Annotated in this window: 32 protein-coding genes and 1 pseudogene (1 of these 33 running past the window's edge); 16 read left to right on the top strand and 17 right to left on the bottom strand. The window is 54.1% G+C overall.

The annotated features are described in order from the left end of the window. Window positions 1–11450, bottom strand: the 5' portion of a protein-coding gene (locus Poly59_RS17310) for an Ig-like domain-containing protein (RefSeq protein WP_146535398.1). It extends 1039 nt beyond the left edge of the window; only the first 11450 of its 12489 coding nucleotides appear in the window; it begins with the start codon at window positions 11448–11450; the stop codon falls past the left edge of the window. Between the two features lie 1218 nt (window positions 11451–12668). Here Poly59_RS17310 and Poly59_RS17305 point away from each other — a divergent pair. The 4 genes from Poly59_RS17305 to Poly59_RS17290 are packed head-to-tail and all read left to right on the top strand — an operon-like array spanning window position 12669 to window position 17191. Further along, on the top strand, window positions 12669–14093 hold the full coding sequence (locus Poly59_RS17305) for an MBL fold metallo-hydrolase (RefSeq protein ID WP_146535397.1): 1425 nt from the start codon (window positions 12669–12671) through the stop codon (window positions 14091–14093). Between the two features lie 42 nt (window positions 14094–14135). Then, window positions 14136–14894, top strand: coding sequence for a DUF1641 domain-containing protein (locus Poly59_RS17300; RefSeq protein ID WP_146535396.1), 759 nt, complete (start codon window positions 14136–14138; stop codon window positions 14892–14894). A gap of 5 nt (window positions 14895–14899) precedes the next feature. Then, complete coding sequence (locus Poly59_RS17295; protein ID WP_146535395.1) at window positions 14900–16084, top strand: NAD(P)/FAD-dependent oxidoreductase; 1185 nt, start codon at window positions 14900–14902, stop codon at window positions 16082–16084. A 45-nt stretch (window positions 16085–16129) separates the two neighbouring features. Then, window positions 16130–17191: a cytochrome-c peroxidase gene (locus Poly59_RS17290; RefSeq protein WP_146535394.1), complete on the top strand. Its 1062-nt coding sequence runs from the start codon at window positions 16130–16132 to the stop codon at window positions 17189–17191. A gap of 124 nt (window positions 17192–17315) precedes the next feature. Here the strand turns inward: Poly59_RS17290 and Poly59_RS29630 are convergent, their stop codons facing one another. Further along, window positions 17316–17486 carry a hypothetical protein gene (locus Poly59_RS29630; protein WP_186776349.1) on the bottom strand — a complete coding sequence of 57 codons (171 nt, stop codon included), beginning with the start codon at window positions 17484–17486 and terminating at the stop codon, window positions 17316–17318. Window positions 17487–17600: 114 nt separating this feature from the next. Between Poly59_RS29630 and Poly59_RS17285 the strand changes: the two genes are divergently transcribed. The 6 genes from Poly59_RS17285 (at window position 17601) to Poly59_RS17260 (ending at window position 26690) form a co-directional block, all read left to right on the top strand. Next, on the top strand, window positions 17601–18710 hold the full coding sequence (locus tag Poly59_RS17285) for an efflux RND transporter periplasmic adaptor subunit (protein ID WP_146535393.1): 1110 nt from the start codon (window positions 17601–17603) through the stop codon (window positions 18708–18710). Continuing rightward, window positions 18700–22086 (top strand): efflux RND transporter permease subunit, encoded by a 3387-nt coding sequence (locus tag Poly59_RS17280; protein ID WP_146535392.1) that lies wholly within the window; start codon window positions 18700–18702, stop codon window positions 22084–22086. The genes Poly59_RS17285 and Poly59_RS17280 overlap by 11 nt, the downstream gene beginning before the upstream one ends. Then, window positions 22083–23507 carry a methyltransferase domain-containing protein gene (locus tag Poly59_RS30560; RefSeq protein WP_315852602.1) on the top strand — a complete coding sequence of 475 codons (1425 nt, stop codon included), beginning with the start codon at window positions 22083–22085 and terminating at the stop codon, window positions 23505–23507. Before Poly59_RS17280 ends, Poly59_RS30560 begins: the two co-directional genes overlap by 4 nt. Before the next feature lie 31 nt (window positions 23508–23538). Then, on the top strand, window positions 23539–25011 hold the full coding sequence (locus Poly59_RS17270; protein WP_146535391.1) for a cytochrome ubiquinol oxidase subunit I: 1473 nt from the start codon (window positions 23539–23541) through the stop codon (window positions 25009–25011). Further along, entirely contained in the window at window positions 25008–26036 is a 1029-nt protein-coding gene (gene cydB, locus Poly59_RS17265; protein ID WP_146535390.1) for a cytochrome d ubiquinol oxidase subunit II, read from the top strand. Before Poly59_RS17270 ends, cydB begins: the two co-directional genes overlap by 4 nt. Before the next feature lie 225 nt (window positions 26037–26261). Continuing rightward, complete coding sequence (locus tag Poly59_RS17260; protein ID WP_146535389.1) at window positions 26262–26690, top strand: hypothetical protein; 429 nt, start codon at window positions 26262–26264, stop codon at window positions 26688–26690. A gap of 76 nt (window positions 26691–26766) precedes the next feature. On the opposite strand, the gene Poly59_RS17255 is transcribed toward Poly59_RS17260, so the two are convergent. Together Poly59_RS17255 and Poly59_RS17250 are read right to left on the bottom strand one after the other, a co-directional pair. Then, window positions 26767–28314, bottom strand: a complete 1548-nt coding sequence (locus Poly59_RS17255) for a BPL-N domain-containing protein (RefSeq protein WP_146535388.1) — start codon at window positions 28312–28314, stop codon at window positions 26767–26769. A 141-nt stretch (window positions 28315–28455) separates the two neighbouring features. After that, complete coding sequence (locus tag Poly59_RS17250; RefSeq protein ID WP_146535387.1) at window positions 28456–30261, bottom strand: outer membrane protein assembly factor BamB family protein; 1806 nt, start codon at window positions 30259–30261, stop codon at window positions 28456–28458. A gap of 245 nt (window positions 30262–30506) precedes the next feature. Here Poly59_RS17250 and Poly59_RS17245 point away from each other — a divergent pair, with 245 nt between their 5' ends. After that, the gene (locus tag Poly59_RS17245; RefSeq protein ID WP_146535386.1) at window positions 30507–32762 is read left to right on the top strand and encodes an arginine/lysine/ornithine decarboxylase; all 2256 of its coding nucleotides are present in this window, start codon (window positions 30507–30509) and stop codon (window positions 32760–32762) included. 216 nt (window positions 32763–32978) lie between these two features. On the opposite strand, the gene Poly59_RS17240 is transcribed toward Poly59_RS17245, so the two are convergent. From Poly59_RS17240 to Poly59_RS17220, 5 genes are all read right to left on the bottom strand, one after another. Beyond that, entirely contained in the window at window positions 32979–34418 is a 1440-nt protein-coding gene (locus tag Poly59_RS17240) for a sulfatase family protein (RefSeq protein ID WP_146535385.1), read from the bottom strand. Window positions 34419–34478: 60 nt separating this feature from the next. After that, window positions 34479–35864 (bottom strand): outer membrane protein assembly factor BamB family protein, encoded by a 1386-nt coding sequence (locus tag Poly59_RS17235; protein WP_146535384.1) that lies wholly within the window; start codon window positions 35862–35864, stop codon window positions 34479–34481. After that, the gene (locus Poly59_RS17230) at window positions 35861–37000 is read right to left on the bottom strand and encodes an FG-GAP repeat domain-containing protein (protein ID WP_146535383.1); all 1140 of its coding nucleotides are present in this window, start codon (window positions 36998–37000) and stop codon (window positions 35861–35863) included. Before Poly59_RS17230 ends, Poly59_RS17235 begins: the two co-directional genes overlap by 4 nt. Window positions 37001–38171: 1171 nt before the next feature. Next, a complete protein-coding gene (locus Poly59_RS17225) occupies window positions 38172–38873 on the bottom strand; it encodes a hypothetical protein (RefSeq protein WP_146535382.1) in 702 nt (233 codons plus the stop codon). A 290-nt stretch (window positions 38874–39163) separates the two neighbouring features. Continuing rightward, window positions 39164–40039, bottom strand: a complete 876-nt coding sequence (locus tag Poly59_RS17220; RefSeq protein ID WP_146535381.1) for a DMT family transporter — start codon at window positions 40037–40039, stop codon at window positions 39164–39166. A gap of 770 nt (window positions 40040–40809) precedes the next feature. On the opposite strand from Poly59_RS17220, the gene Poly59_RS17215 reads away from it, so the two are divergent. Next, window positions 40810–41661: a DUF2314 domain-containing protein gene (locus Poly59_RS17215; RefSeq protein WP_246151735.1), complete on the top strand. Its 852-nt coding sequence runs from the start codon at window positions 40810–40812 to the stop codon at window positions 41659–41661. A gap of 577 nt (window positions 41662–42238) precedes the next feature. Here the strand turns inward: Poly59_RS17215 and Poly59_RS17210 are convergent. The 3 genes from Poly59_RS17210 to Poly59_RS17200 all read right to left on the bottom strand — a co-directional run bounded on the left by Poly59_RS17210 (window position 42239) and on the right by Poly59_RS17200 (window position 45654). Continuing rightward, window positions 42239–42784: a hypothetical protein gene (locus Poly59_RS17210; RefSeq protein ID WP_222436127.1), complete on the bottom strand. Its 546-nt coding sequence runs from the start codon at window positions 42782–42784 to the stop codon at window positions 42239–42241. A gap of 201 nt (window positions 42785–42985) precedes the next feature. Next, entirely contained in the window at window positions 42986–43297 is a 312-nt protein-coding gene (locus Poly59_RS17205; protein WP_246151734.1) for a hypothetical protein, read from the bottom strand. Then, window positions 43264–45654 (bottom strand): DUF7133 domain-containing protein, encoded by a 2391-nt coding sequence (locus Poly59_RS17200; RefSeq protein WP_146535378.1) that lies wholly within the window; start codon window positions 45652–45654, stop codon window positions 43264–43266. Before Poly59_RS17200 ends, Poly59_RS17205 begins: the two co-directional genes overlap by 34 nt. 635 nt (window positions 45655–46289) lie before the next feature. On the opposite strand from Poly59_RS17200, the gene Poly59_RS17195 reads away from it, so the two are divergent. Further along, window positions 46290–46688, top strand: coding sequence for a hypothetical protein (locus tag Poly59_RS17195; protein ID WP_146535377.1), 399 nt, complete (start codon window positions 46290–46292; stop codon window positions 46686–46688). A 203-nt stretch (window positions 46689–46891) separates the two neighbouring features. On the opposite strand, the gene Poly59_RS17190 is transcribed toward Poly59_RS17195, so the two are convergent. Beyond that, window positions 46892–48412 carry a sulfatase gene (locus tag Poly59_RS17190; RefSeq protein ID WP_186776348.1) on the bottom strand — a complete coding sequence of 507 codons (1521 nt, stop codon included), beginning with the start codon at window positions 48410–48412 and terminating at the stop codon, window positions 46892–46894. Then, on the bottom strand, window positions 48390–48998 hold the full coding sequence (locus Poly59_RS17185; protein ID WP_146535375.1) for an alkaline phosphatase family protein: 609 nt from the start codon (window positions 48996–48998) through the stop codon (window positions 48390–48392). The genes Poly59_RS17190 and Poly59_RS17185 overlap by 23 nt, the downstream gene beginning before the upstream one ends. A gap of 472 nt (window positions 48999–49470) precedes the next feature. Between Poly59_RS17185 and Poly59_RS17180 the strand changes: the two genes are divergently transcribed. Both Poly59_RS17180 and Poly59_RS17175 read left to right on the top strand, forming a co-directional pair. Next, window positions 49471–49713, top strand: a complete 243-nt coding sequence (locus Poly59_RS17180; protein ID WP_146535374.1) for a hypothetical protein — start codon at window positions 49471–49473, stop codon at window positions 49711–49713. Window positions 49714–49951: 238 nt separating this feature from the next. Then, entirely contained in the window at window positions 49952–53395 is a 3444-nt protein-coding gene (locus tag Poly59_RS17175; RefSeq protein WP_146535373.1) for a pyruvate carboxylase, read from the top strand. Window positions 53396–53689: 294 nt separating this feature from the next. Here the strand turns inward: Poly59_RS17175 and Poly59_RS17170 are convergent, their stop codons facing one another. The 3 genes and pseudogenes from Poly59_RS17170 to Poly59_RS17155 form a co-directional block, all read right to left on the bottom strand. After that, a complete protein-coding gene (locus tag Poly59_RS17170) occupies window positions 53690–54769 on the bottom strand; it encodes a lipase family protein (RefSeq protein WP_186776347.1) in 1080 nt (359 codons plus the stop codon). Window positions 54770–55210: 441 nt separating this feature from the next. Continuing rightward, window positions 55211–55978: pseudogene (locus Poly59_RS30235) on the bottom strand (hypothetical protein); the annotation flags it as partial. Between the two features lie 189 nt (window positions 55979–56167). Beyond that, window positions 56168–56596 carry a universal stress protein gene (locus Poly59_RS17155; protein WP_146535369.1) on the bottom strand — a complete coding sequence of 143 codons (429 nt, stop codon included), beginning with the start codon at window positions 56594–56596 and terminating at the stop codon, window positions 56168–56170. A 569-nt stretch (window positions 56597–57165) separates the two neighbouring features. Between Poly59_RS17155 and Poly59_RS17150 the strand changes: the two genes are divergently transcribed. Beyond that, window positions 57166–57513: a Spx/MgsR family RNA polymerase-binding regulatory protein gene (locus Poly59_RS17150; protein ID WP_146535368.1), complete on the top strand. Its 348-nt coding sequence runs from the start codon at window positions 57166–57168 to the stop codon at window positions 57511–57513. The last annotated feature ends 158 nt before the right edge of the window (window positions 57514–57671 follow it).

The raw sequence follows: 57671 nt of genomic DNA, 5'->3' as shown, positions 1-57671 counted from the left end.
ATTGCGTTGGCGCCGTCCGCAATGCTGCCGCCGAGTAACGACACGATGTAGTCTTCGACCTCGCCATCGGCTGCTTCACCGGCCGGGGCCAGATTGCCGCTGCTGCTAAGACGAAAGCGAGCTGCGGCTTCACCTGCTGTCGCGCCGGCCGGAACCGAGAAGCTGAGCAAGTTGACGCCCGCAACCACATCGACGCTGTCGAATATTTTTTCGGTCGACGCATCCCAACTTCCGTCGCGGCTAAAGTCGATCCATGCATCTAGTTTGCCAGGCTGCGACGCCGTAACGCGGAAGCTGGATTTCGTGGCCGTGTTGGCGTCGACCACAATGCTGGCAGCCGGGACAACGCCGTCGTCATCCGCATCGCCGGCTTGGTCGTCGCCCTCGGCATTGGCGTCCGGTTGTCCGTCCGCATCGACGTCGATCAGGCTGCCAAGAAACAGTGGTGCGGAAGAAACGGATCCGGCAAAGTGTCGTGCACCGTCTTGTGAGCGAGTGACTGGAAAAGTCGCTGGTGCGTCACCGAAATCGAAGCTGACGTTTACGGTCACCGTCGCCGTTTCAATCGTGGTATTACCAGCGTCATCGGTCGCTGTGAACGTTACGGTTGTCTCGCCCGGCGGAAAGACAGATGGCCCGTCATGTGTGATCACAACAGCGTCGTCGACGATGTCTGTCGACACTGCCGAGGTCAAAAACGCATCGATCGCTCCTTGACTCGCATCGGTCCCACCAATCACGTTCGCTTCGACCGTGATGTCTGCGGCCAGCGCCAAGTTGGGCGAAGTCGTGTCGACCACGGTCACGATGGTTGACCCGGTCGAGGCTTGGCCGGAGTCATCCGTCGCTGTGAATGTGACCACAGTTTCGCCGACGAGGAACATCGCCGGTGCATCGTGCGTGATGGTGGGGATCGCATCCACAGCGTCGGTCGCTGTTGCAGCCGACAGCAATGCCGCGATCACAAGGTTGGTCGCATCGGTTCCGCCCGTTCGGTCGCCTTCAATGGTGATGTCGGATGGTACCGAGATCACTGGCGCGGTCGTGTCTGTCACGGTGACGATCGCCGATGCGGTGCCTCGGTTGCCGGCGTCATCTGTCGCCGTGAAGGTCACGACTGTTTCGCCAACCGGCAGCACGGTCGGAGCATCATTGGTAATCGTCAACGAACCATCGACGATATCACTGGCCGTCGAGGTGGCCAGAAAAGCAACGAGCGCCGGATTCGTTTTCGCAACACCGCCAGTCGTATCGCCTTCGACTGTAAAGTCGCTCGGTGCGTTGACCGTCGGCTGAGTTGTGTCGGTGACGGTGATCGTTGCCGTCTCAGTCGCTATGTTTCCGGCTTCATCGGTTGCCGTGAAAGTCACCACAGTGTCGCCGACCGTCAGCATCGCTGGTGCATCATCGGTGAACGTCAAAGAGTCATCGACAATATCGCTGCCCGTCGCGGCAGCAAGAAAAGCGGCAATCGCCGGATTCGTTTTCGCAGCACCACCGACCGCATCGCCTTCGACCATGATATCGCCCGGTGCGGTAATCGTCGGATCGGTTGTGTCGGCGACCGTTATCGTCGCGGTCGCCGTCGCGCTGTTCCCGGCGTCGTCAGTCGCCGTGAAAGTCACCACGGTGTCGCCGACCGACAGAAACGCAGGAGCATCATCTGCAATCGTCAACGAATCATCGACAATGTCGCTGCCCGTCGCGGCGGCAAGAAAAACAGCAATCGCCAGATTCTTTTTCGCAGCACCACCAACCGTATCGCCTTCGACGGTGATGTTGGCTGGTGCAGTGATCACCGGATCGGTTGTATCGGTCACGGTTACCGTCGCTGTCGACGTCGCCATGTTTCCGGCATCGTCGGTCGCCGTGAAGGTCACGACGGTGTCACCGACCGCCAGCATCGCCGGCGCATCATCGGTAATCGTCAATGAATCATCGACAATGTCGCTGCCTGTCGCAGCGACCAGAAAAGCAGCAATCACGGGATTCGTTTTCGCAGCACCACCGATCGCATCGCCCTCGACAGTGATGTCGGCTGGCGCGATGATTGTCGGATCGTTTGTATCGGCAACGGTTATCGTCGCCGTCGCTGCCGCATTGTTTCCCGCATCGTCGGTTGCCGTGAATGTCACCACGGTATTGCCAACCGCCATAATCTCCGGTGCGTCATGGCTGAACGTTAACGAATCATCCGCAATATCACTGGCTGTCGCAGAGGCAAGAAAAGCGACAATCGCCGGATCCGTTTTCGTCACTCCGCCGATCGTGTTGCCTTCGAACGTGATGTTGGCCGGCGCCACGATGGTTGGAACCGTCGTGTCGACGACAGTAACCGTTGCGGTGGCAGTCGCAAGATTGTTGACATCGTCGGTCGCCGTGAAAGTCACAACGGTATCGCCGATCGAAAAAAACGCGGGCGCATCATTCGTAATCGTCACCGATTCATCGATACTGTCGGACGCGGACGCAGCAGCCAAGAACGACTGAATCACAGCATCAGCAGTCGCCGTTCCACCCAGCGTGCTGGCTTCGGCGGATAGGTTGTTCGGCACGATCAGGATCGGCGGAGTCGTGTCAACCACTACCACCGCGGACATCGCCGCCACATTGCCGTTGCCTGCCTGATCACTGGTAACATCGGCTGCAATGTCAACGGTGACAGTGCCATCGGAAGTCGCTTCGACAATGACGGTAAACACTCCACCACCATTTTCGGCGAAGCTAGTGACACTTCCACCCGTGACCGTAATGTCGGCCGCTGCAAACCCAACAATCGTTTCGCCAAAGTCGATTGAAACGTTGATCTGACCGGTTCCAGACGGACTTGGTGGGACCGTGATGGCAGGTGTTGGAGCGACCGTATCAACGCGAGTGGAATACGGGTTTGCTGCAAAATTTGCGTTGCCGGCTAAATCGGTCGCCGCATCACTGGCAACATTGACCGTCACGTCACCATTCGCCGTCGCATCGATCGTTGCTGTGAAATGTCCGTTGCCGTTATCAACCCATTGACTGACCGTTCCGCCGACAACCGCGATATCGTCGACATTGAATCCAACAATGGCTTCGCCAAATTCGATCGCGACATGAAACGGATCGTTGTTGGTTGGGGTGGTCGGGCCGGAGATCGTCGGCGTGGGCGCGGCCGTGTCGACGAAGGTCGAATATCGCGTCGATGCAACGTTAAGATTTCCGGCGTCATCAGCCCCAACGTTCGCGGCAATGTCGACGATCACTAACCCATCGGTGGCCGCATCGATCGTTGCAGTGAAATGTCCGTTGCCGTTGTCGACCAGATTGCTGGCCGTTCCACCACCCACGGCAATGTCACTGAGAGCAAATCCAGTTATTGTTTCCGCAAAATTGATCGCGATGGTGAACGGGTCCGAGTTGGTGTGGGATGCTGGCCCGGTAATCACCGCAGTCGGCGCCGTCGTGTCAACAAGCACGGTGAACGGAACCGCAATCCCGTTGTTGTTTCCCGCACGATCGACAGCAACATTGGCCGCGACGTCGAGTGTCACGTCACCGTCGTTGGTGGCGTCAATCGTTGCCGAGAACCGACCAACACCGTTGTCGACAAAGTTAGTCACCGTTCCGTTCACGATGGTGATGTCGCCTTGTTCGAACCCGATGACCGGTTCACCAAAGTTGATCGTCACATTAAAAGGATTCGAATTCGTGATTGTTACCGGCCCGGTTACCACTGGTACGGGGAAAGTCCTGTCGACGAAGATCGAATAGGGAGTGGCTGCAAAGTTGGGGTTGCTGGCGATGTCCTGCGCTACGTTCGCCGGAACTTCAACCGTGACCGTTCCAGCGGCCAGAGGGACGACCGTGACCGTAAATAATCCTGCGCCGTTATCGATTAAGTTGTTCGCGGTTGCGTTGTTGAGCTGCAAATCGCTGAGACTAAAACCCGTCACGGCTTCTCGAAAGTTGATCGTGACATCGAATTGTTCGACGTTGGTCGGGCCACCCGGACCGACAATGATCGGCACCAACGCGGTCGTATCAACATCTACCGAATAGCGATCGGCCGCAATATTTGCATTGCCGGCAGAATCATTGGCGACGTTCGCGGCAACATCAACAGTCACGGTTCCGTTGGATACCGCATCAATGGTCGCTGAATATCGGCCGCTGCCTTCGTTGACAAAGTTGGTGACGTTGCCGCCGCCGACCAAAATGTTGCCTGACGCGAAGCCCGATACAGTTTCGCCGAAATCGATTGTTACATCGAACGGATCCGAGTTCGTGGGACTTGCCGGACCTGTGATTGTCGGTGTCGGTGCAGTCGTATCAACGACGATCGAATACTGCGGCGCGGCAGCGTTATTGTTGCCAGCGATGTCCGTCGTAACATTCACGGCAATGGCAGTCGTGACTTCGCCGTCCGCCGACGCTTCGATCGTCAACGAGAACTGACCGTTTCCGTGATCGACTAGGTTACTTGCCGTACCGCCGCCCACCGTAACGTCATCGATCGTGAAGCCGTCGACCGTTTCGCCAAAATCGATCGTCACCGTAAACGGATTGCTGCCGGTCGGGTTGGCCGGTCCCGTGATCAATGGCGTTGGCGCCGTCGTGTCGACCACGATCGAAAACGGAGCTGCCGCGATATTGAAATTGCCGGCGTTGTCGGACGCGCGATAGGCGCCCAAGTCAACCGTCACCAATCCGTCTGCCGACGCGTTGATCGTGGCAGTGAACCGGCCGTTGCCATTGTCCAACAGATTGCCAGCCGTCCCACCACCAACGACAAGATCGCTCAGCACAAAACTGTTGACCGGTTCGCCAAAGTCAATCGTCACCGTAAACGAATCACTACCGATCGGACCGGCCGGCCCCGTAATCGTCGGCGCAGGCACCGCAGTGTCCACGGTGATCAAAAACTGGGACGCCGCGACGTTGGGATTTCCGGCATTGTCGATCGCTGAATCAGCACCCACATTTACGGTCACTAAACCATCGGTTGTTACATCAATCGTAGCGGTGAAACGACCGTTGCCGTTATCGACAAGGTTGCTGGCCGTTCCGCCACCAACGACTAAGTCACTCACGAAGAAACCGTTTACCGTCTCGCCAAAATCGATGGTCACCGTGAACGGATCGCTGCTGGTCGGAGCAGCCGGTCCGGTGATCGTTGGCGCGGGCGAGGACGTGTCCACCAAAACTGAAAACCGAGTGGCTGCGACATTGGCATTGCCCGCGTGGTCAGCCGCGACATTGGCGGCCACATCTACCGTTACCAATCCGTTCGCCTCCCCATCGATCGTGGCCGTGAAGCGACCGTCGCCGTTATCCAACAAGTTGCTGGCTGTGCCACCGCCAACGACCAGATCACCGATCTCGAAACCACTGACCGGTTCTGCAAAGTCAATCGTTACCATGAATGAATCGACGTTGGTTGGACCGTCCGGCCCGATAATCGTCGTCGTCGGTGCCACTGTGTCGACCACAATCGCAAACTGAGCGGCCGCGACGTTCGGGTTGCCAAGCTCGTCCGCCGTGACATTGGCTGCAATATCGACTGTCACCAAACCGTCTGAAATGGGGTTGATCGTCACGGTGAAACGACCGTTTCCGTTATCAACTAGGTTGCTGGCTGTTGCACCACCAACGTCGACGGCACCGATGATGAATCCTTTGACCGGTTCGTTAAAGTCGATCGTGACCGTGAACGGGGCGCTGTTCGTTGGGCTGGCCGGTCCGGTGATCGTTGGCGCAGGCGGCGTGGTGTCCACAAAAATCGCATACCGAGGCGCAGCGATGTTGGCATTGCCAGCTCGATCAAACGCAACACCCGCCGCAACGTCCACCGTCACCAAACCGTCCGCGACCACATCGATCGTTGCGGTGAAACGACCATCGCCATTGTCCAACAAGTTACTGGCCGTCCCGCTGCCGACGGTGATGTCACCAATGACGAATCCGTTCACCAGTTCGCCAAAGTCGATCGTTATTGAAAACTGTCCGCTGCTGGTGGGGCTCGCTGGTCCTGTAATCGATGGCACCGGCGATACGGTGTCGACAATCGTTGCGAACTGACCGGCTGCTGAGTTTAAATTGCCCGCCTCATCAGTCGCAGCGCCAGCCGCAACATCGATGGTCACCAGTCCATCTGCGATCGCGTCAATGGAAACCGTGAATCGTCCCGCACCCAAGTCGACCAGATTCGATGCCGCGCCACCGCCAACGACAATGTCACCCAACTCGAAGCCGGTGACCGGTTCGCGGAAATCAATCGTTGCCGTAAACGGATCCAAATTCGTCGGGCTTCCCGGTCCGGTAATTGTTGGCGTCAGCGCCGTAGTGTCGATGACAATTGAGAATTGGCTGGCGCCAACGTTACCGTTGCCCGCGATATCGGTCGCCACGTTGGCCGCCACGTCGACCGTAACCGTCCCTTCGGTTAGGGCATCAATCGAAGCCGTGTATTTTCCATTTCCGATGTCCACTAGGTTTGACACCGTACCGCCACCCACCGAAATGTCGCCAATCGCAAACCCGATGACGGGATCTGCGAAGTCAATCGTTACCGTGAATGGATCCGAGTTCGTTGGACTTCCCGGGCCCGTGATAACGGCGGTCGGAGCGATTGTATCGACGACGACCGAAAACAGAGTCGCCGCCGCGTTTTCGTTGCCCGCCACATCAGTCGCAACACTTGCCGGAACACCAACCGACACCGTTCCGTCCGCAGCGGCATCAATCGAAGCGGTAAATTGCCCGCCACCCAGATCGATCAAATTCGAAGCCGTTCCGCCACCAACCGAAACGTCACCAATCACAAAATCACTGACCGATCCACCAAAATCAATCGTCACCACAAACGGATCCGAATGGGTCGGGCTGGCCGGACCTGTGATGGTGGGAACCGAACCGGTGCGATCGCTAACGACGCTGAACTGATTCGCGTTCAGCGTCCTCTTACCACCGATATCGGCGGCCGCACCGGCGTCAAGGTTGATGGTGATCGTGCCATCACCGGTCGGAGTCACATCGAATGAAAACTGCCCGCCGCCGATCTCAACGAAACTGCTAACCGTTGCGCCTGCAACCTTCAAATCAGCCTGATCGAATCCAGTCACGGAGTCGCCAAAATCAACCGTTATAGGAATCAGCGTTTGACGCGTCGGGCTGGTTTCGGTTGACGCAATTACGGGAGTAACAAAATCATTGTCACTGATCTTTACTGTTTGCGAAGTTACCACGCCTAACGCTAGACCAGACGAAGGATTACTGATTGTCAGTGTTGCAGTTTCCGTGAACGCTTCGATCACCGCATCATCCTGAACGGTAAACGTAACACTGCCGCTGCTTTGTCCGTCAAGGATGACGATCTGAGTAGCCGAAAGGAGATAGTCTTCGGGACTGGTCGCCGTGCCGCTGGCAATCAGATCAACCGATTGGTTTCCTGTAACGTTGGATTCATTCGTTGCCGTCACGGTGACAATGGTCGCCCCGTTCTCGGCTACCTCCGACAGATTGACGGTCAAGTTGACGCCCATTGTCGGCGTCTGCACCTTCAATATCGCTGCCCCCTGCGTGAAGACATGGAAGGCATCGCCATCAATCCATTCGGCTGGCTGCTGAGTCCATCCAACGCCGAAATCCAACGTATCGCCTGGATCTTTTCGCACGACTAATGTGTTCGATGTGTTGCTGATGTTGAGAACTTCTAGCCGATCCAGAACCAGTGCGTTGTCACCAATTCCAGAGATGTCGATCTGTTCGATACCAACAATTCGGTTGTCGGGCAGAGTTGTCAGATCCAGTGTTGTGTTCGACGCGTCCAATCGCAACGTGTCAAATCCGTTTCCGCCAACGAGACGAGCGAACGTCAGGTCCGCGATCGCCAAGACATCGTCTCCCTCACCACCACGCAGCACATCGCGACCGCCGCCGCCTAATAGTTCGTCATCGCCGCGACCACCGATCATGACATTGGGTGACGTGTCACCGCTCAGTAAATCAGCTTGTGAAGTGCCCGAGTGGGTTGCCGTTGATCGAAAATCCCCGCCCAAGACTAAGTAGCTCTCGCCGGCACTGCCCAAGTCATTGCTGATTCCGTCACCATGTCTTGCGCCAATCAGAATGTCATCGAATCCGTCACCATTCACATCGCCAGCGATGTCAACGACCCCGCCGCTGGAATCACCCGCGTCGACTCCATAGATCGTTAACCCGGTAAATGAAACATTCGTGTCGATCACAGGTGGCAAGGCGGCGTTTCCGAAGATGATGTAGGTTTCGCCCGAATCAATCTTGGATTCGTCGATCCCGTCGCCCGAGGCCGATCCGATAACGAGATCATCAAAGCCATCGCCATTGACGTCTCCCGCACCTCCAACCCTTTGGCTCTCTGAGTCCACGGCTCGGAACTCGACTCCGCCAGACCCGAGATACCGCAGATCGATCGTGCTTGGCAAAGACGGCCCGCCAAAGACAACGTGGCTTGCTCCATTCGAGGTGCTAGTAACCAGATCATCGAACCCATCACCATTGACGTCACCGGCGAAGCTTAAGGATTGACCGCTGTTGTTATAAATGAAGTCACCGTTGATGGTGACGCCGCTTGTACCGAGCAACGACATCGCGATTGTCTCTGGCATCGTTGCAGCGCCGTACAACACGTAGGTTTGTCCATCTCCGGAATCGCCGTATGAATCGGAAACCAACGTGTCATCGAAACCATCACCATTAAAATCTCCCCCTTGCCCGACGATTCTTGCACGAGATATCTCGACGCCAGCCGAGCCGAGCGATGCGAGATCGATCTTGGCGGGAAGGTTGGGGCCGCCAAAGACGAGATAGGCAATCATCGTGTTGTTTGCGATTGAACCTACAACGATGTCGTCAAAACCATCACCGTTGACGTCGCCAGCGTTGTCAATCGAACCCCCAATTCCCCGGTAATAGTCAACGCCCAAAATCGTGACGCCGTCCGTTCCCAGTGAGGAAAGGTCGATCGATGACGGTAGCGATGGACCACCAAAGATGACGTAGCTTTCGCCCGCCGATCGAGTGGCGTTATCTTCGCCGTCTGCGTCGTGCGCGCCGATCAGCAAGTCGGAAAAGCCATCGCCGTTAATATCCGCTAAGGCGACGCTCTTGCCGCTACTGTCAAAGGCGTCGATGCCATTGATTTTGACACCTGCCGTGCCAAGACTCGCAAGATCCATGGTTGCCGGCGGAGATTCGGTGCCATAAACCAAATAAGTCTGGCCGGTTTTCCCTGACCCAGGATTGGTCCCGGTCGCACCTATCAAAAAGTCATCAAGCCCGTCTCCATTAACGTCTCCAACGCCGCCAATGTTGCTGGCATATTCGAACGGGTTGATTCCGAAATACGTTGCCCTCTGGCCAATCGGTAGCGTAGCCAGGTCGATGATCATGTGATCCGATTCGATCTTGACGGTCGCGGCAGCGAACGTGAAGACACGAAACGCCTCGCCGTCGATCGTTTCATCCTCTCCGCGCGTCCAACCGTTGCCAATGGTCACCGAATCGTCATCGTCACGGCGAATGATTAGCGTGTTGCTTTCATCGCTGATATTCAGTACGTCCTGCCAACCTAGCGACAATGAATTTGAGCCGGTTCCGCGAATGTCGATTCGTTCAATTCCGAGAATTCGGTTGTCGGGACGTTCCGTCAGGTCCAACGACAGTCCTGCGGATTCAAATGACAACGTGTCAAACCCATTTCCACCAACGATGCGCGTGAAATCCACGTCGCCGATCGAAAGCTGATCGTCACCTTCGCCGCCGCGCAGCACATCGCCCCCACCGCGACCGACCAATAAGTCGTCACCGTTGCCGCCGATCATCACGTTGGCGCCGATGTCGCCGGTGAGGGTTTCGTTGGCCGCGGTCCCGGCGTGCGTGACGGAGTTTGTAAGGTCACTGCCAAGAATCAAATAAGTTTCGCCTGCGGGACCGGCCAGAGGGGCTCCAATCACCAGATCGTCAAAGCCGTCGCCGTTGAAATCTTCCCCTGTGCTGATGGTCGAACCTATCTGATATCCACTAACCGCACCATGAATGGAAAGTCCCGCAGCGCCTGGTAACGAAAAATCAATGGTCGCGGGCAACGAGTTGCCACCAAACACAACGTACACATCGCCGGCTGCCGATTGGTTATCGCTTTCACCGTCCGCGCTGTCAGCACCGATAACAAGATCGTCAAAGCCATCGCCGTTGAGGTCGCCGGCACGACTGATGGCGATGCCATGATTGTCCTGGGTGTCGCCATAAAAAATGACATCGGCCGCGCCGGGGTTTTGCAGGTCGATATTGCCCGGTAACGAATTGCCACCAAATATCAGGTAGCTTTCGCCCGCTTGCGAACGTGCGTTGGAAAGCGCTCCGGCCAGCGGTGCCCCGATCAACAGGTCATCGAAGCCGTCGCCGTTGACATCGCCGGCGCCACTGACCGCAGTGCCGCTTTGGTCATTGATGTCCACACCAGATATGACCAACCTTTTGCGCAGGTTGGAATTGGTTTGGTAGATCACAGTTGTCCGTCTTTGATCGAAACCAAAAATCACGTAGCTTTCGCCCGATAGATTTCTGGCGTCCGCAGCGCCCTCACTTTGCGGTGCACCGACAATGATGTCGTCCCGACCGTCGCCATCGATATCGCCCGCGCTGCTAATGGATCGCCCGCTGTTGTCGCCGATATCTGCGAGATCAATCAGCAGTCCTGGCGAGTTCCACCCAGAAAACGAATCGAGGTCAATCGTGCTTGGAAGTGATGAATCCCCATATAAGAGGTACACTTTGCCCGAGTCGGATGTGGTCCCATCCCGGTCGGCCAGCGGAGCGCCGATCAACAAGTCAGCGTATCCATCACCGTTAAAATCACCCGCGCTGCTGACCGCGTGCCCGCTTTCGTCGCCGACTCCGGCACCGCGTATCACGACACCTGCCGATCCTAGGTTCGCTAGGTCGACTGCGCCAGGAAACGTTGTGGACCCAAAAATGAGATAGCTTTCCCCTTCGCCGGTGTCTCCAGTCGTTCTATCGGCGCGTGGCGCCCCGATAAGCAGATCGTCCAGTCCGTCTCCGTTGACATCGCCAACCCCGCTGACCGATCGACCACTTTGGTCATTGTCATCGGCACCAAAGATGGTCAGCCCGGCCGTGCCAAGATTTCCGAGGTCGACCGTCGCCGCTGGAGTGGAGCTACCAAAGACAACATAGCTTTCGCCTGCACGCCACTTTGCGTTTCCGCTGGCTGCTGCAAACTCAGCACCAATAATCAGGTCGTCGAAGCCGTCCCCATTCACGTCACCCGCGCTGCTGACCGAACTGCCCGACAGATCGCCCAAGTCGGCGCCAATAAAAGTCGTCAGCAATCGCCGGTCTTCGAGTTGTTCGGCAAACAGGCGGCGACGACGTGTCGGAACGCGTTTGGGTTTGGACGCTCTGCGGAAAATCATATTGTCTTGTCTCGTTGGTGCCCGGAAGTCGTGCTTCGCTTCGCCGAAACCACACTCGTTAAGGAACTGAATTCGGTGTGACTTGATTTCGGTGAATTACTGATACCACTGAGTCTCTAATCTCAGTGCCCTGTGGATCTCGTCCGTTTTGAATCTAAGTGATTGTGGACGGACAACGTCCGCCAAAGCTACGACGTCGTACAATTCTGTGTCCGCGCCTTCGATTCGTACTCCATGAACAACGTCACCGCTGCTCGGCCAACCAGCCCGGAAACTGACGTGACGAAGTCAGCTCGAACTGAGGCTGCCTGTCTGCAAATGAGTATGCCGGAATCGGTGTCATGCACGTCTCGTTTGTTGCGTGCAGATCTAGACTGCCCCGCATCCAATCAAACGCAATATGCCGCCAGATGCAGTATTCAGAACGGACTGACAGTGTATCTGAAGAAATAAGGTGAATGGGCGTTCGGTGCCCCTCAACCTGGGGTAAGGCTTGTCGTCGCCGCGGAGTCGTCGTCTTGAGCTCCGGCGACGATGCTTCACCGCTTCTTGTCTTAGGTCCCAGCATTGGCATTCGAACGATTCGATGGGACGAGACAAGCAGCGGGCGTATTCAAAACGCCAGCAAAATGGAGCAGTTTGCGTCTCGGCTTGATGGACGACCGCACGACTCTTGTTTTGCGAGGGTTTTGAGCCGTTTTTGGGCTCATGCTCAATGGCTGGGAATCAAGCTCTGGCTCGGTGGTGTCATGCGAAATCGACGCGTTCGCCCTGCGGAAAACGGTGCCTAGCCCGGGCCTGCTTTCGTTTTGATGGGGGAAAGCGTCAGAAAATATGCATTGACATGTCGAAAGGTTTCGATATATTGCTGTGTGTGTTGGGCTCGTGAGCGGGAAGGCACTAGAGCGTTTTTGTAACTCGCAGGCTCTCATTGGGCTGGATTGATGCAATGCATCGAAGTGGGAAGCACGCATGTCGGTTCTGAGGGTCGCTATTGCAAATTCGACGAGACCGAAGCCACTTTTCCTTTTTTTGATTTTATATGTCGTCAGCTTTCGATATTTCGATGTTTCCACGCGGGTCATATCGCAGGAGATCTTGATGCGAACGTCGGTTATCTGTCGGCGCTGGATCTGGAAAACGTGTTGTTGGTCGCGATTTTTTAAAGTTTCAAGTCAGTGGTTTTGTAACCGCTAAGTTTCACGGGAGAACCGAATCATGTTGCTCAAATATTTCTATGACGAAAAGCTCGCTCACGCTTCCTACATGGTTGGATGCCAGCGGGCCAAAGAAGCAGTCATCGTTGATCCAGGTCGCGATATCGAGCAGTACCTTGCGATGGCGGAGAAGGAAGGCGTGAAGATCGTTGCAGTTGCAGAGACTCACATTCACGCCGACTATGTCTCGGGCGCTCGCGAACTAGCCGACCGCGTGAACGCAAAGCTGTACGTGTCCGACGAAGGGCCCGCCGAGTGGAAGTACCTGTATCTGGCCGGCTACGACAGCATGCCCGTTCACGACGGCGATCACTTCATGGTCGGGAACATCCGGTTCGACGTCGTGCACACACCTGGGCACACGCCCGAGAGCATTTCGTTCATGTTGACCGACCAAGGCGGCGGTGCCAACAAGCCGATGGGCATCTTCACTGGCGACTTTGTGTTTGTCGGTTCGATTGGTCGACCTGACTTGCTCGAAGAAGCCACTGGATTGATCAATACGGCGGAACCCGGTGCTCGCGATCTGTTCAAGTCGGCAGAGCGATTCAAGTCGCTGCCGGAATACTTGCAAGTCTGGCCGGCTCACGGAGCAGGAAGTGCTTGCGGCAAAGGTCTCGGTGCAATTCCATCGTCAACGGTTGGCTACGAGAAACGGTTCAATCCGTCACTTCAGTTCAACGACGAAGACGAGTTTGTGCATTACATCCTGGCCGACCAACCGGAAGCGCCGAAGTATTTCGCGGTAATGAAGCGAGTGAACAAAGAAGGTCCACGGATCCTTGGCGCGGGACATCACCACAAAATGCTCGATGTCGCTGGTTTGGCAGGCGCCGTCCAGTCCGGCACCGTCGTCGATCTCACTCCATCGCCCGAATTCGCCAAAGGTCACGTTGATGGCACGATCAACATTCCGCTTTCGATGTTATCGGCATGGGCGGGATGGTTGGTGGACTACGAGCGGCCAACGTACCTGATCTGCCAGCCCGATCAGCTTGAAGAAGCGGCACGGCTATTGCACAAGATCGGCATCGAGGAAATCACGGGCGCATTCGACGCAAACGAGGTTCGATCGAGTGGTTTGGCAGACGAAGTGTATTCAACTGGCACACCGCAGGACTTATCGCACAGTGTCGAAGCGGGCGATGTGAAATTGCTCGACGTTCGATCCAATGACGAGTGGAAAGAAGGTCACATCGAGCAAGCCGAGCACCGGTTCCTTGGTCGTTTGCCCAAGGATCTGGACGAACTTCCACGTGATGAAAAGCTAGTCGTTCAATGTCGCAGCGGTGCTCGATCAGCAATCGCGGCGAGCGTCCTGCAGGCGGGCGGATTCAAGGATGTTGTCAACCTGACCGGTGGCTACGTCGCTTGGAAAAGTGCCGGTCTGCCAAGTGTGAAATCGCGACCTGCGATGAGCAGCTAAATCGTCTCGTACCTTCAACGCCATCGCCACTGCGAGTGATCCATGGAAACCACGCTTCAAAGACCTTCATTAGTGGATCGTTTGAACGATCCTAGCACCGCCGACGTTTTGCATCGTTTGCTCGATCATGCCGAGTCGCTCGATCAAATGCTGACAACCGTTGGCGAGCTTCCCAACCTGCTCGCGATCGCCGTTGATTTCTTCGATTCCGTCAGTCGAAAGGCCTCGCAAGAGGGTATCGACATCGAGCAGCGAGCAACCAGCCTGCTGAAGTTGCTCGTTCAGGTCACTGATCCTGTGAACATGCAGGCGATCGAGGGGTTGGTTTCTCGATTGCCGAAACTGGAAGAAGGCAGCGCGCTGCTTGACGAGCTTCCCAATCTCGTCGCGATAGCGATGGATGTATTCGATGAATGGGCGACCCAAGTGAAGGCGGAAGGCATCGACTTGGAGCAGAGTCTGCGGCAAGGACTGCACGCTGCATTGTATTTGGGGGGGCAGATTCGTAGAGAAGAGCTCGATCGTATTGGGTTCTTACTCAAGTCGGAAGTGATGAGTGAGAACTCCGTCGCGACCGTCGGCATGGCTGGATCGGCACTGTCGAGTTGCCATCAAGGGACGTGTGAACATCCGGTGCCGAAACGAGTCGGTTTGTTTGGACTGCTCGGCGCGATTCGCGACCCGAATACTCAACGGGCACTTTCATTCGGCCTGCAGTTCGCAAAGTGTTTCGGTGGCGTCCTTGAAAAGAGGCCTGAAGCCAACTTGAGTTCTGCCAATTCCTCTACTAACCAAGGCTAAGTGTTATGAGTCATCATCAAATTATCATCGTCGGTGGTGGAACGGCTGGGATCACCGTCGCGGCTCGGTTGCGAAACGTCGATCCATCGTTAGATATTGCGATCATCGAGCCATCCGAGAAGCACTACTATCAACCGCTCTGGACTCTCGTCGGTGGTGGGATGTTCAAACCCGAGGAATCGGGTCGGGACGAAGTCGACTTGATCCCCTACGGTGTGAACTGGGTCAAGGATTTTGTCGCATCATTCCAGCCGAACGCCAACAGTGTCACGACACGTGGGGGTGAAACGATCACCTACGACTATTTGATTGTTGCCCCCGGCATTCAACTCAACTGGGACCAAGTCAAAGGATTGAAGAAGGCTGTCGGGAAAGACGGCGTGTGCAGCAATTACTCCATCGAAACGGTTGCCAGCACTTGGGAATTCGTTCGCAACATGAAGAAAGGCGTCGCGTTGTTCACTCAGCCTGCCGGGGCCGTGAAGTGCGGTGGTGCGCCACAAAAGATTTGTTATTTGGCGGAAGATCATTTCCGCCGTAGCGGCGTTCGTGACGACATCGAAGTCATCTTCACCACTGCTGGCGCACGGTTGTTCGCAGTCGACCAGTATCGCGAAGTACTCGAGAAGGTGGCAAAGCGGAAAGGCGTTGAGCCTCGCTTTCGCCATAACTTGGTAGAGATACGATCGTCATCCAAGGAAGCCGTCTATCGGCACATGGACACAGACGAAGAGAACGTCATCAAGTATGACATGATCCATGTCACTCCACCGATGAGCGCACCGGACTTCGTCTCAGGTAGCGAACTGGCGGGCGAAGGCGGCTGGGTCGACGTCGACAAACACACGCTGCAGCACACTCGTTTCGCTAACGTGTTTGGAATTGGTGACGCGTCCAGCTTGCCGACTTCCAAAACCGGCGCGGCGGTCCGCAAGCAGGCTCCGGTGTTGGTCAGTAATCTGCTGTCGCTGATGAAGCAAGAACCATTGTCGGCCAGCTACGACGGTTACACGTCCTGCCCCGTGGTGACGGGATACGACAGTTTGGTATTGGCCGAATTTGACTATAGCGGCGGTCCGGCTGAAACATTTCCTTTCAATCAAGCCAAAGAACGTTTCAGCATGCTCCTTTTAAAGAAGTTCGGTTTGCCGGCACTCTACTGGCACGGCATGTTACGTGGCCGTGCGTGATTCCTCGCCTACGCGATCACCCTACCAACAGCGATCAACGGAACAATGAACTGTAAACCAAAATCTTTAGCACTCGTGATTGTCGTGACGTTGCTAAGCAATGTGCAAGTTAATGCTCAGGACTTGACGGTTCTTCCTGTCGTCGCCTCGAAGCATGGCGATACGAAAGAGAAGGTTGAATTGGGCAAGAAGCTGTACTTTGATCCTAGGCTATCAGCGACGGGAACCGTTTCCTGCAACAGTTGCCACAACCTGATGGAAGGTGGCGACGATGGCCGTGCCACGTCGATGGGCGTCGACGGGTTGACCGGACCTCGTAACGCTCCGACCGTATGGAACTCCGCTTTTCAAGCCTCCCAGTTCTGGGACGGTCGCTCGGCAACGCTCGAAGAGCAAGCCAAGGGCCCGATGGTTGCCGACGTTGAAATGGGAATGCTTGGCCATGACCAGGTCATCAGTCGCATCAAAGACATTCCCGGCTACATCAGCGAATTTGAAGCCGAGTTTGGAAAGGGCGATGGAGTCACCATTGAAAATGCTGTCGACGCGATTGCTGCATTCGAGCGGACTCTCATTACACCAAACTCGGGCCTAGACCGTTATCTCGCTGGCGATAAATTCGCCATGAGTGACGGCCAAGTTCGCGGCATGGATCTGTTCGAGTCAAGCGGATGCACCGAATGTCACTTCGGTCCTGCGATGAATGGATGGCGACCGGGTAGCGATGCGGAGTTTACCGAGTTTCCGCGATTTGTTGAGTCTCCTTTCGTTCAGCAGTTTGACTTGGCCGCTGACCTCGGACGTTCCAGTGCTACTGGCGACGATGCCGATGAACATCATTTCAAAACGCCGACATTGCGGAATATCACGCTCACGGCGCCCTACTTTCATAACGGTCGAGTCAGTTCGCTGGCCGAAGCGATCCAGCTAATGGCCTCCACTCAGCTCGATGTTGAGTTCACCAGCGAGGAAGTCGCCGACTTGACGGCGTTCATGGAAGCTCTGGAGGGCGAGTTTCCAAATCTCTCGCTTCCTCGACTCCCCTCACGTTCGGGCGAGTCGGTCATTCACGCTTCTGTCAAAGCTCGTCCTAGCGACCAGGGCTAAACATCCAACTTCCTTCACTACGAGAGGCGTGAGAACTAATCAGGTCGAAGAAACGGACGATCGAAAATTTCAAACGTGCGTTTGCAATGGAACTGATCGCTGTGCATCAATGCCAGCTTCACGCTTACGTGCTGGATAATTGGTATGTACAGATGTAGACAACCAAAATCCGCGAATCTTTGCCGTCGGTGACCGGCGGCACGATGAAGACGTTTTCGACAAAAACATATTCTAAAACTTCTGAACAGTAGCGATGGTAGCAATGCCACCCAAGAATGGCTGGTGCATCGCTCATGCCAGTTGGTCAGAAGTTAAAACATCGATCGACAAGCGATTTGAGCGAGAGTTTTAAGTCAACCGAAATAGTGATTGCAATGTCCAAGATTCCGAACCACATCAAAGTTAAGTCATGAAGTCAATCAATTTAGGTAAATGGATGAGCGGCATGGCTCGTGGGTTAACGGTCGTTGCTGGGCTCGTCGTTCTGGTTGTCACGATCGGTTGGCTGTCCGGCGTATTTGAACAGAAAGTCCAGCCGGGACAGACGGATCGGAATGTACGTCGGCTTACGGACGAGCCAACCGATGTGGTCCATGAAATCGAAAAGTCGACGATCGAAGAAGCCATCGGTACACTCAAGGCATCAAGCCGGATGGTGGTCTCGTCGAAAATCATGGCGACCATCAACGACATCGCGGTCGTAGCAGGTGACCAGGTTGAGAAGGGTCAAGTCTTGATCCAGCTCGACGACAAGGAATACGAATCGCGACTCGATCAGGCCAAGCGGGCCCTCGACGCGGCGGTCGCGAATCGCCGACAGGCGGAAAAACAGTATCAACGTGTCGAGACGCTCAACCGGCAGAATGCCGCCTCACGGTCTGAGTTCGACTCCGCCTCTCGCGACGTTCAGGTCACGCTGGCCGACGAGGCTCGCGCCCGTCAAGCGGTTTCTGAATCCGAAGTGATGCTGTCGTACACAACCATCAAAGCTGCGAAAAGCGGTCGAATTGTCGATCGTTTGGCCGAGCCCGGCGACATTTCGCAGCCAGGCGTCCCAATTTTAGTCCTTTACGATGCGACTTCGTTGCGACTGGAGGCTCCGGTGATGGAGCACTTGGCCGTTCAGCTACATCCCGGCGATGAACTGAAAGTGTATGTGGACGCGCACCAGCGAGAATACAGCGCGACCGTCGACGAGATCGTGCCGCAAGCCGATGCACCGAGTCGCTCGTTTTTAGTCAAAGCAAGTCTGCCCAAGACGGACGATCTGTACGAAGGAATGTTCGGACGCCTTTTGATTCCGGCGGGTGAGCGACGGCACTTGTGCTTGAACACCGATGCCCTGATCGAAGTCGGACAGCTTGAGTTTGTTGACGTGGTGTTGCCCGATGGAAATATCGAACGGCGACTCGTCAAAATTGGGCAGCTCGGAATACCGGGGCGACAAGAAGTGCTTAGCGGCGTCGAAGCCGGCGAACGAGTCCTGATTCACGGCAAGGAGGCTGCGAATGTCCAATAACACTGGTGCCGAAGAGGCAACCGTTCCGCTGATGACTCGCATTGTCGAAGTGTTCCTTCGTGGCGATGTGGCGATCTTGCTGATCATTGTTTCATTGATGTTGGGCGCTGCCGCATTGGTGCTAACGCCGCGTGAAGAGGAACCGCAAATCGTTGTGCCAATGGCGGACGTGTTCGCGTCAGCGCCAGGGTTGTCGGCCGAAGAAGTCGAACGGCAAGTGACCGATCGATTAGAAAAATTGCTGTACCAGATCGACGGCGTTGAATTCGTCTACTCGATGTCCAAACCTGGACAATGTGTGGTCACGGTGCGTTTCTATGTTGGCGAGGATCGTGAAGACTCGCTGGTGAAAATTTACAACAAAATCAACTCGTCGGTTGACCAAATCCCGTCCGTCGTGAAGTCGTGGGTCGTCAAGCCGATCGAAGTCGATGATGTTCCAATTGTGATTACGACGCTGTGGTCGGACCAGACGCAGCGGTACGGCGATCACGAACTGCGACGCATCGCCGAAGAAGTTCAACATGAACTGCAAGCGATCCCCAACACGAATCGGGTGGAAGTCGTCGGCGGACGACCACGACGGATCATCGTCAACTTAGATGCGCAGCGTCTTGCTGCACACGCAACATCGCCACAACAGGTCGCCAGGGCGTTGCAGGTTAGTAACGTCACGGCAAGGAACGGCAGCTTCGAGCAACAAAACACGCAATTCAACGTTGAAACAGGAACGTTCATTCGCGGCGTCGACGAACTGAACGAGATCATGGTCAACGTCTCGGGCGGTCGTCCGGTGTATTTGAAGAACATCGCGACCGTAGTGGACGGGCCAGCAGAACCAGACGGTTACAGTTGGATCGGATTTGGGTCTGCTGATAAATCTCATCCGGACCAGACGGACATCTACCCTGCTGTTCATCTTTCCGTCGCGAAACGCAAAGGAGCAAACGCCGTTCATGTTGCCGAAGCGGTGGACGCGAAACTACAGGAGTTGAAAGCGACGCATCTGCCCAGCGGCGTTTACTTTCGTATCACCCGCGACTACGGCGAAACCGCCAACGAGAAAGTCAATGAGCTAATCGAAGGCCTTGTCGTCGCCGTTCTGACAGTCATTGGTTTGATCGGTCTGACGATGGGTTGGCGACCAGCGCTCGTGATCGCGCTGGCTATTCCTGTCTGCTATAGCTTGACGTTGTTTGTCAATCTGATGGTGGGTTACTCCATCAACCGAGTCACAATGTTTGCGTTGATTCTGGCACTCGGATTGTTGGTTGACGACCCAATCACCGATGTTGAAAACATTGCTCGTTATTTTACGATGAAGCTATTCCCGCCTCGACAATCGGTGCTGCGAGCGGTCCAAGAAGTTCGACCTGCGTTGATCCTTTCGACGCTTGCGATCATCGTCAGCTTTCTGCCGTTGGCATTCATTACCGGGATGATGGGGCCGTACATGGCACCGATGGCACTCAACGTTCCACTGACGGTCACCGTATCGACCGTCGTCGCGTTCCTCATCACACCATGGCTGGCGATGGTTTCGCTCAAGCAACTGAGCGACTCGGACAGCAAGGAAGAATCGTACGACCTAACCAAGACACTGCTGTACCGTATGTCGCAATTGGTGTTGTCGCCGATCTTGAAAGGCCGACTGGCCGCATGGGCCGTGTTGTTGGTCATCGCCGCATTGTTCGTCGCCGCATTGATCCCGCCTGTGATGCGTTGGGTGCCAGTGAAGATGTTGCCGTATGACAACAAGAACGAGTTTCAAGTTGTAATCGACATGCCCGAAGGCACGACGCTGGAACGTACCGACGTTGTTTCGCGTCGCCTTGGCGCATTCCTTGGCAGTCTATCCGAAGTGAAGGACTACGAGATCATCGTGGGCAAGTCGTCGCCGATGGATTTTAACGGATTGGTTCGTCACTATTTTTTACGTGAGGGAACTAACGTTGCCGACATCCGCGTGAACTTGCTCGCCAAAGAGCGTCGGGTGCAACAGTCCCATGAAATTCTGCTTCGCATCCGCAACGAGATTACAGCACTCGCCGAGTCAATGGGCGCGAACATCAAGTTGGTCGAAGTACCGCCTGGCCCACCCGTGCTAGCGTCGATCACGGCGGAAGTTTACGGTCCGCCAGATGGGAACTACGAATCTCAAATCGACGTCGCGCGTACCGTCAAACAGCGACTTGAGCACGAACCGGGTGTGGTCGACTTGGACACCAGCGCCGAGGACGATCAAGTCCGGTTCGTTTTTGAAACCGACAAACCCAAAGCCGCTCTATCGGGGATTTCTACACAGACGATTGCCGATACGGTCGCGGCAGTCCTAAGCGGACACAAAGCGACGGTGCTACACCTGCCTCACGAAGTCGAACCACTGTGGGTCGAATTGAGACTTCCGCGAGCAAGCCGCTCGGCGCTGGATGATTTGGAAGAAGTCTACGTGCAAGGAGAAGAGGGACAGATTGTTCAGTTAGGTGCGTTGGGCACGTTTCGTGAGACGATTGAAGACAAAACGATCTACCATAAGAATTTGCATCGTGTCGTGTACGTGTACGCAGAGGTTGCCGGTCGACCGCCAGCGGACGCGATCGTCGATGTCCAGTGGGATCGTCGTGAGATAGGTTTCCAGCCTGCCGATTTAGGAAGTGACACAAACAATGCAAGCAGGAAGCCAACGCCACGGCCGCTCAACCAACGGTCGTGGTTGTCACCCGGCGGTGATGTTCACTGGTCGATTCCCGACGGTTACCGGGTTGAGTGGGCTGGTGAAGGCGAGTGGGACATCACGCTGGATGTATTTCGCGACCTGGGATTGGCCTTCGGGGCAGCACTATTAGGCATCTTCGTGGTCTTGATGTTTCAAACCGGGTCGCGCACGCTACCGGTCCTCATTATGTCGGCAATTCCCCTGTCGATGATTGGCATCATGCCAGGCTTCTGGGGGCTCAACGCGATCATGGACGTGCCCGTCGGCGGACATCCCAATCCCGTATTCATCACAGCCACTGCGATGATCGGCATGATCGCGTTGGCTGGGATCGTGGTGCGAAACTCCGTTGTTTTGATTGACTTCATTCATTTGGCCCAAGCCGAAGGTCATGACCTGCGGGAATCCATCATTCGCAGCGTCGCTGTTCGCACGCGCCCGATTCTGTTGACCGCAGGTACGACGTTGCTGGCCAACTGGGTCATCACACTCGACCCTGTTTTCTCTGGCTTAGCTTGGGCCATCATCTTTGGAATCGTGACGTCGACGTTCTTCACGTTGATTGTTATCCCAGCCGCCTACTGGATTCTTTACCGAAACGAAGACACCTCGAACAACGCTTCGCCTCAATACGAAAGTCATACTGGAAGCCCTCAATGAATCGTTTTCCAGCGACGATCCTATGCGTTCTCCATCTTGCGATCGGTGCATTCACATGGAGCCAAGAAGCAAATCCCAAATCAGCAGTCGGTCCCGCAGGCATCAACGATGACTTCAAAAGTCCTGATCTGGATGTCGACCGATGGCTCAAACGTTTCGAGGTCGAGAGTCGCGAAGTCTACGCCGCTCGTGACGAAGTGTTGAAAGCCTGTGACATAAAACCGGGCGAACGGATCGCTGACGTTGGCGCCGGCACCGGTTTCTACAGCCGCTTGTTTGCAAAGAAAACTGGCTGGGATGGATGGGTCTACAGCGTCGACATCGCGCCTAAGTTCTTACAGCACATCGCCGCGCGTTCGACGGCGGATGGCATCGAAAACTTGACCACTGTCTTGGGAACAGACGTCTCCATTCGCCTGCCGCCTGAATCCGTCGACCTAGTTTTCATCTGCGACACTTATCACCATTTTGAAATCCCCCAGCAGTCTTTATCCTCGATCTTTCGCGCACTCAAGCCGGGTGGTCGCCTGGTGCTGATCGACTTCGACCGAATTCCGGGCGTGTCTCGCGATTGGTTGATTGGACATGTACGAGCAGGCAAAGAGATGTTTCGCGACGAAGTGATCGACGCCGGTTTCGAGTTCAACGATGAAGTTAAGGTTGGCGCGTTTGATGTAAACTATTTGCTTCGTTTCAACAAACCGATTCGCGAAAATGAAGCTGCAACAGACGATAGCTCGGGCGAGCGTGCCGCAGACTACCCGCTAGGCGAATTGGGAAAGATCGTTCGCTTGGGCGAAACGCTTGTGAACGAAACAAGTTCGCATCCTCTGACCCAGGCTTTAGTCGGCAACCGATTGAATTGCACGTCCTGTCACTTAGACGCAGGAAGGCATTCCCAAGCCGCTTCGTTGATCGGCGTTGCAGCATCGTATCCAGCCTATTCGCCCCGCGAATCGGCAGTCATCACACTCGAAGATCGCATTGCCAATTGCTTTATTCGGAGCCAGAACGGCTCGCGACCTGCCAATGGAAGCAAGGTCTCGGTCGCAATTGCAGCTTACATCACTTGGTTGTCACAGCAGACGCCGATTGACATGAACCCAACCGGACCGTTTGGCCCAAATCATTTGACGATGCTCGACGGCGAAACGATCGAGACGGACATTTCCAGGGGGGAATCGCTGTATGCCGACCGTTGTGCAGATTGCCATCTCGACGACGGCAGCGGATCAGACGAAGGGCCACCGGTGTGGGGTGAGCAGTCTTTCAATGACGGTGCTGGACTTTCCAAACTGCTCAAGATGGCGTCATGGTTAAAAGTCGCGATGCCACCGGACGACGCCGACCTAACCGATCAACAAGCCTTCGATATTGCAGCCTTTGTCAATTCACACTCGCGTCCCGAGTTTCGGCCATAGAGCCATAGCAACATAAAGAACATTGGATCCAATGGACGTTGAAATACTCAGTCGGTTGCAGTTTGCCGGAACAATCATGTTCCACTATCTGTTTCCGCCACTTTCGATTGGTCTCGGCTTGCAACTGTTCCTCTGTGAACTGGCCTACTTCCGAACCCGCAATCTGTCCTGGGAAGCAGCGGCTCGGTTTTGGACTCGAGTCTTCGCGGTCAACTTTGCAATGGGCGTCGCGACAGGAATTGTGATGGAGTTCGAATTCGGGACGAATTGGGCTGCCTATTCGCGATTCGTCGGTGACGTGTTCGGGTCAGCGCTCGCGGCTGAGGGGATATTCGCGTTCTTTTTGGAAAGCGGATTCCTAGCGGTGCTCGTATTTGGCTGGGATCGCGTCGGTCCGAAAATGCACTTGTTCAGCACGTTGATGGTGTTCCTCGGTTCGATGTTCAGCGCCGTGTGGATCGTCGTCGCCAACAGTTGGCAACAGACGCCTGCCGGATACCACATTGTCTGGCAAGACGTGCAAGGCGAGATGATGCCTAGGGCGGAAGTGACCAGTTTTTGGCAGATGGTGTTCAATCCCTCGTCCGTCGATCGGCTGACGCACACGCTGATCGGAGCGCTCGTGTTGGGCGCGTTCTTCGTGGCGTCGGTTTGCTCGTATTACTTGTTGAAGAGTCGACACGAAGACGTCGCCAAGCGATGTCTTTCGATCGCTCTCCCTTCGGCGTTGCTATTCACTCTGCTCGCCGCCGCCACGGGCCATGATTCGGCACAGAAACTCGTCGAGACCCAGCCCGCTAAGCTTGCCGCCATGGAAGCCCACTTTCACACCAGCGACGAGCCAACAGGGTTGACGTTGTTCGGTTGGCCGGATGCCGAGAACGAAACAGTACGCTTTGAAGTGAAAGTTCCGTACTTGCTGAGCCTGATGGTTTACAACGATCCGACGATACCTGTTCCGGGGATGGATCAGATTCCAGAGGATGAAAGACCACCGGTATGGCTGCCGTTTCAAACGTTCCATCTGATGGTCGGATTAGGAACATTGATGATCGGCGTCGCCGCACTCGCGTGCCTGTTTTGGTATCGCGGAACCTACACCGACAAGCGATGGCTGATGTGGGCAATCGTGTTGATGCCAGTCGCTGCGATGACGGCCAACCAAGCGGGCTGGGTCACCGCCGAAGTTGGTCGACAGCCGTGGATCGTCTATCCATCGGTTCAAAATGGTGTCGAGATGATGGGACTCAAAACCGCCGATGGGCTGAGTGAATCCGTCACAGCCGAACAGGTGCTTAGCAGCATCATTCTGTTTGGAATCATCTACTCGATGCTATTCGCCGTCTGGGTGTTTGTGTTGAACAACAAGATTCAACATGGGCCGGAGACTGCTGAAGAGTTAACGGAATACAAACAGAGCCTGAAAGCGGACTCGATGTCCGAGAAATTCGGACGCAGCGGCAAGTCACTTGGCGGCGACATGATGGAGGATGAAACACGATGAGCTACGAACTCCTGACGTTTATCTGGTTTGTGTTGCTTGGCGTTCTACTTGTCGGATACGCCATTCTCGATGGTTTCGATTTAGGCGTGGGGATTCTGCATCCATTCATCGCCAAAGACGACCGTGAACGCCGCTTGGTTATGAATTCCATCGGTCCACTTTGGGATGGAAACGAAGTCTGGCTGGTGACGTTTGGCGGCGCCCTGTTTGCCGCGTTCCCAGTGGCCTACGCCACCGTCTTCAGCAGCTTTTACACCGCGTTTTTTTTGCTGTTGACGTGTTTGATCGGTCGAGCGGTCAGTCTGGAATTTCGTTCGAAGGTCCACTCCGCCGCATGGCGCAAACTCTGGGACGTCGGATTCTTTCTGTCGTCATTCACCGCCGCGTTCTTGCTTGGGGTTGCGGGCGGTAACGTGATGGCCGGGATGGAATTGGGGCCAAAGTATCACTATGAAGGCAATCTGCTCAGTCAAGTCTATTGGTATCCGTTGCTGGTTGGATGCCTTACCGTTTCGTTGTTCGCATTGCATGGTGCAATTTATCTGTATCTGAAGACCGAACACGACTTGCAAGCCCGCGTCCGTCGAGCGATCAATCCGTTGTTCTACGTCTTTGTCGGGCTGTACGTTCTCGTCTCGATCGCAACATGGTGGCATGTGCCTCATGCGACCGAGAACATCGCGAAGTATCCGGTGCTTTGGATCGTCCCGATACTAAATGCATTGGCGGTGCTAAACATTCCTCGTGCGATGCACCTTGGGAAACCTGGTTATGCCTTTTTCACCTCGTCAATGGTGATTGCTGCGTTCGCAACCTTATTCAGCGTCGCGATATTTCCGAACTTCATGTTGTCAACGATCGATCCGGCTTACAACGTCACGCTGGATAACGCGCGTAGCAGTGCAGGAACCCTTCAAACGATGCTCATCATCGCCATTATCGGAATCCCCTGCGTGCTCAGCTACACGGTCATCATCTATTGGATATTCCGAGGCAAGGTCACACTCGAGAAGAACAGCTATTGAGGCATGAGGCTTCCAGCAAGAATGCGACGTGCAAAAGTGTGAATCCGCGCATCGTCGAGAGAACGACTTGCTAGCTCTTGGGTTCTTACCCGTTTTCCAAAGTAGAAAACGGATTGATTCACTCGAAGATCGAGAACGTTCGTGCGGACCCAGATTCCGGAAACCCGAGACCGCAAGTAACCAGTCATGCGAATTTGCAGAAGCCTTTTCGCGACAGCGACGCTCATGGGTACGGCAGCGTTCGCAGAACAACCGCAGGTCGGCACTATTGTTCAATACGGAACGATGCACGAAGCGGTTGGAAAGCAACAGCATCAGGGGCGAGTGCAACTGAATGGTCTTGTAAAACAGCCTAATTTCTATGCCGTAGCGGCACTGGAGAGACTCGCAGGTGAAGTGACGGTCCTCGATGACAAGGTGATCATCAGCGATGTAGGTTCCGACGGCCAGCTAGTCTCGATTGAAGATACCGATGGCACTCGGCAAGCCATGATGCTGGTCGGTGCCTACGTGCCATCGTGGACCAGTCACTCAGTTCCCAAAAAGTGTAGGCTCGCAGGACTTCGATCAATTCATCGACGTCAGCCTTCACATCATCAGTGGAGCTTGCCCGGTTCACGCACGGATGCAAAATATTGGGCTTCCGACCGATGAACGTCCCTTCGATCGCGATCTCAAAAAGGTAACCGTAACGATCGTCAAGACGTTGTTGGTCACCTGACCGCGTCGTTCAATTGCTGCCTGCTGACCGACTTCGCTTGACATGATCGATCGCGAATCGAACCCAGGGTTCCAGACCGCTGGTCATCTCGGGGTGAGGGCTGAAACAAATAACACAACCACTTCCATATTTCCCTTCGGCAATTGCGGTGGTGCCTTTCATGACGCCGACGGGAGCACCATTCTTTGCGATTTCTGTTTCGAAAGCTGCAACGATCTGATAGTCTTCAATGTCGGGCCGGTTCCCGGGGGCAAGTAGCGGTCCTTGAGCATAGTGGATTGCGAGTTTTTGAACTTTCGTGCGTAGCAGTCGATTGCCGGCATCCGTCAACGCGATGTCGACGGTTCCATTGCCCCGATTCCAATGCTTGGTGTCAACGACTTTCGCGTCCAGAATGTTCAGCGACCATGGGTAGTGCGAAGTCGCAAAGTAGGCGCCGGCGCAGATGCCAACGAAGCCGCCTCCGTCTTGGACAAAATTGCGAATTGCCTCGCGTCCATTGTCACCTAGATGTCGCCCCTGGGCACTACCGCTGCCACCAGGATGCATCACCAGATCAAGCTCAGCGAGCTTGCCTGATCGGATATCGTCCGCCGTCAATCTCGTCACGGAGACGCCCTTAAAGTTTCCTAACACAGACAGCAAGTCGTTAACACTCGGTCCCGCACCTTCGTCAATGTAAACGCCAACACACACCGTGTTGCTGTCGGCTTTCGCATCGACTGCGGGAGCATCTCTGTCGACGGGAAGGTAGTCACACGCGAACACGGCAATGGACTTGGCCAGCTTTTCTGCCGTTTGGGGTCTGGACGCTAACAACCGCAGATCCCGTCCGATCTCAAGCTGAATCGCATCCAACGTCCCGCCGGATCGGCTGCCATAGGCGTTCACAATGTACCCACCGTTGTAACTCGAGTGCTCATGTTCATTTGAACCTACAGCAGGAATCACCCGAAAGCCGTTTCGGGCCAAATTGCCAAACAAGCTCTCTTTGCCTGTCAGTGAATTTTGTCCAAATCGGTTCACTAAATGAGTCGTCGTTTTGCCGTTCGCTGTGCCTCGAAAAATGGCACTTGGTTCGGTCGATTGGCCATGGATGTCTAGCAGCACTCCGCGTCCCCACCGCTCGATCACATCTGCTTTCGCTTCGGCAATTGCGGCGTGATAGGCTTGATAAACTTGCTTGGCATTTTCCGATTCATAAGCCAGTGGTTCTCGTCGGTTGGCGTCGGCGTACTTGCGATTGAACCGAGCAATGACAACATACGGCCGTTTGCCCATCGCTTTTTCGATCGCGTCAGCGAGCGTTTCGGTCAACCGATCCGTGGCAAGATCGGGAATCGAGTTGAAAGCTTTGACTCCGACTCCCTGGCGTGGGTGCACTCCTGGAATCGGTTGCCGTCCACCGTGCGGCGCCGACAGGATGATTGGCAACTCGCCCGTTTCCTGCTGGATCAGTTTCTCAAAACGTAGCGAACCCGCAGCATGTGACGGGTGATAGCTTAAAAAGTGAATACAGACGAAAGAAAGGAAAGCTGCTCTTGGAAGTCGTTGCATTGTGATCAATCGTCTTGAGGGTAATCCTGGATTCTCAGTTTGACTTTACCGAACTGCTAATCGACGACCCGCAGGCGTGCTACTGCATTCAAGATCGCGTACCTTTGGTTCTGTGTCCTTGGTTCTGCATCAGGCAAACGTTCATGGCTGCCATGCGAGATCGTCGTTGGGAATCGTTTTGAGTTTATAGCAGGCGGCTTCTTCCGAACTGCGTACGTATAGCCGGTCGCCGACGACCACGGGATGATTCCAACTCTTGCCCGCGACGCCGTCGATTCGCCCAAGTTCGTGGTGCTGCTTGGCGTCAGCGTCCAACAGGACGACTTCGCCGGTTTCGCACTGGACGATCAATGCGTTGGAATCAGCCAGCAATAAGACCTGGCCTTTTCCGTATCGGCCACGCTTCCACATTGCCTCACCGTCGGACAGATCGATGCATGTAAAAATGCTGTCGTCGAATCCGTAAATGTATCCTTCGTGGATCACGCAGTCATTGAAGTCTGGTTTCAGTCTTCGCGACGTCCAGATTTCATTCGTCGTCAGTTCATTGTCTTTATCAAATATCTCAATCAAGCGAGTCCCCGTCCCCATTCCGGTGGGGACAAGCACTTGGTTTTCGGCGATGACTTGAGGTTGCAGGGCTCGATATCCATCGTGATTCCACGGGTACATCAAAGTTTCGCGGCCGTCGGCGGGATCATAGACATGCATGCCTTTGTTGCTAAGGATGGAAAGCCATGGACGATCGCCGATTACGATTTCCTGGACGGAAGCATAGGAGTCGGGTCCACAGGGTGCTGTCCAGCGGACCTCGCCCGTGTTGGCGTCGAGAGCCAGTACTCCCAAGTCGTCCTTGCCGCCCGCATAGATCACCACATTGTCGCCCGAAACGACTGGCGACGAAGAGAATCCCCACATCGGGATCCCACGGTTGGCTAGTTCACGAACGTCGACCTTCCATTTCAAAGTGCCGTCCAGGGCGTTGACGGCAACAAGAAATCCTTCGGCTCCCATCGCAAAAACGGTTTCTCCGCTGAGTGTCGGCGTGGCGCGCGGCCCCAGGCCGCCGAGCGGTTCAAAGAAACGAGAAGACAGGCGGTGTGTCCAAACTTCGCTTCCGTCGATCGTCAGGTAACAGACAACCATTTCATCATCGCCGCGCTGTTCTTGGGTGATCAACAGATCGCCCGCGACGACGAAAGAGGACCAAGCGGGGCCGATCGGAATTCGCCAGACTTCTTGCGGCGGATTAGCGTTCCAGTCTCGATCAATCGCTGTTCCGCGTTGAACGCCATCGCGCCGTGCTCCTCGAAACGAAGGCCACTCAGCGCTTGCCAACGCATCTTCCATGCGCTGGCGATCCGGCGACACATCGACGCCATCCGACTGACGAGACTCGGCAAAGTCAATCGCCCGCTGCTCAGCCGATGGCGACCATCGCCATTGCAGCCCCATCGCAAAGTTTCCCCAGACTCCATCCGACTTCAGCAACGTTGTCGACAAGAGTGCCAAGAGACCGGCAATGACCGCGACCAAGGTTCGTTTCCGGTCCAACCAATTCCTGACGATGCCAAGCGTGATCGCGAAAGCGGCAACACCCAAGGGCAACGCCATCACAATAATTCCGATGCCTCGCATGGTGGGATCCATCAAGACGGCTGTCAGCACCACTCCGGCGATGATAGCAAGCAAACCGCCGACCTTCTCTTGCCACGATGCACGACTGGCAAAGCACCACCACAGCAAGAGCACGATCGAGCACAGGGCAGGACCAAACGCTGCAGACGCCCACAGCATTGACGGTCCGTCGGAGACGATCTGCGGCAAATAACGCAGCACCAACATAACTGGCAAACCAATCAACAGCGGCCACGCCCGCAATGGTCGCAGTCGCTGGGGCGGAGTTGATGAAGCAGCAATCTCATCGGTGTTTTCTAAGTTTTCCATCGCGAGATTGTACCGTGCGATGACCTGGCTCTTAAAGAGAGGGCGACGTAACAACGCGAACTAACACGAAGTGAGCCTAATTCGCAAAAAAACAGGGCACTCGAAAGTACGAAGCTGGATCTAAGCAGGATTGCTATCATTAGGTGATCTGGTTTTTTGAGATCAGATCGCAAAACCGGGCGGACAGAATTGGGTTTCCCATTTAGACTCCTGTGCCTGACCCCAGTTCTCCATTTGATAAACACATGAAATTTCGCTTTCCAATCTTGATCATCGACGAAGACTTTCGCTCTGAAAACACGTCGGGCCTAGGCATTCGTGCCTTGGCGGAAGCGATGGAACAGGAAGGCGCTGAAGTCATTGGATCGACAAGTTACGTCGATTTGTCTCAGTACGCCCAGCAACAGTCCCGAGCTTCGGCATTTATCCTGTCGATCGACGATGAAGAATTTTCGGGAAGCGACGAGGAGCCTGCGATTGCGAACCTACGAGATTTCATCCAAGAGATCCGTTTTAAAAACAATGACATCCCGATTTTCTTGTACGGCGAAACCCGTACTAGCAGCCACATCCCGAACGACATTCTTCGCGAGCTGCATGGCTTCATCCACATGTTCGAGGATACGCCGGAATTCGTAGCTCGGCATATCCTGCGCGAGGCGAGGGCCTACACGGATGGCTTAGCTCCGCCGTTCTTTCGTGCTTTGTTGGAATACGCCAGCGATGGGTCTTACTCGTGGCATTGCCCGGGACACAGCGGCGGAGTCGCTTTCCTGAAAAGTCCCGTCGGTCAAATGTTTCACCAGTTCTTCGGTGAAAACATGCTGCGGGCTGACGTGTGCAACGCCGTTGAAGAGCTTGGCCAGTTGCTCGATCACACCGGCCCCATTGCTGCATCCGAGCGAAACGCGGCACGTATCTTCAACGCGGATCATTGTTTCTTTGTCACCAATGGAACCTCGACGTCAAACAAGATTGTCTGGCATTCTTGCGTGGCCGCAGATGACATCGTGGTGGTTGACCGAAATTGCCATAAGTCAATCTTGCACGCGATCATCATGACCGGCGCGATTCCCGTTTTCTTGACGCCGACCCGAAACAATTTGGGACTGATTGGGCCGATTCCGTTAAGCGAGTTCACGCCGGAAAGTATTCAACGCAAAATTGACGCCAACCCTTTCGCCCGCGAAGCGCAACAGCGGCATCCCGAACGCAAGCCACGCATTCTGACAATCACCCAAAGCACTTACGACGGGATCGTTTACAACGTTGAAAAGTTGAAGGGCTTGTTGGATGGCAAAATCGATACGCTTCACTTCGATGAAGCTTGGCTGCCGCATGCCACGTTCCATTCCTTCTATCGAAACATGCACGCCATTGGTCAAGACCAGCCGTTGTGCGATGAATCGATCATTTTTGCAACCCACTCGACCCACAAGCTTTTGGCCGGCATTTCGCAAGCGTCGCAGATTCTGGTTAAAGATTCGAAAGGGAAAAAGCTTGACAGGCACATCTTCAATGAAGCCTATCTGATGCACACGTCGACGTCGCCACAGTACGCGATCATTGCGTCTTGCGATGTTGCCGCCGCAATGATGGAGCCTCCGGGCGGGACCGCTCTCGTCGAAGAATCAATTTTAGAAGCGATTAATTTTCGGCGTGCGATGCGTAAGGTGGATGCCGAGTGGGGCGACGACTGGTGGTTCGAAGTTTGGGGCCCCGACGAAATCGCAGAGGACGGAATTGGCGAGCAAAAAGATTGGGTGCTGGGATCCTCTGACAATTGGCATGGATTCGGAAACGTGGCAGAGGGGTTCAATATGTTGGATCCTATCAAAGCCACCGTTGTGACACCGGGGCTCAACGTTGCAGGGCAATTCGCCGAATCAGGTATACCGGCGTCGATTGTGACTCGTTACCTAGCCGAACATGGCGTCATTGTTGAAAAGACCGGCCTCTATTCGTTCTTCATCATGTTCACCATTGGCATCACCAAGGGACGCTGGAATACGTTGGTGAGCGCTCTCCAACAATTCAAAGATGACTACGATAAGAATTTGCCGATCTGGAAAATCCAACCCGAATTCGCACAAGCGTTCCCGATTTACGAATCGGTAGGACTTCGAGACTTGAGTCAGCGGGTCCACGACGCATACCGACAATCGGACATCGCCCGGGTAACGACAGACATGTATCTGTCGCCGATGGAGCCAGCGATGAAGCCTTCGGAGGCGTATGCCAAAATGTCACATGGCGAAATAGACCGTGTCGAGATCGATCAACTCGAGGGACGGTCAACCGCTGTGTTGCTGACACCTTATCCGCCCGGAATACCGCTGTTGATCCCAGGTGAACGGTTCAATCGCACGATCGTCGAATACCTGAAGTTCGCAAAGATGTTCAACGGTACCTTCCCTGGATTCGATACTGACATCCACGGTTTGGTCGACGAAGTGATCGATGGAAATCGCAGGTGCTACGTCGATTGCGTTCGCGAGTGAATCTGAGAATCGCAGTTTGGGCTGCGGAATCGTTCCATTTCAGTGCATTTGAACCTCGCTTTCCCGCAAGCGGGAGAGTAATTCTGAACTTGTGAATGCCCGTGTTATTTCGGAATAATTTCTAAGAACGGTCGGTGAACTTAGCGATGAACGAACAAGCATGAGATGCTAGGTGTTGTTCATTGAGTTTGTAGTTTCTTCTTTGGTTGCCTGCGATTAGGGTCTGTCGGCCGCGGGAACGCCGGTGGGACGCGACATGTGGGCGGTCGGTCGCTGGTTGGCTTTGATCTCGGCAACATGTTGGTCGTACGCAATCTGCAATCGCTGGACAACCTCCGGGTGCGTTTTCGCGATGTTGTTCCTTTCGCCGATATCTGCGACGGTGTCGTACAACTGCACCGAAAACTTCGAAGGCTTCGCGTTTGCCTTGTCCCGATTTGATCCCTTGCCTTCTTGCCAAGGATAAAACTTCCACTTGCCGCTTCGAACGGTTCCCGGTCCGTGCATCAGAACGTAAGCTTCGTGTGGACTGACCGCGCCCTTCTGACTGCTCATCAGCGGCCAGATGTCCTTGCCGTCAATTTTATTGTCGGGCAGTGTGCCACCGCAAAGTTGCACGAGCGTCGGCATCAGGTCAATTGACGCTGCAACTTCACTGCAGACCGATCCTGCTGGGATTTTGCTCGGCCACCACATTACGGTGGGTTCGCGAATGCCGCCGTCGTAAACGCTCGCTTTCTTTCCACGCAAAGGCAGCGATGATCCAACCGCGGCGCCATTGTCGCTGGTAAACACAACAAGCGTGTTTTCGGCAATGTCTGCGTCCTTCAGGGCCTTCACAATTTCACCAACGGACCAGTCAACTTCTTCGATGGCGTTGGTGATCATCTCGTTGTTTGGATTGTTAAAGGCTTCGGATACCGCCAAAGGCCGATGCACCATTGAGTGAGGTAAATACAGAAAGAACGGATTGTGTTTGTTTTCATTGATGAAGCGAACGGACTGTTCCGTGTATCGCTTGGTAAGCGTGGTTTGGTCAGCCGGGTATTCGATGACCTCTTCGTTGTGAAGAATCGGAACTTGGTTTTTGATCTTGTGACCGGCTTTGAGTTGCTGCAGCGTTACGCCATCACGAATCACGATTTCATCAGCCAGCTTGTTTGCCGGATCAATCCACATGTCGTTGCTGTACGGAACACCCCAGTAGTCATCGAATCCTTGATCCGTCGGCAGACAGGGTGGTAAATGTCCAAGATGCCACTTGCCAATGCACGAAGTGCGGTAACCGGCTTCTTTCAACATATCGGCAAGCGTTACCTCGTCCGGATTCAGCCCCTTGTCGCTATTAGGAAACAGAACCGGATTCATACTCAGACGTTGGTAGTGGCATCCGGTTAGCAGTGCAGTTCTGGATCCAGAGCAGACCGCGCAGCCAACGTAGAAGTCGGTGAACTTCATGCCGTCTTTGGCGAGCTGGTCTAGATTGGGTGTCTTTGGAACGGTGGCGCCATTGAAGCCGACATCGCCGTATCCCATGTCGTCAATGAAAATGATGATGACGTTTGGACGCACTGGTTCGTTGGCTGTCGCTGAATGGACGGCGACCAGCAACGGAAGCAACGAAAGTAGATGCAAAAGTTGGATGTAATGTCTCATGAATCAATCAATCGTCTGTCGGGATGTTGAAAGGATCTGACTGTGATCGTGAATGCAACTCTACTGGACCGCAACCAGCCTTCGTGTCGTTCGGATGTAGAGAACGCCTTCCGAAATGGCGGGAGTTGCCAGGATCGGTTCTGACATTTTGTTGCTAGACAGCAGTTTGAATTCCTCGCCCGCGGAGAGGACGTAGAAGGTTCCGTTTTCTGATGGACAGAATACCTTGTCGTCCGAAGCAACCAACGATGCGATCACTCCGGCATCCTTACCGAGACGCTGTTCGTAGACTTTTTCACCAGTCTTCGCATTGAAACAACGCACCACTCCATTCGAGTTTCCAAGATAAAGATAGTCGCCGTAGACGACGGGTGTCGACATGTAGGATCCGCCCCGTTGAGTGCTCCAGACGATGGCGTCCTCCGAGACGTTCAATTTATCGGCGGGAAGATCGACAGAGATGTTGCCTCGTGCATTCGGTCGCACGACGAAGATCGGTGACTTTGCTCCGTGAGCATTCGTAATGTAGATCCAGCCGTTTGCTTCAAAGGGTGTTGGAATGGGATTGTCGCCTCCGCCTTCCAATCGCCAGATTTCTTCGCCGGATTCCAGGTCGTAAGAAACAATCCATGGCCAACCGTTGACGATAACTTGCGCCGTGTCGTCGCCAGCATGAATGAATGGAGTTCCCCAACTGCGCTCGCAGTCACCGTTGCGAGCCACTCGCCAGAGCTCTTCTCCATCGCTCAAGCGAAGAACGGCGACGAATGGATCTGTCGGGTCATCGCAAACCAACGCGACTCGATCGTTGTGGATCGCCGGCGAGCTGGCATAGCCCCAGCCGATGCCATACTTACTGATGTTGATAACTCCAAGATCGCGTTGCCATAACAATGTGCCTTCCATGTCGTAGCAGTACAGGCCCTCGGAACCCAGAAACGCAACGACGTGTTTACCGTCAACACAAACGCTCGTGTTGGCATGAGTCGCCTTGGCGTGACGAGTCGCGCGAGGCTGTCCAGTTCGAGCCGTCCGGCGCCACTGTTCTTTGCCGTTGGATTTGTCGTAGCACAGAATTACCCACTGTTGCTGGCCGTTGTCGTCGGCGGCTGTTGGTTTCCCCCCAGCCGCGATTTGTAGTTCTGCGGTGCCTAGGTCGGCAATCGCGGTGATCAGGAACAATTGATTGCCAAAGATCACGGGACTGCTATGTCCCAAACCGGGAATTTCAATTTCCCAAAGCACTCCGTCTATTCCTCCAGCCGCTGGGTCTGCGTTCCAAGCTGTGCGGACAGGAAAGCCCTCGACAACACCACTTCCATCAAGCCCGCGAAACGCTGGCCAATTCGTCGTCGTTTGAGCATGCAAGCGCTCGCCGTTAGCCAAGAATCCAAAGGTCAGCACGCCACTGACCAGCAGCAATGTTGGGCGAATCATTTTCATCATTGAGCTGCCTGCTTTCCGGCCGGACGATTCAAGAAAACAGAATTTATGCTACCAGAGTTTGCGATCGCGATATCCACAAAGCCATCGCCATCCAGATCGCCGACGCTCAGTCCATACGTTGCCGCGTTGGGATTGCCGAAGGTGACTTCAACGAATGCGGTGCCTTCGCCGCTGTTGAAGAACACGGAATTCGCCTGGCCGACATTGCCGCAGATCACATCGGTGTCTCCATCGTTGTCCATGTCAGCAACAGCGATGCAATAAGTGACACTGTCGTCGGCACCAAAGGCATGCATTTCCAAGATCTCGCCTTTTCTATCGCCAAAACAAGTCTGATTCCGTTGCCCGACGTTTCCGATCACCCAGTCAGGATTGCCATCTCCATTCATGTCTGCGACAGCGATCGCTCTTGTTTGATCGTTGCCCGTTCCGAAAGTTCTTCGCTGTTTGAATTGCAGCTTACTGTCCCCAAACAGAATTTCGTTCGCTTGTCGATCACGATTTGCCAGCAATAAGTCTGGGTGCCCGTCGCGGTTGATGTCTGCGACTGCGACGTCGATGGTAGAGTCGTCGCTGCTACCGAAGGATGGACCCGACTGAAAGTTAGCAGCACCGTCATTCAGATAGATTCGGTTTGCGCGACCTCGGCAAGTGGCAATCAGGTCAACGTCTCCGTCGGCGTCGATATCAGCGGCGGTTAGACTTCGCAGACTTGAGGCTTCACCGACTTCTGAGTGTTGGGAAAAATTTCCGGCACCATCGTTCAGCATGACTCGGCCCAACGCCATATCATTGCCGGTAGCGATGTCCAAATCTCCGTCGCCATCCAAATCAGCGAACTCGCATGCGTAGGACGTTCGACGATCAGTTCCTATGGGATGCATGATCGAAAACTTCGCTCTGCCCGCATTCAGAAACAGAAAGTTTTGTTCTGGCCAATGTCGTCCGTTGGCAATAACAACGTCCAGGTCTCCATCGTTGTCGACGTCGCCCACTCGCACCGATGCAGAGCGAAAGACGTCTGTTCCAAAAGCAAGGCGTTCGTTGGTGACAAAAATCCGGTCCTGGGCCATCGCGGTCGAAGCAAACAGCAGAGCGAATATCGAAACCGTGCCGTGCGACAATCGCAACTTCATTTTGGGATGCCCGTCGTTATTGGCAGAACAATACCATGGGTGAAAACTCAGATTTCAACATGAATCTGAGCTTACCGTTTTAACGTACGGGCGAGTGTTCCGTGCAACGGTAGCAACGTCAAGTTAAACAAATGTCCGACAGGTGAAGTTCGGCAATGACCTCTCGATGAGCTTCTCGGCTTGACCATGTTAGGCACCAAAGGCCAGAAACATTGCCGGTCGACTTGGTTTGGCGGCAGTGGGCTGAGTAACGGGCTCAGCATGGGATAGAGCGTCGTGATGAAAGTGTGGATTTGACTCGCGAGGTCGCTGTGTGAGACGAGGTTTTGCTGGAATCGTGATCTGAATCGCATTCAGTCGAGTTAGATCCTGATCGATTATCGTCTTCAATTGGCCGACAAGATTGCCACTCGCAGAGCCCAGCGTGCCATTGAATTTCAAAGTTTTCTTCTCGAGAATCGGTTGCAAGATTCTGTCGGCCATTTTCTCTAATGGTTTCAGGACGACGCCGATGACTTCGCCCGGCTTCTCGTGGATCTGCCGGACGGTGAGCCTGCAGACTTTTTGGAGAACGGAATTTTGATCGCCCACTTCCTGCCGATCGCTTTTTCTAACTTGGTGACCAATTCTTCTGGCGTGCAAAGACACTCGAACTTTGAGGTCCGATGGGATGCATCAATTTTGGTCACGAAGGACAAGTACAAACATCTCAAGGGAACAGTTTATGAAACCATGAGTGGGACCCTTCGTTGCGAATGTTTTAAAGGATTTTCAGGGCGAAATGAAAGGGAAGAATGTACTTGAATAGGCGACGGGAAAGCCACGAGACTTAAAATCCGGCATCGTCCAATTTAACTATCGTATGCCTGAAAACGCTTCACGCAGCTCCGCAAAAGATTCCCTAGAATCGCTGAAGAAAGGGCGAGCCAAAGTCGCCCAGTGGCTTCAGCAACTAGGGTTGAATTAGCCAATATCCGGCAAAATCAACGCGGATCGCCATCACTTGAACTATCCGCCAACAACCGCCGCAATCAGGATTTCGATGCAAAAACGGTCCAGCAACTGTAGGCATTCAAAAGCAAAAATCCTAAGGATCCCAAGCCTTCACGAAGTATCACATTGCAAAGGCAACAAGTTCCCCGGAGTCCCACCGAACGCTCGATTGCCCGACTCATTGAATGGACGGTGCGAGCAAAGGCAGAATGAAGTAGCGACACGATACTAGATACGCCGTGATTCCGGTCCAATGCAGCCAGTCGCGTCGAGGTCCATTCTTTATCTCGACGATCGATAAACCCACCATCGCAAAGGCGAGCACGAGTTTGAGCCACGGGCGGTAATAGCTGGTGGGCAGGTCAATTCCAAAAAAGTAGAGAAACCCTGGTACCTCCACCAAGACCATGGCCATAAAAAGTAATTTCCAGCTGCGGTCGCGGATGCGAGTGCAGGCAAAAGCCAGCGTGACCGACGGAATCAGCAAGACGACGCGTAGGACCACGAACTCCCAACTGTCTGTGTCCAACGGGTTCATCAGCGCTATCGAACTGGATATCGTGTGCATTACAGACGTCACGGTCAGCGTGGAGATCACACCAATCGAGAGCAACCAATGTCCCGGATGTTTCAGAAGTGGTGGGCGGCCGCGAACTCGCATCGATATAAGCGTGATCACACCGGTGCAGTCGGCTCCCGTCATGATGCTGCCGAATAGTCCGACGTGTAATTGGGTCGAGGATCTTGCATTAACCTCACGAATCAGCGCCCAATAAACCGCGCAACAAAAGGTCCACAACATCAAGTGCCGAATGCTCAGTCGCGGCGCAGGCACCGCGGCAAGAGATAATTCGGCACTGGAATCCGAGAGAGTTGGCATTGGAGCACCCGAGTCTTCCATGGTGTACGACGCCTGGGACCGGACAATGATTCCAGCCAGTTACCTCGATGCCGCTAATTGTGTTGCACGTGGACGGGCGAACTACCTAGCAGGATATCCGAGCGATGCGGCCTGTCACATCCCGATCGTTCATCTAACCTCGTTCACCCTGCAAAAGCGAATGGATGAATCCGTCAACGATCTTCAAGCGATCAAGGAAATCGAGTGCAAACTAGGACTGAAACCCGCAACCGAGTATGCCACCCAAGAAGCGTTCCATGTCTGGTGTTTCATGGTTTGGGATTTTTCATCGCAGGATCAGGCAGCATACTTAGGAAACTGGCACCGACGACGAACGCCGCTCCGACCAACATGACAGAGGTCGCCGATTCACCGAGCACCATCCAGGCAGCGAGCATTCCGTAGACTGGTTCCAGGGAAGCGGCAACGCTGACCGAGGCCACTCGGACGGTCCTCAGGCTGGAGGTGAAAATTGCATGAGCAACGCCAGTGCAAGCGACGCCGAGCAGTAAGAGACGCAGCCAATCGCTTGCTTGCACATTGGGAAATTGTGGAACCGCCAGCGGCAACAAAACCAGTCCGGCGATGGCCATCTGCACCGTGACCAGTGGCAGCGGCATCACATGCACCGTCAGTTGACGATTCAATAGCGTTAGCAGTGCGAATGTAAGCCCCGAGACCAGCCCTAGGGCAGACGCGAGTCCAACCTGCGAACCAAAGTTCCAATCCGGTACGACAAGTCCGAGGCCGACGAGCACAGTGCCGGCCGCCCACCAGTCCTTGCGGTGCACGGGTTCACGTTGAAGAACCCAGTTGAGAACGGTGATGAAGAGCGGAAAACTCGCGTAGGTGAGTAGTCCAAGCGAGACAGTACCGAGCCGGATCGCCATGAAGAATGTCCACCAATGAACGGCAAGCAATCCACCGCCGACCAACATCACTTTGATTCTGCCACGAACGCCGTCTAACAATTCGTGGCCGCGAGACATCAGCCGCAGGAATGCTCCCAATGCTACGGCACCGATCAGCGAGCGTAGACAAGTCACAACAACCGGCGGACTGCTAACCGATTTTCCGATCAGCCCCGACAATCCGAACAGAAGTACTGCTGCATGAAGCGAAAGTAGGGCCATTCGCACGGTCATTCAAATCTTTCGGCTGGTTCAGGCGTAGGGCAATACAGTTGTGTTTGAAAAATTCAGTGTTCGGTTCCTGCTCGATCTGTTCGGCCGTCGAGAAATCGTTTGCTGAGCGCAACAACAGGCTGCCACCGACGCGAACCACCCGGTGCCCATACATCATTTTCACGCTTTGCAAGTCTGGTCGAATAGAGGCCCTTGGGGGTGAATGTTCTAGTGGACTATTTCAAGCGACTAGATCAGAACTATGCAGAAGAGGAAGAAAAGAGGGACGAGGTTCTTGGTTGGTGCTCGATCGAGCTCGAGTCACTAACGCACTCAACCGAAGCGATCACGACTGGAATCACCAGCCAATGAGCGGTGCTCGGCGCGGAGGCCGACAGTAGGGAATCGCCGGACCATCACTGCGGAACTCGCGAGCCGGCAGGGAAGCGATCGAACGAAGCCAATTCGTCTGCGCTACGGTTTGATGCTCCGATGCCAACTTGATTGGAATCACTGACTATTGGGACCGTCGCCGGATCGGGACGGCGGACCAACCGGGAAACGGTTGAGCGGTCAATGCGGCTGACGACGAATACCATACTCGGGCCTTAAATCTCCCTATCCTACAAAATCACTGGACTGCGATTCAAAATTCGGTGGAAGAAACCTCCGCTGTTACAAGCACATGCGACTGTCTGGACGCTGTATCTTAGTTTCGGTTCAGGCGATGTGTTTGGCGAGTCGCCTCAAAGATATCTGCAATTTTCCGCACGTTGGAGTGAGTACCAACCATGAGCGAAGATCCTCACATTTTCATTTCTCCAGGCGATGATCCAGAGATGGTGGAGGCGAGTAAGAAAGCTCGTCAGACTTTCAAGTACTTTTGGCGCGAGATGGCTTGGGAGAAACGCCGCATTGTTCCCGGACTTGAGCTAGCCGCCGTAAAAGCGTCTTTGTTCGACCCGCGCGAAGTTCGGGAGGCCAACCCGGGTGGACTCGAAGTCGAACACATGTGGTTGATTGACATCGACTTCGATGGCCGACAAGTTCAAGGCACGCTGATCAATACGCCTCACTCGCTAAAGTCCTATCAAGAGGGCCAGCAAGTGAAAATTCGCGGCAAACAAGTCGGTGATTGGATGTACGTTTCGATGGGAGAGGTCTGCGGCGGATTCACGATCGACCTGATGCGAAGTCGCATGAGTGCGAGTGAACGCAAACATCATGATGTGGCTTGGGGACATGACTTTGGTGATGTTGGAGTCGTGCCCTTGGTGCCAAATAGCTATCTCGGCGGCGAGGCGTCAAAGAAGAAAGGAATGTTTTCAAGATTCAAGAAGGTGCCGCAACAACCTCAAGACTACAAAAAAGTTGCTGAAACCGAACATCCCATGTCGGTGAACATGCGCGATTCGTTCGAGCAAGCGTTGCAAAAGAATCCCGAAATGTTGGAGCAAGCCGATGACGCCCACGGGTTCACGTTCTTGCATCAATTGGCACTAGCCGGATCATGGGACGGCGTTGATGTATGCTTGAAAAACGGTGCGGATGCAAAGAAGAAAAGCAACAATGGAATGACCGCGATGGACCTCGCCAAGTGCTTGGCGTGGAAACGTGTGATGGCCAGACTGCAAGAAGCTTAGCGTTCCAAACTGTGATTCAGAATCCGCTCCATCCCTGATCGAATTCGTTTGAGTCTCGGTCGGACTCGCATTGCCATTCCTACTGGTCAGTCCGCCCGGAAAGATGAAGCACCGCTGCGTTCGGGCGTTGGTTAAAAAGATCTTCGGTGTCGAGTCTGTATGTACAGATCGTGATCCATCGTCGCTACACGTCCGAATCGCCAACAAGTGTATTTGTTGCGCAGACAGATGCACTCGCTTGCGCTTTTCGCTTACCAGTTCTTGGTCGATCTGCCGTAGAGGGTGTTGGTAGCGCCGACTTGTCGATGGCGAAAACGACGATCAACGCCAGCAGCCATCCGCTCATCCTGTGGACTGCTGGACGTGCTCTAAAATGCAACACTGCGTCCATCGAATAGCAAATTGAAGTCTAAGCACCGGGACGCGAGGGTGCCGAAGCGACTCGAATCCCACCAACTTGCGTTTCGCGCATTGGCAACTCGAGATACCTCACTTTCATCGCCCCCAACCTATTGGAACCCAAGATCGGACGCGATCTCTCTCTTTTCAGTTGCGAACAAGACCTATCCCAAGGGTCCTATTCTGAGGATTGTTTGCGGTTCTGTGTTGCTGGTCCAAAATTTGGCACCAGTGTCGGATCGTACTTCGCGCCCTCGGAAACCTGAATGAGTGTCATGCGAACTTTGGTGGGAAAGAACTTTTCGTGATCGGGGCGTTTGTGCGCGTGTCCCTGTCCGCCGCTGTTATCTTTGATGACGAGATGCATCTCCTTGATACCTTCGCTCCAGACAATGCCGTCATTCTGCCAGAACTTCGTCATGTCGACGTCCTTTTCGTACACACCCGCTTCTTGGTAAACGTCCGTGCCGATGCATCCGTACCCGCCGTTTTGACGTTTGTTTGGGATATAACAAACGCTCCACGTCGTGGGCTCTCCACCGACCGGCTTTTCAAGAACTTCCAGCCGGACGTGGACGGTGCCGTTACGGTAATCCACCGGCGACGTCCAATCTTGCGGACGTTCCGCATTGAGCATTTCGCCTTTAACGTAAACGTGCGAGGGGCTCGGTTTTGAATTGTCCGCCTCCGCTTTGGTGAACGTAAATGTTTTGTCAAAAAGCACGAATTGTTCTCTGTTGCATAGCGATGCACTTACAACCAGCAGTGCGAGTGACAAAATTGAGGTGTGAAAAGTATTCATAAGGCTTAATCTGCCTGCAACTTGTTGAATTGGAAATTGGTTTACAGGACGCGAGAACTCACCAACAGTAGTGAGTGAGCGTCAGGACAGTGTCGTACGTCACTTGTCAAAGTCATAAGTGGATCACGGAGTCGGTTTTTGTGTTGACTTAAGTTCGCTAACCGTCGATAGCCGAGTACCTGGAATGGGGCGTTCCATTGTTCCATCAGGCAGTTGCCAGCCGACGGCTAGACAATCATCGACCGTCACCTTAACTTGAATAGCTTCGATGTAGTAGCGTTTGCCGGCCTGTAGGCGAATAGGTTTCGACTTTTGCTCAGGGTACCTGTCCCATACTCGCGATGGCGTCCAGCGTTTCATCTGAATAATCGGAGTCTTCTTCGAGACGCCTTCGGAAGAACTCAGCCATAACTCGGCGTAGTCGTCTGCGGCCATCCAGAAAACGTAGTCGCCCTTTTGTGGTGGGAGAATGTAACCGCGGACTGCAAAAGGCCGGTCAGTACTTGTCCTGAATCTGTCAGCAGTTTGTAGCTGACGTAATCAGGATTAATTGCCGCGTTGGGTTCGACAATGTCACGCAAAACCGCTTCCGGTGATCGACGCACGGAAACGGTAAGATCCGCAGCGACTTTCCCGCCATTACCCGCGAATGTGTGACAGACCGAGCAATTGGCTTCGTTGCCGAAGAACAGTTCGCGCCCCTTAACGGGATCGCCGACGACCAATGCTCCAGACATGTCTTGACTACCATCGTTTGGAGGCTTGATCGTTGGCGCCCAGGGAACAAACAGATGTTCCAGCCGCAAGGGTCGCTCGTTTGGATCAAAGTCGGCGTGGTACGACGCATCCAGCACAAAAGAACTTCCAGTTGCACCCGTTTGAGCAACGATCTCCAAGGGCACTTCTTCACTGGGCACAATCTGTTCGCGTCCGCCACGAGACTCACTTTCCCATCGTGGCCGTTCTGCATCCATCGTGAATTCGGAAACGTAGCGAGCGCCAAAGGCAACGGAATTCACTGCAACGTTGCCACACTGAATAGCAAATGGATTACTTGCTTCAAAGCGGAACGCAACGTGGTTTCCCGGAAGCAAAAGCTGTGACCGAAGCACGAGTGATCCTGGTTGATCCAGCAAAGGCTTGAGCCGCTCGTGTTCCGCAGAGCCGGCAGTCAACACATCAATGACATTCGTATCGACGTGCGGTAGCCATCCAGTCCATGTTGATCGGGAATCGCCTTTCCGTGTCCATTCGCCATGGACTCCACTGAGATCAAACGACACCTCCACATTGCTCGGGTCCGTACGACCATTTCCCTTGGCAGACGCTACTCCAGGCAGCACCATGGAATAGCGTGTTCGCCAGGGTTGGCCGGCAGTCGATAAAGTGACCGTACGACCGTCGTCTGACACTGCGATACCATCGACGTTGAGCGAACGATGAAGACTACCTTTCTCCAGCTTGACAACATCATAACCGGGAAAGATCCACTCGTACTTGTCGCCTTCCCAAACGAAGTCGCCCATCTCGATTTGCGCTGTCTTAATCTGTGTCGGATCAAGCGGACGATCGAAGGCGACCTTGACCTCCAACGGACTGGCCGACCACGCAGCAACCGGTTGAGGCTGCGTCGCATCAAAGCTGATTTTGTAGAGGTGACCGTTGGCTGCTGGACCCGATCCCCAGTCTGGTTTGCCACCATGGCACGTCACCAGCAGTTCACCTGTGGGCGAAATTGCGACATCCGTTGGCAGCGATTCGAACGCCGCGAATTGAATTTGCTTACCGACGTAACCGGCACGCGACTTCGCTAAGGGGACTCGCCACAGTTTGCCACGTGAGAAACCAGTGACGATCGCGTCGCCTTCCCAGTGTGATGGGCCAAAAGATTGTCGATGTGAACGCAATTCATTGAAGCGAAATCCGCAGGTTGATTGATGTTGTGGCGAGAAATCAACAACCGCTGGTTCATCGATCACGTTGGGCAGATACTTCGGATGGCGGAATGGGAATCCGTAGTGTCGGCCAGGAATGATTTGTAACAACTCGTCACGAGGATTGCCCCCGGGGAACCAGGTATCACCTTCTTGGTCGGTGGCAAACAGATCGCCGTGTTGGTTGAAGTCCATACCGATCACGAAACGCAACCCGGTGGCGACTATTTCCCGCCGCTTGCGGTCTGCCGATACCTTCAGAATCGTGCCTCGTTCGCTATGCAAGTCGTACTGCGATTGCCCTTTGCCGTCGAGCAACCACGCCTTGTTATAGGACATGCATCCGAGACTGAAATATAAATTGCCATCGGCATCCATTGCGACGCCCGCCGCGTCATTCCGTGTATCACTGTTATGGGTTTCATTCTGCCAACCGGATACCACAGCTTCGCTGGAGTCAGCGATCCCGTCGCCATCGATATCACGTAGCAATGCGACCTTGCCTCGAGCAGCAACGTAAACTCCTTCACTCGCCGCAAGCATCCCCACGGGTGTCAACAAGTCGCCTTGCTTGGACCAAAACACTTCTGCTTTATCTTCCAGCCCATCACCGTCCGTGTCGGTCAATACATAAACGCGGCCATCGTACCCAGCCGCATACAATCGACCGTCCGGACCATAGTCGACGCTATCAATATTCTTCAGTGTCACTGGCAGATGCTTGATCGTCAGTCCAGGAACCAGAGCTTTCGTACGCGTCTCAAGCTCAGTAGCAAGAGCATCGACAACGCCGGCAGCGACGGTTGCCACGAATACAAGGTGCATCAGATAACAAATGCGACCGGAAGCCATGAGCATGAATATTATCTCATTGATGAGTGGAGCTTGTTGATTGTTTGAGGATGCGTTGTCCGCCTTGTTGGATTGGAGCACAAATCAGCCACGTCTCGTATTCCTCGAGTCCGTGCTGTTCTTGACCGCGAAGAATATTGTGACATCGCGGAATTCTTGGCTTCACTAAATTGTTGGAAAATTCAACAATAAAGTGCCCCCGGACGTCACCGTTTCTCCTGTCGTCATCGTAGACGAGGGGGGTCCACGGTTCCCATGATTCGGGTGCATCGGACAAGCCAGATTTCACTGCGTACGTCGCAGTATTTCCGGGGGCCTGCAAATCACTTTTCAGCCCCGGATTGAAACTGTCGCACAAGTTCCAACCAACGCGGAGCAACTTTACCAATAACCATACCCTTGCTAATGACGTCGCTGCGAGGTTGCTTGCCACATAAGCTTAGAATTTTGGTGCCGTGGTCATGGCCCTCGCCTTCAAACGACAAGGCTCGCAAAGCGTTGGCGGTTAACTGATAAGTGGAACACTCACGCGAGTGGATCATTGATACTTGATGTTCAAATACTTGCTTAGCAATCGTGTGCCGGGCCAAGGTAGTTGAACAATTGGCGATCTACTGCGGATTGCGTTTGCGCCCTGGAAAGTGAAGGTATGCTTTCGCGAGGCCGAGGAAGAACTTGGCTGGGACCACTTTGAATGCTGCGACTGGATCAGCGTGCATCGCAATCTGATCGTGAAGATTTCAGCTCAGCTGTCCTGTGCCCGGGCTTGGCACCAGCTATGCCGATCAGAGGCCGTTGCCGACGCAGAGCGGATCACGCTCGAACAGGTACGACGCACCGCTGATACCTTCATCGCTTCATCGGACCTACCGACACAAATTCGCAAGCACAGATATCAAGCCGAACACGAGCGAATCCGGTTTCATCAAACTAGAAACTCAATGGCAAGCGAAAGCCATCGCAATCGACGCTACGAGGAGTATCAAGCGATGAAGATCGAACCCGAGCAGATTAAATCCGTCGAGGAGAAACCCTCGTGAAAAAAATCGTTCACATCCGATAGTAACGCTGTCTGGTTAGGAACCTCCCGACTGCGAAGAGGTGTCAGCAGAACATTGCTGCGGGTCTACTACTCTTCGAGCCGAGCCGGCTTAATCGCCTGGCCGCCTCAGTTTTTGACCTTCCCGCCAAACGCGAAGGTTTTGACATCCGCTGGCAAGTGGTCGTCGCTGGCTCAGGCACCTCAATTGCGTCTGTCGACTCTTGCTCCCGGCGCAGATTTTGAAGTCGCCGTCTTGGGATATGGCATTTTGGCATCGACTTCGTAGCGCCACGCGTGCAGCATGTTCTTCAGCTCTCCGGCGATCTCTGAATGCGAATCCGCAAGGTCGTTTTGTTCGCCAATGTCACCATCCAAGTCGAAGAGTTGGACGGTTCCGTTTTCGTAGTATTCGAGCAATTTGTATCGGCCGGAACGAACGGCACCTCCAGGGCTTTGGAAACCATGATTGCTGTAGTGGGGGAAATGCCAGTAGATCGGCCCACGATCGTAGCTTTCAGCCTTTAAAGCAGGGACAAAGCTTCGGCCGTCGACGTGCTGATCTGGTAAGGAGGGGAGGTTCAACATTTCAAGCAGGGTGGGGTAGTAATCCGTTCCGGTGACTACCGCGTGTGAAGTGGAGTTCGCTTGAATTTCGCCGGGCCAGTGGACAATCAACGGCACCCGAATTCCGCCTTCGTAGTTCCACCCCTTGGCCCCGCGAAGCGGCAGATTGGAACTTGCGAACTGCGAATTCAATTTTTCGCGGGGTTGTTGGATTCCGCGATACTGGTTTGAAGCCGCCATCCCTCCGTTGTCGGATGTGAAGATGATGATGGTGTTCTCTTCCAGTCCAAGTTCCTTAAGCTTCGCGCGGATTCGACCAAGACTTTCATCCGTCGCCTCAACCATTCCAGCAAACTCGACGTTGTCCTGCTTCTGCTTCACCCACCACACACGCTCTTTCTGGTGCAATGTATTGTTGTCGTTTTCTTCCAGCGATTTGATCTGTTCCTCTGATATCGCAGGGCCATCCGGGTTAGGTTCGAGGATGTAATCGGGGCTTTCCTGATGCGGCATCGTCGCAAGTTTCTTTTCGTACTTCTGAACCAAGTCCTTGCGGCCTTGGATTGGATCGTGAACGGAAAAGTGTTCAAGATGCACAAAGAACGGCTTGTCTTTGTTTCGCTCAATGAAATCAATGGCGGCATCCGTCAACTTATCGGTAAAGTAGTCACCCTCGTTTGCGGGCAGCGTTTCGTTGTACTCGCCGCCGAAGGGATGATGATAAGACTTGACCCAGCCCGTAATTGCTTCGTCAAACCCGTAAGTCTTCGGGTCTTTGTTCAGATGAGCCTTGCCATAGTTCGCGGTTGCATAGCCGTGTCCGTGTAAAGTCTCCGCCAGCGTTTGTTCAGCATCGGGCAGAGCCGTTAGCTTCTCACCGTGGTGAAGGTTCTCGTAGTCGCGTTCAGGCCGCCCGCTCAGCCACTCGGTTAGATTCGTGCGAGCCGGATACTTGCCGGTGAGGATACTTGCGCGGCTCGGTGAGCAAACGTGGCAAGTCGAGTAGGCGTTATCAAAGAGCATGCCCTCTTTGGCCAACTGGTCGATCGCCGGAGTTTCGTGGAACTGGCTGCCATAACAGCCGACGTCTCGTTGACCAAGATCATCGACAAGAAAGAAGATCACATTGAGAGGTTCATCCGCAGATGCAGCTTGCAAGAATACTCCTAGAACAAGTAACGAAATCAGTGTCTTGGCGAGGCTTCTCATCGACGCTCCATCTTTTCGTGCTGGTTTTTCCGTAGTACGGATAGTAGTTCCAGTCTACAACGCCGCCGACGACGCGGGGATCACGCGTCTTCTCGAGATGACTGAAGAGTCGCCTGCGAAGCGACGCTTGCGTCTCTGCCATCGCGGTCGATCCCGCGAAGTTCACCATTTGGTGCGGGTCATTCTTGAGATCATAAAGTTCCTCGGCCGGCCGCATTCTGAATGCCAGCTCGGCCAGATGCGTTACACCATGTTCGTTGCGGTGTTCCATCATGAAGGTCTTTGTCGGCGACGTGTCGATCTCGCCGAACGGTATCGATCTCGCGCAGACGCTGGCATCCGGAGAACCTGAAGGACAGCGAGTCGGCTCGAAGTTGTGAATGTAGACGTAATCCTTCGTTCGAATCGTTCGACAGGGATAATTTTTGCTGCCCGCTCGGCAACCATCGTGACATTCCATCGCAGTGAACGGCGCGTCATTCTCGGCAGGATCGTTGCATTGAAAGATTGGGGTGAGAATGCGAGAAGTCATCATCTCAGGAATCTGAGATTCCGCCGCTTCTAAGAAAGTCGCGGCCAGATCACTGAGGTTGACGAATGCAGAGACTTCTCGTCCAGAGTTATTAATTCCTTGCGGCTAGCCTGGCTTCACGGGCTCATCAATTGGCAAGTTCGACTTTTGCAGCGTCGACCTTCGCCTGGGCATCAGACAAGGCTATCTCGACCAGTCGGTATCGCCCAACAGTCCGCAGCATCCGCCCCGAATGAGCCGCGAAGAACATAATCGATATTCAGATTTCACCCTCGCCCGTCACTTGCGACATACGATTCCGCAGAAGAAATGTCGAACTCGCGTGGTGAAGTTAGTGACGACGCTGCTCGATACCAAAGCCTATGATGCTGAGACAATCGCGTCGTCCGGTGGTCGACGTTAGTCAGTGGAGCTTTGTATCTGAAGCCTGAAGACACAAAGGGAAATGGAGGTCCTGCGCTGCCAAAATCCACAGATGGTTCGCAAAGAGATTCATGGCCATCTGATCGGATACGATCTGGCTCGTGCAGCCATGCTTGCCTCGGCATTGAAGTTTCGGCTTTGCTCAACACAACGAAGCTTCACCGGATCATTGCAAGAGTTGCGAGAAATTGCTTGGCACATCAAGCTTCGACCAGGTCGTCTGCCTGAGCAACGAGACAGCTTGCTTGAAACGATTTCGGAACTCGCGGTCGGCCACCGACCCGAGCGACAATAGCCACGCGAACTCAAACGCCGAAAGAAAACGACAAGCCGATGCCAAGCCCACGAAACCCGGATCGAAACCGTTACGCACAACTGGCTTAAACTCACACCCGTGCCATTCGCATCAGGCACGAATGACGCTACTCGACGCTGTTTTGGCGATTCAATTCTGACGATGGATGGAGGCCGGCAAAATCGGTATCCTAACCCAGGTGAATTGGAGTCCGATCTTTCGCATCACAATTGAACTTATGCCTGCCATCAAAAAACTGCTTGTCGCCAACCGTTCAGAAATTGCCATCCGTGTCTTTCGAAGTGCCAGTGAAATAGGAATTCGCACGGTTGCGATTTATTCCCACGAAGATCGCTACGCTTTGCATCGGTTTAAAGCCGACGAGGCTTACAAGATTGGAAATCAGGGCGAGCCGATTCGAGCGTACCTGGATATCGAATCTATCGTACAACTGGCCAAGGACGTTGGTGCGGATGCGATTCATCCAGGTTATGGATTTCTTTCCGAGCGGGCCGAGTTTGCGAAGGCGTGTGCGGAAGCCGGCATCAAGTTCATTGGCCCGTCCGTCGAATCTTTGCAGGGTCTCGGTGACAAGACATCCGCGCGTGCGATTGCGATCAAAGCAGACGTTCCGATCCTGGGCGGAACCCAAGGTGCCGTGGATGACTTGACCGAAGCACAGGTTGCGGCTGAGAAAGTAGGCTTTCCGGTCATGATCAAAGCATCGCACGGCGGTGGCGGACGCGGCATGAGAGTCGTTCGAAAAGCAGAGGATTTTGCTCAGGCGTTCGAGAGCGCTCGCAATGAAGCGCTGACGGCATTCGGCAATGCCGAAGTGTTTATCGAAAAATTCATCGCTCGGGCCAAACATATCGAGGTCCAATTGCTTGGTGATGAACACGGCAACTTGGTTCATCTCTTTGAACGAGACTGTTCGGTGCAGCGACGGCACCAGAAAGTCATCGAACTGGCGCCGGCACCTGACCTCAGCGAACCGCTGCGTCAAGGCATGCTAGAAGCGGCTCTAAAGATCGGCCGCGAGTCCAACTATAGCTGCGCCGGAACGGTTGAGTTTTTGGTCGATGCGGACGAACAGAAATTTTATTTCATCGAAGTTAATCCGCGAATTCAGGTTGAGCATACGGTCACCGAAGAGGTAACCGGGATCGACATCGTGAAGTCGCAGATTATGGTCGCGCAAGGGAAGAAGCTTTCGGATCCCGAGATCGATATCCCGTCGCAGGACTCGATCAAACTGAACGGTTTTGCGATCCAGTGCCGAGTCACGACGGAGGATCCCGAAAACAATTTCATGCCCGACTATGGTCGCGTTGCCCACTATCGATCCGCCAGCGGCATGGGGGTTCGACTGGACGCGGGCAGTGCATTTTCCGGAGCGGTCGTCAATCCGTTCTATGATTCGCTGCTGACCAAAGTCACCGCACGCGGTCGCAACTTTCAAGGATCCATTGGCATCATGAAACGGGCGCTTCGTGAGTTTCGTATTCGCGGTGTGAAAACCAATATCCCGTTCTTGCTGAAAACGCTGTCGCATCCCACCTTCACCAGTGGCAACTGCACGACCAGGTTCATTGACGAAACTCCAGATCTGTTTCAATTTGATGCAAAACAAAACCGTGCCACCAAGGTGCTGACCTACCTCGCCGAGACGATGGTCAATGGATGTGACTTGGTGAAAGATCGGCCGATGGCGATTCGGCGTGAACCAGCACCGCTGCCGAAGGTGGATCATGCCCAACCGATCCCGAAGGGTTCTCGCGACAAGTTCAAAGAGCTAGGTGCCGAAGGATTCTCGAAATGGATCCGCGACGAAAAGCGGCTTCTGATTACGGACACCACTTTCCGCGATGCTCACCAATCGCTATTGGCGACTCGGATGCGAACGTATGATCTTTTGCAGATTGGTGATGCGTACGCTCGGAATTGCAGCGATCTGTTCAGTTTGGAAATGTGGGGCGGTGCGACGTTTGATACGTCGATGCGATTCTTGAAAGAATGCCCGTGGCAACGACTCGCCGATTTCCGCGCGAAGGTACCCAACATCCTGACTCAGATGTTGTTGCGAGCTTCCAGTGCGCTGGGCTACACCAATTACGCTGACAACGTCGTTTCAGCTTGCGTCAAAGAGTCTGCGCAGTGTGGCATGGATTTGTTCCGCGTCTTCGATGCGCTGAACTACGTCCCCAATATGAAGGTTGCGATGGAAGCGGTGATCGACAGTGGCATGCTTTGCGAGGCAAGCCTCTGCTACAGCGGCGACCTGACCAATCCGCACCGCAACAAGTATGACATGAAGTACTACGTCGGGCTTGCCAAAGAATTGGAAAGCATGGGCGCTCACATTTTGGCCATCAAGGACATGGCCGGTCTGTGCAAACCCGCAGCAGCATCGGCGCTGGTCAAGACACTGCGAGAAGAAGTGGGAATCCCCGTTCACTTCCACACCCATGACACGGCCGGCATTCAAGCCGCGTCGATCCTGGAGGGCAGCAAAGTCGGGTTGGATATTGCTGATTGTGCGATGGCTCCGATGTCCGGCGGAACCAGTCAGCCGAACCTGAACACCGTGGCTGAAATGTTGCGATACGGCGATCGCTGCACGGGACTCAATACCGAATCCATTGACGCGGTGGCGGACTACTGGCGTGCGACCCGCGAGTTCTATACTCCGTTTGAGAGTCAAGTGTTGCCTGCGACCGCCGACTTGTATCAACACGAAATGCCGGGCGGGCAGTACACCAACCTGTTCCAACAGGCTCGAGCACTTGGCTTGGCGGATCGTTGGGCGGAGGTCTGTAAGGTTTACGCTGGGGTAAACCAATTGTTCGGCGACATCGTTAAGGTGACGCCGACCAGCAAAGCTGTCGGCGACATGGCATTGTTCATGGTCGCTAACGAACTGACCAATGACGATGTACTCAATGCCGATCGAGATATCGCGTTTCCGGCCAGCGTGATTGACTTGATCGGTGGCGGAATGGGCCAACCGCCCGGCGGATTCCCGCAGGCCGTTAAGGATCGTGTTCTGCTTGGGAAAAAGGAGTTCGAGGGCCGCCCCGGAGACACGATTCCGCCTGCCGACTTTGATGCCGCCCGAACGAAGGTCAAAGAACTTGTTCAGCGTGACCCGTTGGAACGTGAAGTCGTGCAGTGGTTGTTGTACGAGCGAGTATTCGAGGACTTCGCTGCTCATCAATTGAAGTTTGGCGACGTCAGTATTTTGCCAACACCAAACTTTTTCTACGGCCTAGAACTGGGCGAAGAAATTGCAATCGATATCGAAGAAGGCAAGACGTTAATCATTCGATTTTTAACGATCGGCAATCCACACGCCGATGGGACTCGAACGGTCTTCTTTGAACTCAATGGCCAGCCGCGCGAAGTCACCATCACTGATCACAGCTTGGAAACGGACATCGTCAAAGCTGCCAAAGCTGATCCCTCGAATAAGAATCATGTTGGCAGCACGATGCCTGGCATGGTGGTCGCTGTTGCGGTCAAACCAGGCGACGGAGTCAAAAAAGGCCAAAAGCTTCTCACGCTCGAAGCGATGAAGATGGAAACGATGATCAATGCCGAACAGGACGGCACGGTTTCCGAAGTTCTGATCAAGAGCGGGGCTCAAGTCGAGACGGGAGATTTACTGGTCGTGATTGAGTGATCAGGAAACCTTGGAAGCAGTGGCATGAGGCAAAGCATACGGGCAGGCCTGACGGTCTCCGTGGTTAAGACGGGCGAGCATGGAGCGACGGGCGTCTTTGAGTCTCGGCTAAAGCGAATAGCACCTGACGCGGCATGGCATTGCTGCGGATCAAGTGCCGTTCGGGACGAGTGCCGTCTCTGAATTTCCCGTGATCCACTTCTGCTGCAGGCGATAGCAATAAAAGGCGTCCGACTCAAGTTCAGATGCGGCAAACGCGAATTCGAGTATAAACCTCGCCGTGAATCATATTTCCTATTCGTCGCGGCTCTTGCGAATGACAGCAAGGTAGCCAGCAATCTGGTGGTCGGTGAACTTTTCCTTCGTTCCGTAAATGCCTCCATAGATAGCTCCCGGAGCTCCGAAACTTCCAACACGTAGTTCGGGCTCCCCTTCTTTATCTGGAAAAAAAAGTGATGGTTTTCCAGCCTGCGACTTTAGCTCCACTTCTGCTTGGATCAACAAATCCAGTTCGCTACCGGTCAGCGGAAGAGGTGTGTTACGCGTTTGATAAACTTCCGTCAGGTCGCTGTTCGTTGCGTTGGAATTGTACGCGGCGCGCGGTCGATCCACAGAACCACCCGCCAACTGCGGGGCATCTACCGTGTAGACAATCTTTTCGCTGTCGTTTCCTGCACCACCTGCGACAGCGCCATACACGGAACCCTGACCAACGATGATGAACTTCCCAGCGTCGGCGTACTGGAAGAATCGTGCTGGCGGCAACCGTGGCACCAGATCCTGATCGTTTACAAAACGCTGGTACGAATTTGAAAAATTGCTGTCGATCCAACGCGCCGTGCTATTGTTTCCTACTCGCGGTTGGCCAAATGTAATGATTCTGACGTTACCTAAATTGGATTGCTTGCAACGCATTGCACAAATGACGGCCATCGCACCGCCAAGCGAATGCCCAGTGACCCAAATCGTCTTTCCCGGATTCTCACGAATCACTCGTTCAACGTCGCTGCGAAGATACTCATAGGCAGTATTGAAACCACTATGAATCTCGCCAACTCCCGTTACTGAAACCGTTTGAGCGTATGCGTCTGTTTTCCAATCTGCAAGCGAAGTGAACTCAGTTCCCCGAAATGCAAATAAGACGACATTCGTGCCGATCAATGCGTGACCTGCGGAGTTGCGTTTTTCAAAAAGCTTACAATCATCGAATCCCATGCCTTTGGCTGTGAACTTCATCAATTCAAGATCGTCGTCGTAGGCAGTTTTGGACAACAGTGCCAATGAGGCTGAGCGATCCCAATCAACCGATTGCTTGCCATCCCACGACTCTGCCAAACGACTTTCAATCGAAAGACTATAAATAGGGTCGGCCATTCCGATGGCGCGCTGAGCACGACAATGAGGTGCCCTGTCGATCGCGTAGCACACGACAATCAACAAGCACGAAATCAATTTTAAACGAACAAGGTTCATATCAAGCCACGCCAGTAGTTGGTTACACCTGGGACAGACAGCACAACAATTGCCCCCACGACTCTGACGATTGTACGCTCTCTTCGATCATTCCGAGAAAGAAAAGGCTTCAGGCAGATACGAACCAGGACGTGGACTCCTATCGGGACTCAGTTCCGAACGCCCTATCCACGCAAATTGCTCCATTGCAAGATTTCGACAAACGACGGCCGCCTTGCCTGCCGGCAAGCAGGGCAATAAAACGGGACGGGGACAACAGTGTTCGGCACGGCATTGAACCGTCGATAGCGTTGCGGTTCGCAAGATGAGTTTTGGCTTGCCATTCGAACTTTGGCTCGATCGCTACAATACGTCAATTGCCAACTGCGAAGCATTGACGCTGGCGATGTTTTGGCTGCAAGACTCACCGTGGCGATTGCTGCTTGTTTTCTGAAGCGACCTTTTCTCTTCGGTTGCTTTCAGTTTCTCTAAACGAGCGATTAACTCTTCTTCGCTTGCCAGTCCCGTGAAGTAGAAGCTAATCATTTCAAACCTGGGTTTGCTTGGCCGACCGCCGGTACACCGATTCATCAGCAAACAGGCAATCACCGAATAGTCAACCTGGATTTCAATTCCGTTCTGGCTGTGGCTGTGGCTGGTCAAACGAGCGCGACCTTTCATTGCTTGTAGAACCGGAAAAAAATTACTTCCGCGGTCCAGCCGCACGTGTAAAGCAGCGCGATGCTCTCCCGTTAGGCGTCACCGTCACCTTCGTGGGAGCGAAGCTGGCCAACTCAAAGTGAGCGTGCAAACGCCAGTGAATGGTCGCGCTGTCGGTCGTCTGCTACAGCAACGAAACGGCGATCAACGACGGCAATTTATTGACGAGTGAACCGAGCGAGCTCTTGGCGTTGCCGAGCTTCTTTTTGAAGATTGGTCAGCTCGCTGGCCGCCGCCAACGAGCGAAGCGACCAAATGGTCGGGTTGAGGACATAAAGCAACACCAACATCCAGTACTGATCGCAGTGGAACGTGCGGTTGTTGGCTTTGTCGCGGTCGCACTCGCCGTGTAGCAGATGCTCTAACAAGGGACGAAGCATTTGCGAAATATTTCACGCTGCCGACGCTGAGCATCTGGACCGACGTCAGACATCGTCTTTACTCGTTCTTTGAGTCGACCCGGCGTGCAGAAACGTTGTGTCCAAGAGGTGTTAAAAGAACTTCGCAAATCTTGTGCTGAATCTTATTGGGATGGCAATCGTTTCTGAATTGACCTCCGTCCCTTTTGTTCTTTTCGCAGCTGCAGCGGAGGAGTGTGCATCACGATTTCAGCACAAGTACTGGGCACTTTGCAAGGCGAACAACTCGCTCGGCGACTGATCCCAGCATCAAATGCTTGAGGAATCCGTAGCCATGAGAAGAGAGAACAACGAGGTCTGCTGCCTGCCGCTCCGCGAAGGCAGTGATCTCGCTACCCGGATCCCCAAGTAGGACGTGATGCGTCACGCGAGCGAACTTCTCGTCAGAAAACCGATCTCGCATGCTCTTCAAGATGGCCTCAATACGTGATTGGTCGGTGATGCCGCCAAAAAGATTCCCAGGTTCCATCGTGGACAGCGGAAGAAGCACGTGAACGGCTTCAACAAGTCCTTCGCTGCCAGCGATTTCGACGGCTCGATGGAGGGCGGCATCGGAACGATCACTGAAATCGATTGGCGCTACGATCTTGTTAACATTCAATCCCGACATGACAGGCTCTCCCGGATGGTTGCGTTTCCACAGCTCTCAATCCACCAGTGCAAACGCGATACCATCGCACAGGATCGATCGAATCGACTTGGTCAACGCGCGGGCACGTCCAATGAGCGCACGATGAGACGTGCGACGCGCGCCTATACGCACAGTTACTCGACGGTCTCAGCCGCCTCTCAACGGTTAGCGCCAAACGGGTAAAGAAAGAGGGACAGCGGCTTCGAGCAAACGCACTTTTTTCGCGCGACTCGTCGTGCAATGCCGGTGATGCAAGATCCCAATCTCCAGTCCTCCAGACGCGCACACCGATGGCCGGCAGCAGCGTTGCGATCAACGTAGCTTGCAAACGCCATAAAGTGCTCGTCTGATTGAACCCGGAACGACTTGAATCTACCCGCCAACAAAAAAATACCGTCCAACTTTTCTTGCTCGTAGGTTGCCCCTGTGGAGTCAACGGTCATATTCTTTTTTCAGAAACGGTCCTGTTCCGCCTCGCGATCTTTTCTTCCCTCGAGAGATGGCGGCGAGCAGCCCAATACACCCCAATCATTACACATGGAGTCGTGATGAAATTCTACGGTTACAAGAAATGCGGAACTTGCCGGAAAGCTATGAAATGGCTGGATGAGAAAAACATTGCCTATGATTTCATTGATATCACTGAACAGCCACCCAAGCAGGTCGAACTCAAAAAAGCTTTGGCGGCGGGTTATCAGATCAACGATCTTTTCAACAAGTCGGGCGGCCAATACCGGGAGCTCAACATGAAGGAACAGTTACCGACGATGTCTCCGAAGGAAGCGTTGAAGTTGCTGACCGGGAACGGTTACCTCGTGAAACGCCCCCTCTGCCTGGACGGCGCCAACGTAACTGTAGGCTTCAACGCAGTAGCTTACGAAGAAACATGGGGTTAGGAAACACGGAAAAATCAAAGTGGAAGGGGAGGCAGGGCAATCGCACGTTCAAGTGCGGTTAAATCCGGCGTAAATGCCATCCAGGACGGCGTCATCCCATCCCGCTCGCATACGTTTGCCGCGAATGTTGTCTTTCACAGTAGTGTCGCGTTGCAGAA

Origin of the sequence: Rubripirellula reticaptiva (genome assembly GCF_007860175.1) — a bacterium.
GTDB classification, from domain to species: Bacteria; Planctomycetota; Planctomycetia; order Pirellulales; family Pirellulaceae; genus Rubripirellula; species Rubripirellula reticaptiva.
This window is presented reverse-complemented; position numbering and strand designations above follow the sequence as displayed.

What these genes read in the sequence shown, in the direction of transcription:
- Poly59_RS17270 (WP_146535391.1), top strand. Translation starts at nt 23,539, where the DNA reads ATGGACGTTGAAATACTCAGTCGGTTGCAGTTTGCCGGAACAATCATG.
- cydB (WP_146535390.1), top strand. Translation starts at nt 25,008, where the DNA reads ATGAGCTACGAACTCCTGACGTTTATCTGGTTTGTGTTGCTTGGCGTT.
- Poly59_RS17220 (WP_146535381.1), bottom strand. Translation starts at nt 40,039, where the DNA reads ATGACCGTGCGAATGGCCCTACTTTCGCTTCATGCAGCAGTACTTCTG.
- Poly59_RS17240 (WP_146535385.1), bottom strand. Translation starts at nt 34,418, where the DNA reads ATGAGACATTACATCCAACTTTTGCATCTACTTTCGTTGCTTCCGTTG.
- Poly59_RS17245 (WP_146535386.1), top strand. Translation starts at nt 30,507, where the DNA reads ATGAAATTTCGCTTTCCAATCTTGATCATCGACGAAGACTTTCGCTCT.
- Poly59_RS17215 (WP_246151735.1), top strand. Translation starts at nt 40,810, where the DNA reads ATGAGCGAAGATCCTCACATTTTCATTTCTCCAGGCGATGATCCAGAG.
- Poly59_RS17230 (WP_146535383.1), bottom strand. Translation starts at nt 37,000, where the DNA reads ATGAAGTTGCGATTGTCGCACGGCACGGTTTCGATATTCGCTCTGCTG.
- Poly59_RS29630 (WP_186776349.1), bottom strand. Translation starts at nt 17,486, where the DNA reads ATGAGCGATGCACCAGCCATTCTTGGGTGGCATTGCTACCATCGCTAC.
- Poly59_RS17180 (WP_146535374.1), top strand. Translation starts at nt 49,471, where the DNA reads ATGGTTCGCAAAGAGATTCATGGCCATCTGATCGGATACGATCTGGCT.
- Poly59_RS17225 (WP_146535382.1), bottom strand. Translation starts at nt 38,873, where the DNA reads ATGCCAACTCTCTCGGATTCCAGTGCCGAATTATCTCTTGCCGCGGTG.
- Poly59_RS30560 (WP_315852602.1), top strand. Translation starts at nt 22,083, where the DNA reads ATGAATCGTTTTCCAGCGACGATCCTATGCGTTCTCCATCTTGCGATC.
- Poly59_RS17205 (WP_246151734.1), bottom strand. Translation starts at nt 43,297, where the DNA reads ATGGCCGCAGACGACTACGCCGAGTTATGGCTGAGTTCTTCCGAAGGC.
- Poly59_RS17235 (WP_146535384.1), bottom strand. Translation starts at nt 35,864, where the DNA reads ATGATGAAAATGATTCGCCCAACATTGCTGCTGGTCAGTGGCGTGCTG.
- Poly59_RS17290 (WP_146535394.1), top strand. Translation starts at nt 16,130, where the DNA reads ATGAACTGTAAACCAAAATCTTTAGCACTCGTGATTGTCGTGACGTTG.
- Poly59_RS17150 (WP_146535368.1), top strand. Translation starts at nt 57,166, where the DNA reads ATGAAATTCTACGGTTACAAGAAATGCGGAACTTGCCGGAAAGCTATG.
- Poly59_RS17185 (WP_146535375.1), bottom strand. Translation starts at nt 48,998, where the DNA reads ATGATGACTTCTCGCATTCTCACCCCAATCTTTCAATGCAACGATCCT.
- Poly59_RS17175 (WP_146535373.1), top strand. Translation starts at nt 49,952, where the DNA reads ATGCCTGCCATCAAAAAACTGCTTGTCGCCAACCGTTCAGAAATTGCC.
- Poly59_RS17285 (WP_146535393.1), top strand. Translation starts at nt 17,601, where the DNA reads ATGAAGTCAATCAATTTAGGTAAATGGATGAGCGGCATGGCTCGTGGG.
- Poly59_RS17280 (WP_146535392.1), top strand. Translation starts at nt 18,700, where the DNA reads ATGTCCAATAACACTGGTGCCGAAGAGGCAACCGTTCCGCTGATGACT.
- Poly59_RS17300 (WP_146535396.1), top strand. Translation starts at nt 14,136, where the DNA reads ATGGAAACCACGCTTCAAAGACCTTCATTAGTGGATCGTTTGAACGAT.
- Poly59_RS17155 (WP_146535369.1), bottom strand. Translation starts at nt 56,596, where the DNA reads ATGTCGGGATTGAATGTTAACAAGATCGTAGCGCCAATCGATTTCAGT.
- Poly59_RS17295 (WP_146535395.1), top strand. Translation starts at nt 14,900, where the DNA reads ATGAGTCATCATCAAATTATCATCGTCGGTGGTGGAACGGCTGGGATC.
- Poly59_RS17305 (WP_146535397.1), top strand. Translation starts at nt 12,669, where the DNA reads ATGTTGCTCAAATATTTCTATGACGAAAAGCTCGCTCACGCTTCCTAC.
- Poly59_RS17200 (WP_146535378.1), bottom strand. Translation starts at nt 45,654, where the DNA reads ATGCTCATGGCTTCCGGTCGCATTTGTTATCTGATGCACCTTGTATTC.
- Poly59_RS17255 (WP_146535388.1), bottom strand. Translation starts at nt 28,314, where the DNA reads ATGCAACGACTTCCAAGAGCAGCTTTCCTTTCTTTCGTCTGTATTCAC.
- Poly59_RS17250 (WP_146535387.1), bottom strand. Translation starts at nt 30,261, where the DNA reads ATGGAAAACTTAGAAAACACCGATGAGATTGCTGCTTCATCAACTCCG.
- Poly59_RS17170 (WP_186776347.1), bottom strand. Translation starts at nt 54,769, where the DNA reads ATGGCCGACCCTATTTATAGTCTTTCGATTGAAAGTCGTTTGGCAGAG.
- Poly59_RS17260 (WP_146535389.1), top strand. Translation starts at nt 26,262, where the DNA reads ATGGGTACGGCAGCGTTCGCAGAACAACCGCAGGTCGGCACTATTGTT.